General features: G+C 36.5%; 35 protein-coding genes, 1 tRNA gene and 2 pseudogenes. 27 read left to right on the top strand and 11 right to left on the bottom strand.

Annotated features, from left to right (window positions below; translation table 11 throughout):
- Window positions 1–329: 329 nt before the first annotated feature.
- Window positions 330–998: a YtjB family periplasmic protein gene (locus QV06_RS10410; RefSeq protein WP_065238078.1), complete on the bottom strand. Its 669-nt coding sequence runs from the start codon at window positions 996–998 to the stop codon at window positions 330–332.
- A 102-nt stretch (window positions 999–1,100) separates the two neighbouring features.
- Here QV06_RS10410 and serB point away from each other — a divergent pair, with 102 nt between their 5' ends.
- The 17 genes and pseudogenes from serB to QV06_RS10335 all read left to right on the top strand — a co-directional run bounded on the left by serB (window position 1,101) and on the right by QV06_RS10335 (window position 19,883).
- Entirely contained in the window at window positions 1,101–2,027 is a 927-nt protein-coding gene (gene serB, locus QV06_RS10405) for a phosphoserine phosphatase (protein WP_065238077.1), read from the top strand.
- Window positions 2,028–2,038: 11 nt separating this feature from the next.
- Complete coding sequence (locus QV06_RS10400; RefSeq protein ID WP_065238076.1) at window positions 2,039–2,530, top strand: YajQ family cyclic di-GMP-binding protein; 492 nt, start codon at window positions 2,039–2,041, stop codon at window positions 2,528–2,530.
- 16 nt (window positions 2,531–2,546) lie between these two features.
- Window positions 2,547–2,720 (top strand): DUF5363 family protein, encoded by a 174-nt coding sequence (locus tag QV06_RS11790; RefSeq protein ID WP_167348608.1) that lies wholly within the window; start codon window positions 2,547–2,549, stop codon window positions 2,718–2,720.
- Between the two features lie 90 nt (window positions 2,721–2,810).
- On the top strand, window positions 2,811–4,826 hold the full coding sequence (ligA, locus tag QV06_RS10395; RefSeq protein ID WP_065238075.1) for an NAD-dependent DNA ligase LigA: 2,016 nt from the start codon (window positions 2,811–2,813) through the stop codon (window positions 4,824–4,826).
- A gap of 139 nt (window positions 4,827–4,965) precedes the next feature.
- Window positions 4,966–5,042 (top strand) — tRNA-Ile (locus QV06_RS10390).
- 412 nt (window positions 5,043–5,454) lie between these two features.
- On the top strand, window positions 5,455–7,263 hold the full coding sequence (locus tag QV06_RS10385) for a ShlB/FhaC/HecB family hemolysin secretion/activation protein (RefSeq protein ID WP_082985093.1): 1,809 nt from the start codon (window positions 5,455–5,457) through the stop codon (window positions 7,261–7,263).
- Window positions 7,264–7,285: 22 nt separating this feature from the next.
- Window positions 7,286–14,527 carry a hemagglutinin repeat-containing protein gene (locus QV06_RS10380; RefSeq protein ID WP_065238074.1) on the top strand — a complete coding sequence of 2,414 codons (7,242 nt, stop codon included), beginning with the start codon at window positions 7,286–7,288 and terminating at the stop codon, window positions 14,525–14,527.
- Between the two features lie 252 nt (window positions 14,528–14,779).
- Window positions 14,780–14,893 (top strand): annotated as a pseudogene (locus QV06_RS12025) (VENN motif pre-toxin domain-containing protein); the annotation flags it as partial.
- 93 nt (window positions 14,894–14,986) lie between these two features.
- Window positions 14,987–15,808 (top strand): HNH endonuclease, encoded by an 822-nt coding sequence (locus QV06_RS12115; protein WP_082985092.1) that lies wholly within the window; start codon window positions 14,987–14,989, stop codon window positions 15,806–15,808.
- Complete coding sequence (locus QV06_RS10365; RefSeq protein ID WP_065238072.1) at window positions 15,798–16,193, top strand: hypothetical protein; 396 nt, start codon at window positions 15,798–15,800, stop codon at window positions 16,191–16,193. Before QV06_RS12115 ends, QV06_RS10365 begins: the two co-directional genes overlap by 11 nt.
- A gap of 54 nt (window positions 16,194–16,247) precedes the next feature.
- Window positions 16,248–16,679, top strand: coding sequence for a VENN motif pre-toxin domain-containing protein (locus tag QV06_RS11595; protein ID WP_348536876.1), 432 nt, complete (start codon window positions 16,248–16,250; stop codon window positions 16,677–16,679).
- A 21-nt stretch (window positions 16,680–16,700) separates the two neighbouring features.
- Entirely contained in the window at window positions 16,701–17,213 is a 513-nt protein-coding gene (locus QV06_RS10360; protein WP_065238071.1) for a colicin E3/pyocin S6 family cytotoxin, read from the top strand.
- Entirely contained in the window at window positions 17,210–17,458 is a 249-nt protein-coding gene (locus QV06_RS10355; RefSeq protein WP_065238070.1) for a DUF7683 domain-containing protein, read from the top strand. Before QV06_RS10360 ends, QV06_RS10355 begins: the two co-directional genes overlap by 4 nt.
- Window positions 17,459–17,500: 42 nt before the next feature.
- Window positions 17,501–17,629, top strand: a pseudogene (locus QV06_RS12220) (VENN motif pre-toxin domain-containing protein); the annotation flags it as partial.
- Window positions 17,630–18,032: 403 nt separating this feature from the next.
- On the top strand, window positions 18,033–18,293 hold the full coding sequence (locus QV06_RS10345) for a DUF1778 domain-containing protein (protein ID WP_082985091.1): 261 nt from the start codon (window positions 18,033–18,035) through the stop codon (window positions 18,291–18,293).
- Window positions 18,294–18,297: 4 nt separating this feature from the next.
- Window positions 18,298–18,765 (top strand): GNAT family N-acetyltransferase, encoded by a 468-nt coding sequence (locus QV06_RS10340; RefSeq protein WP_065238067.1) that lies wholly within the window; start codon window positions 18,298–18,300, stop codon window positions 18,763–18,765.
- Window positions 18,766–18,956: 191 nt separating this feature from the next.
- Entirely contained in the window at window positions 18,957–19,883 is a 927-nt protein-coding gene (locus tag QV06_RS10335) for a mechanosensitive ion channel family protein (RefSeq protein WP_065238066.1), read from the top strand.
- 49 nt (window positions 19,884–19,932) lie between these two features.
- On the opposite strand, the gene QV06_RS10330 is transcribed toward QV06_RS10335, so the two are convergent.
- The 5 genes from QV06_RS10330 to QV06_RS10310 are packed head-to-tail and all read right to left on the bottom strand — an operon-like array spanning window position 19,933 to window position 25,304.
- Window positions 19,933–20,694, bottom strand: a complete 762-nt coding sequence (locus tag QV06_RS10330; RefSeq protein WP_065234934.1) for an ATP-binding cassette domain-containing protein — start codon at window positions 20,692–20,694, stop codon at window positions 19,933–19,935.
- 5 nt (window positions 20,695–20,699) lie between these two features.
- Entirely contained in the window at window positions 20,700–21,755 is a 1,056-nt protein-coding gene (locus tag QV06_RS10325; protein WP_065238065.1) for a peptide ABC transporter ATP-binding protein, read from the bottom strand.
- 18 nt (window positions 21,756–21,773) lie between these two features.
- Window positions 21,774–22,661 carry an ABC transporter permease subunit gene (locus tag QV06_RS10320; protein WP_065238064.1) on the bottom strand — a complete coding sequence of 296 codons (888 nt, stop codon included), beginning with the start codon at window positions 22,659–22,661 and terminating at the stop codon, window positions 21,774–21,776.
- Window positions 22,654–23,613, bottom strand: coding sequence for an ABC transporter permease (locus tag QV06_RS10315; RefSeq protein WP_065238063.1), 960 nt, complete (start codon window positions 23,611–23,613; stop codon window positions 22,654–22,656). The genes QV06_RS10320 and QV06_RS10315 overlap by 8 nt, the downstream gene beginning before the upstream one ends.
- Window positions 23,610–25,304, bottom strand: coding sequence for an ABC transporter substrate-binding protein (locus QV06_RS10310; protein WP_065238062.1), 1,695 nt, complete (start codon window positions 25,302–25,304; stop codon window positions 23,610–23,612). The genes QV06_RS10315 and QV06_RS10310 overlap by 4 nt, the downstream gene beginning before the upstream one ends.
- Window positions 25,305–25,696: 392 nt before the next feature.
- Between QV06_RS10310 and QV06_RS10305 the strand changes: the two genes are divergently transcribed.
- Together QV06_RS10305 and QV06_RS10300 are read left to right on the top strand one after the other, a co-directional pair.
- Window positions 25,697–26,296, top strand: a complete 600-nt coding sequence (locus QV06_RS10305; protein WP_065238061.1) for a YagU family protein — start codon at window positions 25,697–25,699, stop codon at window positions 26,294–26,296.
- Window positions 26,297–26,624: 328 nt separating this feature from the next.
- Window positions 26,625–27,254, top strand: a complete 630-nt coding sequence (locus tag QV06_RS10300; protein ID WP_065238060.1) for a DUF417 family protein — start codon at window positions 26,625–26,627, stop codon at window positions 27,252–27,254.
- Between the two features lie 61 nt (window positions 27,255–27,315).
- Here QV06_RS10300 and QV06_RS10295 read toward each other — a convergent pair whose 3' ends face one another.
- Entirely contained in the window at window positions 27,316–27,792 is a 477-nt protein-coding gene (locus QV06_RS10295; protein ID WP_065238059.1) for a DUF302 domain-containing protein, read from the bottom strand.
- An 88-nt stretch (window positions 27,793–27,880) separates the two neighbouring features.
- On the opposite strand from QV06_RS10295, the gene QV06_RS10290 reads away from it, so the two are divergent.
- The 3 genes from QV06_RS10290 to QV06_RS10280 all read left to right on the top strand — a co-directional run bounded on the left by QV06_RS10290 (window position 27,881) and on the right by QV06_RS10280 (window position 31,414).
- Window positions 27,881–28,795, top strand: a complete 915-nt coding sequence (locus QV06_RS10290; RefSeq protein ID WP_065238058.1) for an AraC family transcriptional regulator — start codon at window positions 27,881–27,883, stop codon at window positions 28,793–28,795.
- 133 nt (window positions 28,796–28,928) lie between these two features.
- A complete protein-coding gene (locus tag QV06_RS10285; RefSeq protein ID WP_065238057.1) occupies window positions 28,929–30,338 on the top strand; it encodes a YcjX family protein in 1,410 nt (469 codons plus the stop codon).
- The gene (locus QV06_RS10280; RefSeq protein WP_065238056.1) at window positions 30,338–31,414 is read left to right on the top strand and encodes a YcjF family protein; all 1,077 of its coding nucleotides are present in this window, start codon (window positions 30,338–30,340) and stop codon (window positions 31,412–31,414) included. The genes QV06_RS10285 and QV06_RS10280 overlap by 1 nt, the downstream gene beginning before the upstream one ends.
- 1 nt (window position 31,415) lies before the next feature.
- On the opposite strand, the gene QV06_RS10275 is transcribed toward QV06_RS10280, so the two are convergent.
- Window positions 31,416–32,594, bottom strand: a complete 1,179-nt coding sequence (locus QV06_RS10275) for an FAD-dependent monooxygenase (protein ID WP_065238055.1) — start codon at window positions 32,592–32,594, stop codon at window positions 31,416–31,418.
- Window positions 32,595–32,851: 257 nt separating this feature from the next.
- Between QV06_RS10275 and miaB the strand changes: the two genes are divergently transcribed.
- The 5 genes from miaB to lrp all read left to right on the top strand — a co-directional run bounded on the left by miaB (window position 32,852) and on the right by lrp (window position 38,250).
- The gene (gene miaB / locus QV06_RS10270; RefSeq protein ID WP_065238054.1) at window positions 32,852–34,279 is read left to right on the top strand and encodes a tRNA (N6-isopentenyl adenosine(37)-C2)-methylthiotransferase MiaB; all 1,428 of its coding nucleotides are present in this window, start codon (window positions 32,852–32,854) and stop codon (window positions 34,277–34,279) included.
- A gap of 186 nt (window positions 34,280–34,465) precedes the next feature.
- Window positions 34,466–34,795, top strand: a complete 330-nt coding sequence (gene yajC / locus QV06_RS10265; RefSeq protein ID WP_065235001.1) for a preprotein translocase subunit YajC — start codon at window positions 34,466–34,468, stop codon at window positions 34,793–34,795.
- Between the two features lie 29 nt (window positions 34,796–34,824).
- On the top strand, window positions 34,825–36,669 hold the full coding sequence (secD, locus tag QV06_RS10260; RefSeq protein ID WP_065238053.1) for a protein translocase subunit SecD: 1,845 nt from the start codon (window positions 34,825–34,827) through the stop codon (window positions 36,667–36,669).
- A 17-nt stretch (window positions 36,670–36,686) separates the two neighbouring features.
- Window positions 36,687–37,670 carry a protein translocase subunit SecF gene (secF, locus tag QV06_RS10255; protein WP_156542055.1) on the top strand — a complete coding sequence of 328 codons (984 nt, stop codon included), beginning with the start codon at window positions 36,687–36,689 and terminating at the stop codon, window positions 37,668–37,670.
- 97 nt (window positions 37,671–37,767) lie between these two features.
- Window positions 37,768–38,250: a leucine-responsive transcriptional regulator Lrp gene (gene lrp / locus QV06_RS10250; RefSeq protein WP_065234998.1), complete on the top strand. Its 483-nt coding sequence runs from the start codon at window positions 37,768–37,770 to the stop codon at window positions 38,248–38,250.
- Window positions 38,251–38,312: 62 nt separating this feature from the next.
- Here lrp and QV06_RS10245 read toward each other — a convergent pair whose 3' ends face one another.
- The 3 genes from QV06_RS10245 to QV06_RS10235 are packed head-to-tail and all read right to left on the bottom strand — an operon-like array spanning window position 38,313 to window position 41,705.
- Window positions 38,313–39,584: an MFS transporter gene (locus QV06_RS10245; RefSeq protein ID WP_065238051.1), complete on the bottom strand. Its 1,272-nt coding sequence runs from the start codon at window positions 39,582–39,584 to the stop codon at window positions 38,313–38,315.
- A 2-nt stretch (window positions 39,585–39,586) separates the two neighbouring features.
- On the bottom strand, window positions 39,587–41,095 hold the full coding sequence (gene uhpB, locus QV06_RS10240) for a signal transduction histidine-protein kinase/phosphatase UhpB (protein ID WP_065238050.1): 1,509 nt from the start codon (window positions 41,093–41,095) through the stop codon (window positions 39,587–39,589).
- Between the two features lie 4 nt (window positions 41,096–41,099).
- Window positions 41,100–41,705: a response regulator gene (locus QV06_RS10235; RefSeq protein ID WP_065238049.1), complete on the bottom strand. Its 606-nt coding sequence runs from the start codon at window positions 41,703–41,705 to the stop codon at window positions 41,100–41,102.
- Between the last annotated feature and the right edge of the window lie 240 nt (window positions 41,706–41,945).

Raw genomic sequence — 41,945 nt, 5'->3', positions numbered from 1 at the left:
CCTGTAATTAATCACAAATTTTAATAGATGTTTATTGGGTTCCCTCTCACACTTGCCCGAATGTAAATAAGATTCAAAAAAAGTGATCATTTTTCGAACACAGTGAGAAAAATCTCTGTTTTTTGCCGCCCGGAAAATCTTATTGGAATGAGGAACAGCAAGTGTGCGAGGGTTTGTTTTCTTTTGCCTTCTTTTCTTTGCAAATTCAAAGAAAAGAAGGTCACCCTTTAGGGCGAAACCTAAATGCTAATTAGGGCAAAAATATCTAAAAATATTAAATTGGACTTTGTCATCAGACAGATGATGTTATACAAAATACCATCTCTAACTTACCTTCTAAAACGCCGCCGCCTTTGATGAAACTGCTTACTACGTTGCTGATTTTCTATTGGTCGCCGCGAGAGCTTAATTGGTACAATTTTGACTTTTCTACGCCGAAAAACATAATGCACACTACTCGCAATAACTAATCCCACCAATAAAATTACAATCACCTCTGCATACAAATAACGGAATTGTTGATTAATATTGCTTTCTGTTGTTTGTCCATATTGCCCATCAAAAGTCACACGCAAAAAGCCAATAATATTATTGGCATTAAAAATAGGCTCCACAACTTGCTGTGTTTTCAACCCATCACTTTCCCCGTCTAACCCCAACTGCTGCCGTAAATCTAAAGCGTGTTGGCTTTGCGCTAATAATTCACCATTACCATTATAAACCGTGGCATCAAGCACAAATTTTTCACGACTAAATGTATTTAACACATCGGTTAATTTTTCAGAAGAGGCATTATTAGCTAACAGGGTAGAAAATAAGTTTGCTTGTTGGCGTACCAAAATATGTGAAAGGTTTGACACTTGGTTGATACTAGCGAGCTGCGAACCAAACTTGAATTGATTAATCCCAAATAAAATCACACCAATTGTGATACAGCTCATAATCAGGATACCTAGCAATAAGGCAATTCGAATACTCTTTTCTCTAACACTATACAAGATCTTACCTTTATTATTTCTATTCTGGTCAATTTATGCTTAAATGCGGATTGTAACAAATTTTTTCCTTTAACCCTAAAAATTAAAAATAAGGTTTTTTCTATGCAAACACTATTTCCTGTGTTACCAAAACCAACCCACTATCAACCTGATTTACCTCGCTTTCTTCTTTATACCAATAGCTTTACTCCAGAAAAATTAGCGCAATTTTTACAACAAAGTGAACAAATTCAACGATTAGCAGAATGGGATATTTTTGAATATCACTGTGTTTTATTACAACACCCAGATCCAGCACAATATATTGCTCTTGCCCATCAACTTAGCTTCGATTTATTTATTCTTAGCGCTACTCCACTTTTAGACCAAGCTGGACTATTAGTTATGGATATGGACTCTACTGCAATTAAAATTGAGTGTATTGATGAAGTAGCGAAACTCGCTGGTACAGGTGAAATGGTGGCAGCAATTACAGAAAGTGCAATGCGTGGGGAATTAGACTTTAAACAAAGTTTAAGACGACGAGTAGCCACTTTAAAAGGGGCTTCTGCAACCATTTTAGATCAAGTCCGTAATCATCTTCCTATTATGTCAGGGTTAGAACGAACCTTAGCTGAGCTACAAAAACTCGGTTGGAAAGTGGCGATTGCTTCAGGTGGATTTACTTACTTTGCTGAAGTTTTACAACAAAAATTTGGCTTAGTTGCTGTTTATGCTAACCGCTTTCAAATTAAAGATGGTTTTTTAACGGGTGAAGTAGAGGGTGAAATTGTTGATGCACAATATAAAGCTAATATATTGCAACAATTAGCACAACAACATCACATTGATATTCAACAGTGTATTGCAATTGGTGACGGCGCCAATGATTTATTAATGATGCAAGCTGCTGGGTTAGGTGTGGCATATCATGCGAAACCAAAAGTGCAACAACAAGCCCAAACTATGGTAAACTTCGCTGACTTAACAGCACTCCTCTGTATTTTGAGTGCTAACCAACAAGATTTCTATTTTCAACAACAAAAATAACGAGGAAAACTATGCCTTCATTTGATATTGTTTCTGAAATTACAATGCATGAAGTTAAAAATGCGGTTGATAATGCTAATCGTGATTTAAGTAATCGTTGGGACTTCCGTAATGTAACGGCTTCTATTGAATTAAATGAAAAAAATGAAACTATCAAGGTCGCAACTGAATCAGATTTCCAACTGGAACAACTTATTGATATTTTAAGAAACGCAATGCAAAAGCGTAATATCGAACCAACTTCACTTGATATCCCTGCCGATTACGAACACAGCGGTAAAACTTACGCCAAAGAGATTAAAATTAAACAAGGAATTGAAACAGAACTTGCGAAAAAAATTAGCAAAATGATTAAAGACTCTAAATTAAAAGTTCAAACACAAATTCAAGGGGATAAAGTACGAGTAACAGGTAAATCAAGAGATGATTTACAAAGCGTTATTCAATTAGTAAAAAGTGCAGGATTGGGACAACCATTCCAATTTAACAACTTCCGCGACTAACACTAAGGGGAACACTATGTCACAAGTTAAAGAAAACAAACCCGGTTTATTTAGAAAACTCCTAAAAAAATATGATGATTTTTGTCAGGAACTTGGTGTCGATCAAGGGGCTTGTCGCAGTTGTGTTCCTATTTATAAACAAGATCCTGAACCCGAAAAAAAAGCAACTGATAAAGAAAAAAACGCTTAATCACGTTTGCTAACCATACTATTAATTCTCAGTTAATCAGTCTTTCTGATTAACTGTTTTCTTTTTTCTAAATAAATTCTTTATTTCATTATGAAAGACTTGCAACAACAAATCGAACAATTACGTAATGAACTCCGTTATCATGAATATCAATATCATGTGCTTGATAACCCTGTGATCCCTGATGCTGAATATGATCGAATGATGAATCAGCTAAAACGGTGGGAAGCCGAACATCCAGAATTGATTACTGACGACTCGCCTACTCAACGAGTGGGAGCTAAACCCGATAATGGTTTTCAACAAATTCGACATGAAATTCCAATGTTATCGTTAGATAACGCTTTTTCAGATCAAGAATTTTTCGCCTTTATCCGACGTATTGAAGATCGTTTAGGGGCATTACCTTCCCCATTCACCTTCTGTTGTGAACCTAAATTAGATGGCTTAGCGGTAAGTATCTTATATGTAAATGGCAAACTTACCCAAGCCGCCACACGTGGTGATGGTGTAACTGGTGAAGATATTACCGCCAATATTCGTACTATTCGTAATATTCCATTACAGCTCCGTACAGATAACCCACCTGCTCGTTTAGAAGTAAGAGGTGAAGTTTTTATGCCTCACGATGGCTTTGAAAAACTTAACCACTATGCTTTAGAGCATGGAGAAAAAACGTTCGCTAATCCACGTAATGCTGCTGCGGGATCATTACGCCAACTTGATCCACAAGTAACTTATCACCGACCATTAATGTTAAATGCTTACGGTATTGGAATCGCTGAAGGCGTTGAATTGCCAACGACTCATTATGACCGCTTACAATGGCTAAAAAGTATTGGTATTCCTGTTAATAAAGAAATTCGCCTCTGTAATGGAACAGACGAAGTATTAGGCTTCTATCGTGCCATTGCTGAGAAGCGAAGCCAGCTTGGTTATGACATTGATGGTACTGTACTTAAGGTCAATGATATTACCTTACAAAATGAGTTAGGTTTTATCTCTAAAGCACCTCGTTGGGCTATTGCTTATAAATTCCCTGCTCAAGAAGAACTCACCATTCTCAACGATGTTGAATTCCAAGTTGGGCGTACAGGTGCGATTACCCCCGTAGCCAAACTTGAACCAGTTTATGTTGCTGGCGTTACCGTTAGTAATGCGACATTACATAATGGTGATGAAATTACCCGTCTTGATATTGCGATTGGTGATACTGTGATTATTCGCCGTGCTGGCGATGTTATCCCACAAATTATAGGTGTTGTACATGAACGCCGTCCTGCTAACGCTAAACCAATTATTTTTCCAACTCGTTGTCCAGTCTGCGACTCTGCTATCGTACGTATTGACGGTGAGGCTGTTGCTCGTTGTACTGGTGGTTTAGTTTGTGAAGCTCAACGCAAAGAGGGACTAAAACATTTCGTGTCACGTAAAGCTATGGATATTGATGGAGTTGGCGATAAACTAATCGAACAATTAGTTGATAAAGAGTATTTACATACTCCAGCAGATCTCTTCCGTTTAAGCAAAGAAACTTTAATGGGCTTAGAAAGAATGGGCGAAAAATCCGCGGAAAATGCACTCGCTAGTATTGAAAAAGCCAAGCACACTACACTCGCCCGATTTCTCTTTGCTTTAGGTATTCGTGAAGTCGGCGAAGCGACAGCACGCAATCTCGCCAACCATTTCCATACATTAGATAATGTCCGTCAAGCAACGCTTGAACAACTATTAGAAGTTCAGGATATTGGTGAAGTTGTTGCTAACCGCATTTTACTGTTCTGGCAAGAGGAACATAACCGTAACGTAGTTGAACAATTAATTCAACAAGGTGTTCTTTGGGAAGATGTACAACCGGCAAAAGAGATCCAAGATAATCTATTAAAAGATAAAACCGTAGTTCTCACTGGTACACTTACCGAAATGACACGCGATGAAGCTAAAGCAATCCTATTACAATTAGGTTGTAAGGTAACTGGCAGCGTATCAAGTAAGACTGATTTTGTCATTGCTGGAGATAACGCAGGTTCTAAGTTACAAAAAGCTGAAAGCTTAGGCGTTAATATATTGACTGAGCAACAATTTCTCGAGATCGTTAATCAATAATCTTCACTCAGTGATCAACGGATGAGCCTATCCGTTGATCCATTTATTGATGAGTGAATTTTACGCAAATAGTCAGCCCTTATCTGACAAAACTAGACTTCACTTTTATCTTTGTCTATAATCGTCCAGTCTTTTCAGCGCCCCCATAGCTCAGTCGGTCAGAGCAGTCGACTCATAATCGATTGGTCACAGGTTCAAGTCCTGTTGGGGGCACCATTTTATCATCTCAACTTCTCTACTTTGTCTTAATTATTCAAAATCTTCCAATACTATCATCGTGTAACTGTTTTCCTTAAATTAATTAAATTTAAGTAACTTCATATATAAATTTCAACTAAAATTACTTTGTCATACCCTATGAAATGAAATAGAGATGTATAGCATACAAGTTACCTTACTTTATTTTTATTAATATCCAAAAACATCTTTCCGTTATACTTAAATTTAATATCTCCTTGATTTCACTATAAATCTAAATCTTTATACAATAGCAATTCTATATTTAAAATAATTTAAAACACCCGCACTAAAATTTTAAAGTAAGTCTTTACATCCTCTAAAAATAAAGAGAAAATCTATTAAAGAATTGTTAACAACGTTGGTCTGGTAGATTACAAAGGTTATAATTATGTCTAAAAAACTGTCCTCTTTTGCTACTTTTTGTTGTTTGAATTTTCTGACTACATTTTCAATAGCCGCAGAAAACACCTCTGCAACTCATCAGGCATTTCCACAGAATTATCCTGCACAACGACAATTAGACGCTAAACAAAAACACTATCAACAAGCTCAGGAAAAAGCTCGCCAACAAGCATTTACTGAACATCGTGAAGTCCGGGTCACAACAACAGGTGAATCCTTGCAAGCCTTCCCAACAGAATCACCTTGCTTTATTATTTTACGCCTCTATTTGACTGAATTTTCACCAGAGAAATCCTCTATTGATACGCTCACTGCGGCGGAGTTAAGAACGCCTTTTGATTGGGCATTACGGGCTGTATATGCGCCAAAAGATTTCACTTTACCGCATTGTTTAGGTGGGCAAGGTATTAGTGAAATTATTAAACGAGTTCAAAATGCAATTATTGAAAAAGGCTTTGTTACCACACGTGTCTTAGCACAACCGCAAGATTTGCGCCAAGGTCGTTTAGTGCTTACTTTGGTGCCTGGTAAAGTGAGGCACATTCTGTTACGTGACCATAGTGATATCTTAAAAGCCCACAAAGGAACGGTTTGGTTTGCCTTACCATTAGGGCAAGGCGATTTATTGAATATTCGTGATATTGAACAAGGATTAGAAAACTTAAAACGCCCGCCACACGTGGAAGCTAATATTCAAATTGTTCCTGCCGAAGATACGCAAGCATTACCAGGAGAAAGTGATTTACAAATTGATTTTAAACAAGCTTTTCCTTACCGTTTAGCCTTGTCTTTAGATGATAGTGGTAGCAAAGCCACTGGACGCCTTCAAGCTGGAGTAACAGTATCCATTGAGAACTTACTCTCACTTAATGATATTTTTTATGGTTCCTACACACAAAGTATCTCGCGTGGCAGTGACACCCCAGGCCATCATGGTAGCCGTAGCACCAGTTTATATTATGCTATTCCCTGGAAAGAGTGGTTATTTAGCTTCTCTTCCACTCAAAATCGTTACCACCAAACAGTTTTTGGCGCATTTACCAATTATGAATATGCAGGACGCAGTGAAACGACAACGTTCAATCTTTCACGGGTGTTATATCGCAACAATGTCCGAAAAACTACCCTCAACGTAGGCATCTGGCATCGAGAAAGCGCTAACTTTATTGATGATGCGGAAATTGAAATTCAACACCGCCGTATGGCAGGGTGGACTGCTGGCTTAGCTCATCGTGAATATTTAGGCAGTGCAACCTTAGACATCAACTTTAATTATAAACAAGGCACAGGTGCGTATCATTCTCTGCCAGCACCAGAGGAACAATTTGGTGAAGGAAGCTCTCGTCCAACCATTATGACGGCATCTCTCAGCTTTAGACAGCCGTTTATGATTGGTCAACAATCATTCCAGTTCAATACATCATGGCAAGCACAATGGAATAAAACACCATTAATTTTACAAGATATGTTTAGTATTGGTGGTCGCTATACCGTACGTGGATTTGATGGTGAACTTACTCTGACTGGAGAACGAGGTTGGGTATGGCGCAATGAATTAGGCTGGAATATCGCTAATAAAGGACATGAACTTTATCTTGCATTAGATGGTGGTCATGTCAGTGGTAACTATACTAAAGAACTGCTTGGTCAAAATATGCTAGGCGGTGCGATGGGATTACGCGGTCATTTATGGGGGATTACTTATGACTATTTTGTGGGGATACCACTACACAAACCTGAGGGTTTTAAAACATCGCACGTCACCACAGGTTTCAATGTAAGTTATCAATTCTAAGCAAAGCGTTGAGGAATAAATTATGAATAAACATCTTTATCGCATTATCTTTAGTAAAACATTACAACGTTTAGTCGTGGTTTCTGAAATTGCATCGCGTGAAGGAAAAGCCAAACATCAAGGTCAACATTGCCATGCTACTTCTCTTAGCCAACGCCCTCATTGGCGATTAAAAGCCTTAACCATCGGGTTATATAGCCTTTTAGGTTTTTTCTATTTAACTTCCGTACACGCAGACGAATTACAAATCCGAGCAGATAATACTGCACCCAAAAACCAACAACCGATTGTTTTACAAACTGCAAATGGCTTGCCACAAGTTAATATTCAAACACCAAATGACAAAGGGTTATCGCATAATAAATACCAACAGTTTGATGTGGCTCAAAAAGGAGCTATTCTCAATAACAGCCGTAAAAATACACAAACAGAACAAGGCGGCTGGGTACAGGCGAACCCTTATTTAGTTGGTGGTGAAGCCAAAGTGATTTTAAATGAGGTCAATGCCACCAAACCAAGTCAATTAAAAGGCTATATTGAAGTGGCAGGCGGTAAAGCAGACGTGATTATCGCCAACCCAAGTGGGATTCATTGCGAAGGCTGTGGCATTATTAATGCAGGACGCAGCACATTTACCACTGGCGAAGTACAAATTGAAAATGGGCAAGTCACAGGCTATCGCGTAGAAAAAGGGGCGGTTACCGTGTCTGGTCGGGGATTCGATAGTAGCCGTCAAGATTACACCGATATTATTGCCAAAGAAGTTAAGGTAAATGCCGGCATTTGGGCAAATGAACTCAAGGTAACAACGGGACAAAATCAAGTTTCTGCCAAAAATGATAGTATTCAAGTTATCCGTGCTGGCGAAGCAAGCCAACCTGTAGGCTATGCCGTCGATGTCGCCGAATTAGGCGGAATGTATGCCAATAAAATTCATCTTATTGGGACAGAAAATGGTTTAGGGGTTCGCAATGCAGGGCATATTGGTGCCGCCGCAGGTGAAGTAAAAATTACTACTGAAGGACAATTAGTCAATACAGGCTATCTCGGAGCCAAACAAGATATTACCCTACAAAGCCAACAAATCAATAACCAACAAGGTATTATTTTTAGCCAACAACAAATATCTTTAACAGGAAATACTTTAGATAACCGTCGGGGGTCTATTCAAGCACAACAAGATATTGAAATTACGGCAAATCGTGAAATAAATAACCAAGCAATCACTACTCAAGGTTCAGTTATTCAAAGTGGTGCCACGCTCACTTTGATCACAAATCAGCTAAATAATCAAGACACCAAAGCAACGACAGCGATACCAACGCAAGGCTTATTAGGTCATCAGCTTACCTTGAGTAGTAAGCAACTGGATAATCAGCGAGGTGGTATTTATACCACCGATCAACTTAGTGCGAGTGTGGCACAAGATATCCATAATCAACAAGGTGAAATCCTCTCTTTAGGCAACGTGAATCTACAAGGCGATTCTCTCACATTACATAATCAACAAGGTCTTATTGAAAGTGGACAAAATTTAAAGTTAGTTCTACAGCAGTTTGATAACGAAGGCAATATTAAAAGTCATCATGATGCCTTGATTGAGTTGCAAAAAGACTTGATCCTCACACACCCCTTTATTGTGGCTGGTAATTTAGTCATAAAAACGAAAGAAAATTTGATTAATCATTCTCAATTAATCACGGGAAAAGGCTTACAAATAACAGCAAAACAGATTGAGAATCTAATAAATAGTGAGTTCACCTCGCCAAATACCCAACTGACTGCAAATTTATTGATCAACCGGGGATTAATTGATGGTACACAAAATGTAATTTATGTGAATACCTTAAATAATCTCGGTACAGGTCGCATTTATGGCGATGAGTTAGCGATTCAAGCCAATGTATTAAATAATCAACCAGAACATTCCAATAACGAAGTACATACTGCAACCATAGCGGCACGTAAAAACCTCCATCTCGGTGTAGGCACCTTAACCAATAGTGATCATGCCTTAATTTTGAGTTTAGGGGATTTAACGATTGCTGGACAAATCGATGCAAGCCAACGTGCCATTGGACAAGCTGATTTTGTGGATAATGGTAGTGCTACTATTGAAGCCTTGGGGAATGGAAAAATTAATACTAAACGGTTATGGAATCATGATTTGCATCTTGTAACGGGATACGATGTTACTCACGATTATATAGAAGAGTATCGTCCTAATGGTAGTAGCACTTTTTATACTAATAAGGAAGGCTATTTAGATTGGAATAATAATAGCCGACATGATGCAAATGCTTATTTTCGTTTCAAAGTACCAAATAAGCCTACAGTTGGCAATGATACATGGTATCAACGTTTTTATACACAAACGATAACAACCTCTAAATTAATCTCAAATGATCCAGCAAAGATATTGCTTGGAAAAGATTTATATTTATCAGGAACAGCGCTTATTAATGAAGATTCCAAATTATTTATTGGTGAGAATTTATTTCTAGGTAATGAAATTTTTTCCTCAAACATAAACCATGAGAATATTGGACTACAAACAGTATTAATCAATAAATCATTTGATGCAACGATAGATAGACATAATCAAGGTAAAACCTCTACACTTGTTGCAGAAAGACATAGACACAAATTTCATCATGTTTGGTCACATTATACACACAATGAACAATATTTCTCAGAAGATTTACCAACAGAACATTTTAAATTTGGTTTAACTGAAAATACGATTGGTCAACCAATTGATACACAATATCAAACAACTGCACAATTAACTTCGCTAGAATTGACCAATATACAAATGAGCCAAAAGACAGAAAAGGTAAAAACACACCAACCCATTATTCACCTGCCACACATCAGTCTCTATAAGATTAACCAAAATCCAGATAGTCATATTCTAGTTGAAACAGATCCAAAATTTACTCAGCGAGATAAATGGCTAAGCTCAGATTATATGTTTGATGCATTGCGAGCTGATCCACAACGTATGTTAAAACGACTTGGTGACGGTTTTTATGAACAACGTCTGATTAATGAACAAATTAACCAACTGACAGGGCAACGTTATTTACCTGGCTATACCAACGATTTAGAACAATATAAAGCGTTAATGAATAATGGTATTCATTATGCAAAACGGTTTAATTTACAAATTGGTATTGCATTAACGCCTGAACAAATGAGTTTATTAACTAATGATATGGTGTGGTTAGTAAAACAAGATATTTCCTTACCATCAGGCAAAACCGTAACGGTATTAGTCCCACAAGTATATCTTGTTTCTCACCATTATGATGTAGATAGTCTTGGAGGTTTAATTGCAGCGAAACAAATTAAAGGAGAGTTAATAAATCGAATCGAAAACAGTGGTGTTATTGCAGGACGACAATTAATAAACCTCAGTAGTACAAACTTACTTAACCAAAAAGGAGGCTTACTGATTGGTGAAAATGTATCACTTTCTGTAAAAGAAAATTTAAATAATCTAGGTGGGCAAATTAACGCAGATTCTTTATATACAAAAGCGAAGAACATCAATATAGCGAGTACAATGAGTACAAGCCAAGCATATACAGCTTATCATACAGAACGAGATCAAATTGCCAACCTCACTATTAAACATGATGCAATATTATCAGCTAGTCAGTCAGCTATTTTACAAGGCGTACAAATGCAAATTGGTGGTAATGCTATAATTCAATCTGCGGGTAACTTACGATTAGATACACTGACTCGCCAAGAAAAATTAAATTATGTCACAGATATAGATAATTATTGGACATTAGACAAAACAGAACACATTGGAAATCAATTGTCTGTACAAGGGAATATTTACTTAGCAGGGGTGAATGGGATTAATATGACAGGTAGCGAAATTAACGCTAAAGGCGAGATTAATCTATCTTCTACCCGAGGTAATATCACTTTACAGGAAAGTAGGACACAAGAAAGATTATCTTCTGCAGTTAAATATAAAGTCAAAGATATACTCAGCAGTACAACAACGACAATTAAACACGATCATCAATATGACTTAGCCCAAGGTTCACAACTCTCAGGAAATAACGTTTCTATTGTTGCAAATCAAGGCAAAGTCTCCATTAAAGGCAGCACCATGGTTGCTGATAACAATGTGAGCTTACAAGCTCAAGATATTGAGATCACTGCGGCTAAAAACACCAGACAAGAACATGATTTTTACTCAGAGAAGAAATCAGGTGTAATGAGTAGTGGTGGGTTTGGTTTTACCATTGGTAGCCGTTCAGAAAAACATGATTATACTGATAATGAAATTACCCAATCCGATGTGCGCGCCACAATAGGCAGCTTAGGCGGAGATGTTACCTTAGTCGCAGGCAAACAGGCGACTATCTTAGGGACAGACGTCATAGCTCAACCAGATAAAGCGATCAACGTTACTGCAAAATCGCTGACCGTAGATGCGGGTAAAGACATCATTGAACGCCATGAACAACATGAATTTAAACAATCAGGATTAACGGTTTCCTTATCAACGCCAGCTACCGATATGGGAATGAAAGCGAGAGAAAGCCTAGCGCGTAGCCAACAGGTTACAGACAGCCGCTTAAAAGCGCTTTATGCGATTAAAGCTGCACAAGAGGGTGTGATAGCGGCTCAAGAGGCGAAGAAAGCCGTTGAAACAGTACAAGCAGGGAAAAAAGCTGACTTTAAAGTGTCTATCGGCGTTGGCTCAAGTAAGTCTGCTTCAAGCAGTGAAACCACGCAAATTACCCATCAAGGTAGCACACTCAACGCAGGTCAAGTGAATCTCACTGCCACAGATGGCGATATTGCGGTTCTCGGCTCAACCATTCAATCGGCGGAAAAAGTGTCACTAGATGCAGCAAAATCCCTTCAATTAACCTCCGTCCAAGACATTGAACGTCAACGCAGCCAAAATAGTAACAGCGGTTGGAGTGCTGGGGTATTTGCTGGTGTCAATGGTGGCAGCCCAGGTTTTGGTGTTGAAGGCGCAATCCAAAAAGGCAAAGGGCATGAAAACAGTAACTCAGTGATTCAACGTAACACCACAGTTCAAGGTCAAGCTGTACAGTTACGCAGTGGCGAAGATACCGCCTTAAAAGGTGCAGTCGTTACTGGTGATAAAGTTAATGTTGAGGTTGGCAATAATCTTGTAGTAGAAAGCCGCCAAGATAGCCAACAGTATGACAGTAAACAAATACAAGGTGGGGTAAGTGCTGGTGTATCTGTGATAGGTAGCGGCTCTTATGCTTCTGTCAATGGCAGCCTTAACCGCGGTAAACTCAATGCGGCATATGTTGAAACACAAAGCGGATTACACGCAGGGGAAGCAGGGTTAACCGTCAATGTGGCAGGCAATACCCACTTAACAGGCGCTATCGTTGACAGTCAAGCAAGCCAAGAGAAAAACCACTTTACCACAGGCAGCTTAACCTCAGAAAATATTGAAAATTACAGCGAAGCCAAAGTGGAATCCGTCGGCGGTGGGCTTTCTACTGACCCAACGCAAAATATTGCTAATAGCTTTGCAACGGGATTAAGTGCTTTAGGGAACATTAATAAACAAGATAGCAGCACCACCCACAGTGCGGTAGGAAGTAATATTCTGCTTACCACGCAACAAGGTGATGTCTCGACTTCCCTTTCTCGCGATACCACCACAGCAAACGAACGGATTGATAAAACCGAGATGGCTGACCTAAAAACACGCCAAGAGATGGCACAAGTGATTGGTGAAATAGCCAATAATGGCATCACCATCGTGTTAAAACCAAAATTAGATGAAGCAGAACGGCAAAAAGCCAAAGCGGAAGCAATATTAAAAAACGACAAGTATAACCAAGCAGCACAACAACAATTAGATACAGCCAATGAAGTCATAAAAACCTACGGACAAGGCGGTCAAATCCAATTAGCCGTGCGTGCAGTTACAGGTGTGTTACAAGGAATAGCAACAGGTGAAGCCTCGCAAGCGGTAGTCGGTGGATTATCGCCGTATGCCAATTATGCGATAAAGGAAGCAACCACTAATCAAATAACAGGCGAAGTAGATACCCAAGCAAATTTAATTGCTCATGCTCTATTAGGTGCAATCGAAGCCTATGCCACAGGAAACAACGCTGCTGCAGGCGCTGCGGGTGCGGTCAGTGGTGAGTTAGCAGCAAAAATTATCACAGAACAGCTTTACCAAAAAGCACCAGACCAACTCACTGAAGTTCAAAAACAAACGGTATCTACCTTAAGCCAACTCGCCAGTGGTTTAGCCGGTGGCTTGATTAGCGACAATACCGCAGGGGCGATTAGTTCAGCAGAAATTGGTAAACGGGCGGTTGAGAATAACTTCCTTTCTGAAAAAGAGATTACTATTCTAGAAAAACTTGCTCAGAAAAAAGTATTAACACCAGAGGATGTTGAACGTATTACGAGCATCAAAATGAAAGATAAAGTCTCTGATACCTTGCTGACTAAATATCAGCAAGACCCAACATCATTAACCCCTCAAGAATATCAACAACTCATGTATTGGGTGAATGAAGCGGCAGCTTGGCAACCTGAAACCGCCAAGAATATTTTAAAAATGGATGTGACAGGACCTGCAATAGAATATTCAAACCCTGAATTAGATAAGAAATACCAAGCTGCACATAGGATTTACAGTTCATTAGATTATCAATTTGGTAAATCCACTTTAGAGGGATTGGCGGTGCTTGGGAATAGTGGTAATGCAATAATTAAAGGGGTTACTACTGTTGAAACGCTTGCTAGAGGGATCAGTGATAGAGCCTTTATCACTGCTCTGCAAGCTGAAAAGGCAATGGGTAAAATTTCGCCTACATTACAATGGCTAGAAAAACATCCTATAGCGAGTGAAACGCTGATTGCAGGAACAGTTTCAACGGGGTTTGATATTTATAATGGAAATATATCTCTAAATGATAGAGATAGCCTAGCGAAGCTCCCTCTTAATTATGCTTTAGCTGGCGTAATGGCAGGAAAGACATTAGGACAACAGTTGTCTATTAATGCTATTTATCAAGGCATAACATTATCAGATAAAAACTTATCAAATGAAGATTTTATGAAAACTTTAGGTAGTTCAACATTCGGGAATACTATTAGTTTCGGAATTGATCAAATTTTATTAAACAATAGAACAAATCCTCTTATCAGACAAACCATATCTAATATTATAGGTAACTCTATTGAAATGCCTAATTCTAAAAAAGAGGATAATCAACAATGAAAATTTTCATATATGGATTTATTACAATTTATATAGGTATAATTTCAGCAAAAATATTCGCCTATTTATTTGATAAATATATAAATCATATTATAAGTAGTATTGATTTTTTTGCTCCTATAAAAATTTCAATAGTTGGAGCTATTATAATATATGTTATACGTATAATTTTTAACAAAAATGATTAAAATAGATGTAATTTAAAATAATAATTCTGCAAGAAAGGTTAGTGGTGAATTAGCTGCCAAAGTAATTAGCAAACAGCTTTACCAAAAATCACCAGACCAACTCACTGAAGTTCAAAAACAAACAGTATCCACCTTAAGCCAACTTACCAGTGGTTTAGCCGGTGGGTTAATTAGCGACAATACCGCAGCAGCGATTAGTTCAGCAGAAATTGGTAAACGGGCGGTTGAGAATAACTTTAACCTTAATTATAGCAATGAAGAACTAGAGGGAATGGCGATAAATGCAAAAGTTTCAGCATTAACTAAAGAGATTGATCAAAAGGTTATTGATAAGTTTGAAAGAGAACATCCTGAGCTTATAGAAAACCTAAAAACAACAGGGGATATAGCTTCTTTCTTAGCCGATTTAACGCCTGTAATTGGCGACGCTAAATCATTTATTGAAGCTGAAGATGGAGTTGACTATTTATTAGCTGCTGTTGGAATTATTCCTGGTTCTGATATTGCAATAAAGCCACTCAAAGCGGCTAAACAAGCTTTTCAAAAGGCAAAAGAAGCTGAAAAATTAGGACTAGCTAAAGATGTTATTAAATATCAACAAGAAGCAACAAGATATATTAATAATTCTGTTAATGGATTTTATGATTCCAAAGAATATAGGCAATGGTTTATTCAAAAATATGGAAATAATGTTAAATCAACCACTGTTCCTCCAAGTAATGCAAAAAATGTTAATTTAGCTGGTAAGCGTCACCCAATAACAGGGGTACCATTTGATAATAAAGGATTCCCAATATTTGATAAATATGCTACTTATGATACTCGATTAGATATTTCTAGTTTTAGAAATAAATCTTATACAGAACAAATGAGTATGGCGACTAAAGATTTAGCTAGTGCTATAGAAAAGGGGTATATTAATAAAAATAATTTTACTTCAGAACAACTTAATGCAATTTATCATGGCGAGAAAAAAATACCAGTATTTACATGGCATCATCACCAAGATACAGGAAGAATGCAATTAATTGATTCTGATATTCATAAAAAAACAGGTCATATAGGTTGGGAGGGAATTAAAGATGCAAAATAAATTAAAGCTGACTCGAGATGAGAGTAGTGATATTGGCTTTGTTAAATCAACTCTAATTGCTGAAGCAATAACTCTAAAAGAATTTAATAATTGGATTATTTTTATAATAAACAATCATTCTATAGATGAGTTGCCTCTATATATATTTGATTTAATCGATTTTAAAGGATATTTATGTGATTTAACTAATATCATTGGTTTTGTCCCATATGCAGGATTGAATGATAATGAAAATGACGCATTATATGGTATAGCATTAAAACGTTTTGGAAAAATTGTTGACTGTCCTATATCTTATCAATATGCTTTAGAAGCATTAAATAACAATCCTCATGTCTTAATAAGATTTAAAGAAACATTCCCTTTTATTAAATTAGATTTTTAATAGTGTATTAGAAAAATGAAGTAGAAATATTAGCAATAAAATACATTTCACTATATTAGTAATAAAAAATGGAACAACGCTGCCGCAGGAGCAGCTGGTGCAGTTGGCGGTGAATTAGCTGCCAAAGTAATTAGCAAACAGCTTTACCAAAAATCACCAGACCAACTCACCGAAGCTCAAAAACAAACAGTATCCACCTTAAGCCAACTCGCTAGTGGTTTAGCCGGCGGGTTAATTAGCGACAGTACCGCAGGGGCGATTAATGCAGCGGAAATTGGTAAACGGGCGGTTGAGAATAATGGATTACTTAGTGGACAAGTTTCTGATTTATTTAGAGAGTTGGAAGCAGCGGGGAAAGATAAGCAACCTATAGAAGAAATTTTTATAAAAGCTAAAGCACTAAGTGATAAGCAATATAAAGAATTAACAGAAAACTGTACTGATTCTGCAATCTGCCGTTACGGCACAGAAAAAGCATTAGAATAAGCAAATCAAAAAGCCTTTGAATTGGTAGGATATTTTAATTCCAAACTAAGCAATTTATCTTATGAAGCTCAAAATAAATTTCTTGAGTTTATTATTGATGAAAACAGTAAAGAATTTAATTTTATTGAAGAAAACAGAACGATTACTGAAAAAGCGATAGTTGGTTTGGTAGAGAGTTTTATTGCCTCTCAACAAACTCAAGGAATAAAAATATCACCTAAGATTGCTAGTTTTGCTAAAAAAGTTAAAAATCCAAATATACAAAATAAAGATTGGAAGTATATTCCAGCTCCTAAACAGGAAGAAATAACGGGGTTCAAAGACTTAGCCAAAATAAAATATAAAACACCTGTTCAAGGAGGAGGAAGACTTCGTGAACGTTGGAAAGATAAAGAGGGGAATATCTATGAATGGGATTCTCGACATGGAACAATGGAAAAATATAATAAGCGAGGCAAGCATTTAGGAGAATTTGATTTTAAAACAGGAGAACAACTTAAAAATGCAGATCCAACAAGGAGAATAGAACCATGATAGAAGTTACTAGATATATAGAAGTTTATGACAATATAACCGAGGAGTTAATAGACTCGTATGAAATAACGTTACCTGATGAGGAAGCGATTAGTTATATCAAGCCTGATGATGATGATCGTTATGCTATTGGTGGTGCGTATGAGTTAAATGAGGAGCAAGTAATTGATTTGGGTGGAAAAAAATTAGTGTCTTTATATCATAACAAAGATGTATCATTTTTTGCAGCTTGTTATCAGAAATAAAGATAAACTAGAAAAAACTTAAACTAACTAACAGAAACATAAAAACAAACGGTATCCACCTTAAGCCAACTTGCCAGTGGTTTAGCCGGTGGCTTGATTAGCGACAGTACCGCAGGAGCGATTAATGCAGCGGAAATTGGTAAACGGGCGGTTGAGAATAACTTCCTTTCTGAAAAAGAGATTACTATTCTAGAAAAACTTGCTCAGAAAAAAGTATTAACACCAGAAGATGTTGAACGTATTACGAGCATCAAGATGAAAGTGTCATATGTTTGATATGTTCTTTCGATTGTTAAGGCTTTGGATTGCTTAATATTAAAAGCAAAAAGGGAACATAATTAAATTACATAGATGAGGAAAAAGTGAATAGGAAATTGATTATCCAAAAAATCCTGAATTGCCATCTTTTATAAAACTACGAATATTCCAAAACCAGCATAATCATTACTAATCTCCTCTTTCCAGGAGTTCTTTTTTTAAATTAATTAAATCTATTACAATCGCGTTGCATACACAATCGATACACAATATAATTTGTATATTGATTGTGTATTAGTAAATAATGGAGATCATTATGCGTACTGCAGCGATTAACTTACGAGCCCAACCTAGTCAGCGTGATTTAATTGATTATGCTGCTTCTTTGCTGGGTAAAACCCGTTCTGATTTTATGCTAGATGCCGCTTGTATTTATGCACAAAATGTGATTTTAGATAGAACAGTATTCCAATTGAATGATGAAAAATTTAATCACTTCATTGAGGCATTGGAACAATCTAATTCAACAAATTCCGGTCTAGAAAAATTAATGAATATTAAATCGCCGTGGGAATAAACAAATGTATTCCGCTCCTGAATTATTACAGTCTCATCATCATGTGAACTTGTTTGATTGTGGTGAAGAAGTGTTAAATTTATGGCTTAAGCATAACGCATTGAAAAATCAACAAAGTCACGCAAGTAGAACATTTGTGATTTGCAAAGAAAATGTTGTTGTTGGTTTTTATGCTTTAGCCGCAGGATCAGTAACACATCAGTTGGTATCCAGTGCATTAAGGCGCAATATGCCAGAACCAATTCCCGTTATTGTACTAGGAAGACTCGCTATAGACGTGAAATATCAAGGGCAAAAATTAGGTGCAGCTTTACTTAAAGATGCAGTATTGCGAGCAAAAATTGTCGCAGAACAAGTCGGAGTAAAAGCTTTATTGGTACACGCTCTTAACGATAATGTAAGACAATTTTATTTAAATTATGGATTTCAATCATCCCCTATTGATGACAGATTATTAATGTTGAAATTGTGATGGGTTTAAAACATAGGCTCTCTGTAGTGATCCACTAAATTAGCTGTAGAAGATCAGACTTGCTCTTCTACAGATTAACGCCATATCCCCCTATCTTTATCATTACCCTATTAACCGTCCCCTTCCCAATTTGATCTTTCTGTTTACATAATTATAATAATTGGCTTTCATTTTTATTAACAGGAGTAATTATGGCGGAAAATACAAAAGCTGTTGAAAGTAACCTAACTAATTCTCTCGATTTACAAAATGTGGATTGGCATTCCCTCTTTAGTCAACAACAACTTTTAAACTTTTTTAATGATTGGGTTGTGCCTTATTCTCTAAAAATTTTGCTTGCGATCATTATTTTTCTAATTGGGAAACGTCTAGCAAGATTTATCAGTAAGTTGTTAGCAGCAATGATTAATCGCACTGTTAAAGATGAAATGCTCAGTGAGTTTGTTCGTTCTATTTCCTACTTTGCATTATTACTTATTGTTGTGATCGCTGCTCTTTCACAACTTGGTATTAATACAACTTCTCTCGTAGCATTAATTGGTGCTGCTGGTTTAGCGATTGGTTTATCTCTACAAAACTCACTGCAAAACTTTGCTGCTGGTGTGATGATTCTAATTTTTAAACCTTTCCGAAAAGGTGATTTTATTGAAGTCGCTAGCAGTTCTGGAACAGTTACCCAAATCGGTCTATTAATGTTGGAATTACGTACTGGCGATAATAAAACAGTTTTAGTGCCAAATAATCAGATCTTTACGCAAAAGATTACTAACTATTCAATGAATCAAACACGCCGTATTGATTTTATTTTTGATATCTCTTATGAAGCGGATATTGCTAAAGCCAAAGAAATTATTGCACGTTGCTTAGCGGAAGAACCTCGTATCTTGAAAACCCCTGAACCATTAATTGTAGTAGGGGCATTAGCCGCAAGCAGTGTGCAGTTATTTGTGCGTCCTTGGGTAAATACCACCGATTACTGGGGCGTTCATTTTGCGATTATGGAAAAGATTAAACTAAAATTTGATAAAGCTGGTATTGATATTCCTTTTAATCAATTAGATATTAATTTAACTAGCAATCCTGTAGAAGCAATTGAAAAGAATAGTGAGCAAAAATAGTTGTTTTCATTGAAAAATACGTGCGCCAATATGGCGCACATTTCTTTTTTTATTGTTGTAGTAGTCTCTTGGTCTGCTCTGCTTGTGGATCTGCAATCACATCTAATGTATCGCCATATTCAATAATTTGCCCTTCGTGCAGCACCAATAATTGATCAGCAATGTGCTTAATTATTCCTAAATTTTGCCCAATATAAATATACGCAATACCGAGTCGTTCTTGTAAATTCAGCAACAAATTAATTAATTGTGCCCTAACTAACGAATCTAAGGAGTTTAACGCATCATCAACAATAATAACTTCTGGTTCCAATATCAGCGTACGTGCTAACGCAATCCGTTGTTTTTGACTTATCGTTAAATCACTAAAACGGATATTGGCATGAATAGGTGCTAAGCCAACTAAACGCAGAGTTTGAAAGATTTTTTGATTACGTTCTTCTTCGGATAAAGGGGTCGCTAAACGTAAAGGTAAATCTAATGTCTGCCCGACATTTAAATGTGTATTAAAGGTCGCATTTGGATCTTGAAATAGCATCCGAATGTGTTTAGAACGAAATGAATAATCACCAAATTTTAATAACCGATCTCTGAAAAAAATATCGCCTGCTGTTGGTTCTGTAATTCCAACAATCATTTTAGCTAAAGTGGATTTTCCAGAACTATTCTCTCCCATAATCGCTAGGGTTTTACGCTGTTCGATCTGAAAAGAGATATCCTTGACTGCATCAAAAGCTCGATTAAATAACGCACTACCACTGGCAGGAAAGGTTTTGGTTAGGTTTTCAACACGTAAAACAACTTCACTCATCGTCATTACTCATCTTTATCTAGTTGATTTGCTTGAATCGTAATTGGTTCAATTTTTTCAGCGGCTACGGAATGTACTCGCATATTAAGCGGATAATAACACGCATATTCGTGTTGTTTCACGCGGCGAGTTGGTGGTTTAATCACGCATTTACGTTGTGAGAATGGGCAGCGAGGTCCTAAACGACATCCAATCGGCAAGTTCGTCAATAACGGCACCATTCCCGGTAAAGCGTTTAATTGTGTTTTTGGTCCTAATGGCACATTGTAATCAGGGTTAGAATTCATCAATGCTTTGGTATAAGGATGAAATGGCGACTCCATAATCATCTCTTTTGGGCCTGATTCTACTGATTGCCCACAATATAAGATATTTAGCGTGTTACACCATTCACTTACTGATACCAAATCACTACTCAAAAATAAAATCGTTGTGCCGTGATTTTGGTTCATCCCTAGTAATAAACGATAAATTTGCGTTTGTGTATTGGTTCCTAATGTATTAATTGCTTCATCAGCAATTAATAACCGCGGTTGGTTAGCAATCGCCATCGCAATCATCACTTTTTGCCCTTCACCTTCAGTAATTTCATCAGGATAACTGCGCATAATATCACGGTGATCACGAATCCCTACTCGGTGTAATAATTCAATGACTCGGCGTTTTTTCCAACCAAACCAACCCCACCATTTTCCTTTGAATGTCCAACTTGGAATACTTTGTTTTAATTGTGCACCAATCGTTTTACTTGGATCGAGATAGGTTAATGGATCTTGGTAAATCATTGAGATTTGTCTGCCAACTAATTTTCGCCGCTTTGATGTAGATAATTTCAATAACTCCACATCATTAAACCGAAAACGATCTGCACTGATTATCCAATCTTCTTTCACTGCATTACAGATAACCTTTGCAATTAAACTTTTTCCCGAACCAGACTCACCTACCAAGCCATACATATCTTCTTCATTTAAGGTAAGATTCACATTATCAACAATACGAACCTTGCCGTTTGCAGTCTTAATATCAATACATAAATTACGAATATCTAGTAATGCCATAAGATTAAGATCTCCTACTTATGAATGATATTTATGAAAAGCACGTAACAAGCTATTACTGAGGACAATAATAACCAGAATTGAGAACATAATTGCTGTACCAGGTAACACGACTGCCCACGGTGCAATATATAATAAGTCTAACGCATCACGAATCATTGCTCCCCATTCTGGTACAGTTGATGCTGCTCCTAATGAAATAAAACTTAATGCACTGACATCCATAATTGCCAAAATAAAAATACGTGAAATCTCTCTAACAAAGACAGGAAAAATATTAGGCACAATGGTTTCTTTTAATAGCAAATATTTTGAAATTCCCTCTAAGCGAAGCAATACTACATAATCTTTTTGTAACTCTTGTTGTACTGCATTATCAATTTGGTGAATAAAATGAGGCAATAAGGCTAAAAAAATCGCTAACATTGCATTTTGTAGCCCACTTTCCATTAATGCGGCAATAATAATTGCCACTAATAAAATCGGAATAGAGAGAAAGATATTTCCCAAATATTTCAAGGTTCGTGATTTTACGCCTTGATTAATACCTACCAATAGACCTAATACGCCGCCTACCAACAAAATAGCAAGGACAATAATTAACGCTGAACCAAAGGTATAATGTACACCCCATAAAATTCGACTAAACAGATCACGCCCAATATCATCTGTTCCTAATACAAAAATCAGATCACCTGATTTATCCCAAAATGGCGGCATTAATTCTTTACCAATAAATTGTTGTTCAGGAGAATAGGGTGATAAATAAGGCACCAATACGGCAATAGTAATTAATGCAGAAAAACAGAATAAACTGAACAACGCAATTTTATTCTGTCTAAAAATAGACCAAATTGCAAAAATAGTATTGGTAATACGAAAATCTTCTGCACGTTGTTCAATCATACCAAGCCTTTTTCTTATAAGGATCTAACAGAAATTCACTTAAATCTGCTAATAAATTGATGAATAGTACAATTACGCCAATGACTATTACCCCTATCGCTACCGCATTATAATCCTGTTCTGATAAGGCAGCGATTAACCATTGTCCAATGCCTGACCAGTTAAAAATATTTTCAATTAACATACAAGATGCTAAAGTTAAGGTAAAGGTACGGATAATCTGTGGTAGGATTGGCCCTAACGTATTACGCAATAAATAGACACGCAATACTTTCATTTTTGACCAGCCACGAATTAATACACTTTTTGTGTAGTTTGCAGACACCACTTGTTCTGCTCGATACTGAGTTAAACGAATAATTTCCATTACCGGCGTAATCATTAATACTAATGTTGGCAATGCCAAATGTTGCAATACACTTTGCACAATTTTAATTCGATACGGTTCTTCCACAAACCAGATATCAATAATCGCAAAGCCTGTAATCGGTTTGATTTCATACAAGGCATTATATTGTCCTACTGAAGAAATTTCCCAATTATAGATAGCAGCTAAATAAAGCAAAATAGGGCCAATCCAATATACGGGAATAGATAGACCAACCGAAGAAACACCTCGAATAACCGTGCCAACTGTACCATGATTAAGCGCACCGAGAAAACCTAAAGGAATCCCGAATAGTAAAGCTAAAATCAGTGCAGCAACACAGAGTTCTAACGTAGAGGGTAATACAGCAAGAATCTGATCGCGTAATAACTCACCACCGACGTAAGTAATACCAAAATCCCCTGTCAGTAACTGTTTAATATAACTAAAATAGCCTTCAATTAATGAGCTACCAAATAACACTTGATTTAATGGATCTTTTAACATGATCCAATAAGAGATCATCGTTAATAGAATTAAAGAAATAAAAATTAAAAATAAACGTCGGATTACTGCAACAATCATTTTTGCACCTCATTTAACGATAATGCACGAAAATGGATATTGCCAAACGGTGTCATATTAATTCCATTTACACGATTATTGGCCACTAATACATTATTCACAGTAGCAATCGGAATAATCGGTACTTGACGTACAATTAATTGTTGTGCCATATCGTAATCTAATGATCTTAATAGCTGTACATCTGTTTGTAATGCTTTCACTAATAGTGCATCTAATGGCGGGTGACACCAACTACTCAAATTGGAAATCGTACTTTGTGATGGGCAGCTTAAAATTGGACGTAAGAAACTATCTGGATCAAGATTATTCGTTACCCAGCCAGTTAGAATCATATCGTAATTATCTCTGCCCTCTTCAACACTCTTTTTCAAGAAATTATATGAAACTACCTTGATATTGACCTTAATCCCAACTTTCGCCAAATCATACTTAATCATTTCCGCCATTTTGATTGGATTTGGGTCATAAACTTGTTCTTCATCAATTACCCAGAACGATAATTCAAGATGTTTATTCGCTAATAGTACTCGTGCTTTATCAGGATCATAGTCATAATCAAATGCAGTCGCATTAAAACGTGATGCCCAAGAAATTTGCGGAATAATTGTTTGGGCAACTTTTGCCGTACCATAATAGATATGTTTAATAATACGTTGGCGATTAATCGCAAAAGCAATTGCTCGTCTTGTATCAACATTTTGTATCACTTGACGTTTCATATTTAATGCCAAAAAGGCCAAATTCATACTATCTGATACACTAATACGAACACTTGGCAACCGATCATTCAATAATTTTAATTGGCTGGCATCAGGGAAAGCCATAATGTCACATTCGCCATTTAAAAATCGTGCTAGTCTGCCAGTTTTTGTAGTGGAAACATCAATTACCACATTTTTAATTTTAGCTAAGTCTCCCCAATAATCATCATTACGTACTAATCGTACATTACGATCTCTAAAATAACTTTTTAACTGATAAGGCCCTGTGCCTACTGGCAAGGTATCCAGCTGTGCTAAGTTATCATCTGCATTTAATTGCAAGGCATATTCATAAGATAAAATCACCGCATTAGGCCCAGATAAATGGGATAACACAGAGGAATCAGGCGAAACTAAATGAATTTGTACTTGATAAGGATTGACCGCAGTTACTGACTCAATTTTATTTCTTAAACGGATGCTCTCAAAATAAGGGAAGTGCTTATTTTTTGCTTTTTCATTGAATAAATCATATTGGGAAGTTTTATTGCTACTACTAACAATGCCTTCTTCAACTGGAAAAATTCCATCATTTTTACCAATAATCCGGCTAAGTGAAAACACCACATCTTCTGCATTAAAATCACGTGTTGGGGTAAACCACTCTGTGGTATGAAACTTTACCCCACGACGCAAATTGATCGTAATGGTACGTCCATCGGTTGAAACATAATAAGAAGTCGCTAATGATGGCACTACATGGTTATCATTACCGCTCAATTCAAATAGTTTATTATAGATCTGATCTGCGACAATATTGGTATTACTTCCAATATCCGCTGTTTGCGGATTGAGAGAAACGGGTAAAGAATGAGTGCAATAAACTAACCCATTATCTAACACTTGTTTTGGAACACTTGGCGCAGCAATCACTGAACTTGCTCCCAATAAACCAAGCCACATCACAATATATTTTGGTAAAGCCATAATAAAACCAGTGCAATGCACTATATTCGATTGATATGTTACGAAAACAGCATATTAACGAGAGAGAAATCCTTTGTAAAAGGAAATACAGACCATTAATCGATAAATTCATCAAAATGACGATCTTAATCAATCCTCTATTTAACCGCAAGTTAGCTTTTCGATTAAATGTTAAACAATACAATTAAATGAAAAATAATTGTAATTAAATTATTAGATAAACCGATTTAGACAGTAACAAATAAGAACAAACTTTAACCATTTAACTCATTAGAAGTATTTTTTTATTGAGTAAAATAAATATTGGCATAACATATGTCGCACTTATCATTTTTCAAAATGATCATAAATAGCATTAACTTTTTTATTATGAATAATTTTAGGAAATTTGTATGAATTTATTTGAACAAACTGATCCAAGCCGTCGCCGTTATGGTGTTGCTGCTTTTGTTGGTATTTTCGCAGGTCTTCTTTCTGCATTTGTAAAATGGGGAGCTGAACATCCTTTCCCTCCTCGTAGCCCACTAGATCTCTTTACGGCAGCATGTAAAGATCCTTCTCAAGCATTAGAAGTATGTTCACGTGCTTTCTTAAATCCACCACATGTTTTCTTAAGAGATTATTTGGGTATTGATCCTACTGCACCTGCATTTACCTTTGCAGATCAAGCATTTAACTGGATTGGCGTAACCCACATTATTTTCTCATTAGTTTTTGCTATTACATATTGTGTTGTTGCAGAACGCTTCCCTAAAGTGAAATTATGGCAAGGGGTATTAGCAGGGATTATTTGTGATATCTGTGTTCACTATATTACTTTCCCTCTTCTTGGTTTAACACCACCAGTAGCAGAATGGCCTTTCTATGAACACGTTTCTGAATTTGTTGGTCATATTTTCTGGTTCTGGACAATTGAATTAGTCCGTCGTGATTTACGTAATCGTATTACGCATGAGCCAGATGCGGAAGTGGCTTTATCTGAAACTCGTTAATTATTTATTACTTGAATTATATAAAATACGTTTTAAGGTTTACGTTAAAACGTATTTTTATTTTATAAATCTATTTCTACTGCTAATCATATTAAATACCGACTTCAATTAAACAAAAAAACAATTTCTCATCATAAAGTATCAATTTATCTTCAAATAGCTCAATACAATCTGACACTTGATATAACTCAAATTAAGTATATAGTGAGTAAAAATGCTAAAAAAATGCGACAATTTATCTACTTCATTATGAGCAATCTTTCTAGAATGTAAAAGATTGTTAAGAATAGTTCTTAACAACTAACTTAGTCAATTAATGAGGTTTAACATGCAATCTTTAATCGAATTTGCTGCAAAAATTATTGCCCCTATGCAACGTCAATTTATTAACTTTGTTCGTATCGCTATCTGTATCGTAATGGTATGGATTGGCGGTTTAAAAGTATGTCAATATGAAGCTGACGGTATTGCTCATTTTGTTGCGAATAGTCCTTTTATGAGTTTCTTATACAAAAATGGCTCTAATCTTGTGCAAAATGATAAAGGAGATCTGGTTAAAGAATATACACTTTATAAAAATCCAGAAGGCAAAATGGTTGCCAAAAATATTGAATGGCATAAAGCAAACGGTACTTATACTGCTTCTTTAATTATTGGAGCAATGATTGTTACAATTGGTTTATTAACTCTATCAGGTATTTGGAGTCCAACATTTGGTATGATTGGAGGATTATTAACCTTTGGTATGTCAATTGTTACTCTTTCATTCCTAATTACGACACCAGAAACTTGGGTACCAAATTTAGGCGGTGATTTACCAACACCCAACTATGGCTTCCCGTATCTTTCTGCAGCAGGGCGCTTAATCGTAAAAGATATTATTATGATGGCAGGCGGCTTAACCGCAGCTGCTGAATGTGCTAATCGTATTTTAGCAAAAAGAAATAACCTTGCTTAAATATTAAAGTAAATAAAGCTGGTGTGGTTATACAACTCCACACCAGTATATTAGCGGAAAATTATTCTGTAACCACTTTTTGAATTAACCCTTCTACTTTAGCCAGACTATTTTCTACTTGCTCAAAAGAGATTTTACTGCCTGAAATAAGTGCTTTAGTATCATTGAACACGACTCTCACTTTTCCATTAACCTCTGTCACCAACACTTTCAATGGTAACTGTAATGCAAAATCAGGATCTTTTAACATCAGTGGTGTGCCAGCTTTTGGTGTACCAAAGACAATTACCGTAGCAGGCTGCATCTCAAGCTGTGTTTCTTTTGCTGCTTTTTGGTGATCAATAATAGCAAAAATTGTCATTCCTCGCTGTTTAAAATTATTTACTAAACGTTCAATAGTATTATCAAATGAGTATTTGCTCTCTACATAATGAATATGTGAAGGCAAAACATCTGTTACGGGTTTCATATCAGCTTGAGCTGCAAAAGCAACATTTATCAACATAGCCAATGTGGCGTATTTAACTAACTTTCTCATTGTATTTACTCCTATAAATAAGATATAGTATATTTGCAATTTTTTATTTATATAAATCAATAAAAAGTCTCAAAAAATAGATAAAATAATGGATATTCTCGACACACTTTTATCATTTGCACAATTATCAGGTAGTATCAATGTACAATGCCATTTTCAGCAAGAGTGGTATGTAGAACATCAAGCCGAACAAGCTCAAGGAATTGTTCATATTGTGACTCATGGAAGTAGTTATTTAAAATTTGATAACAATGAAAAAGCACGAATTATAAATAAAGGTGATATTATTTTTTTCCCTCGAACTATTAAGCATATTTTGAGTAATCAGGCTGATTGTAACAATAATCAATCTACGATAACTTCATCAAATAATGGTGCGTTTATTTTAAAAAAAAGTGGCTTTAATCATTCTCCTGATCTCACCTTATTTTGCGCAAAATTTAGTTATGACAGACGTTCTGATTTATTCAATAATCTTCCTGATATCATCATTCTAAATTTAAACAATTCAATCCTACAGCCAATTCTTTCTATTCTTCAGCAAGAAGCTAAAACACCTCAATATGGTGCAACAACTATTGTAAACTCATTATCTGGAGTATTGCTTATATTATTAATTAGAACTTATTTAGAACAAGAAAAAGCAACTCTTTCTGGTATGCTCAATGGTTTACGTGATAAACGTTTATATAAAGTAATGAATAAAATCATCCAATACCCTGAACAAAATTGGCATATTACTCAGCTCACTGAGATCGCAAATATCTCTAGGGCTCAGCTTATTCGCTTATTTAATCAACAAATTGGCTTTAGCCCATATGCTTTTGTTAATCATATTCGACTACAAAAAGCAGCAAAGCTATTACGTTCTAGTCAAGAAAATATTTTGACTATTGCTCTAAACTGCGGTTTTCAATCAGAAACCAACTTTGGTAAGGCTTTTAAAAAATATTTTGGGGTAACAGCTAGCGAATACCGAAAAAATAAAACATCTCATATTTAGCTAGCTCTATTAAAAGTAATAATATTTCAATTTAACTTGATCTTGTTAAACTAAAACCCATATTTGTACAGCTTTTCATCATCTTATATAACATCATTACAACAAAAAATATTTCTATCTTTAGGCAAAAATTATGCTCAAAACATTACAGAATGAATTTGATCATTTGATTGAACGAGGATTTGATCAAACATTACGTTTAGCTGTTACTGGGTTAAGTCAAAGTGGTAAAACAACCTTTATTACAGGATTCATTAATCAACTTTTATCCTTAAACACAACAGATAAACCACAACTTCCCTTACTTAGTGCTGCCCGTAATCAGCAAATTTTAGGCGTAAAACGTCTTACTCAAAAAAATTGGACATTACCTCGCTTTGAATATGAAGAAAACTTACTCGCTTTAGAACAATCGCCACCACATTGGCCTCAATCAACACGAGGGTTAAGTGAAACTCGCTTAGAAATTCATTATCAACATACTCAAAGCTTATTACGTCACCTAAAATCACAAGGTGTACTGTATTTAGATATTTTTGATTATCCGGGCGAATGGTTACTGGATTTACCACTGTTATCACAAAACTTTCAACAGTGGTCATTAGCTATGCAGCAATTACAACAAGGTGAACGCCAACATCTGGCACAAACTTGGTTACAGCAGTTACAGAAACTGGATTTAACTGCACCAGCAGATGAACATATTCTCGCCACTCTCGCGAAGAGTTATACCGAATATTTACACCAATGTAAGGCAGCTGGATTTTATTTTATCCAACCAGGACGTTTTATTCTGCCAGGTGAAGCAGAAGGATCAATCGCATTACAATTTTTCCCTCTCATTCATTTAACACCAACACAATGGCAGCAATTAGCGAAATCAGCAAATAAACAAAGCTATTTTTATGTATTACAACAACGCTACGATTTCTATCGTAACCAAATCGTTAAAGGTTTTTATCAACAACATTTTTCTCGTTTTGATCGGCAAATTATTTTAGCGGACTGTTTGACTGCACTAAACCATAGCCGTGAAGCATTTATTGATATGCAAATGGCATTACGTGCGTTATTCCAAAGTTTTCACTATGGGCAACGTCATTTTTTCAATCGTTTATTTGCCCCGAAAATTGATAAATTACTCTTTGCTGCGACAAAAGCTGATCATATTACGACGGATCAAATTCCGAGTTTAATCAGTTTATTAAGACAGTTAGTTCAAACTGAAGGCGAGCATTTACAATTCTCGCATATTGATATTGATTTCACTGCATTTGCAGCGATCCGAGCAACTCAACAAGTGATTGTTGAAGAACAAGGACAACAGTTTAAAGCAATTCAAGGTATCAGAAGTCGTGATCAAAAATTGGTAACCCTATTTCCTGGCAGTGTGCCACAACGTTTACCTACTGCTGATTTTTGGCAAAACACAACTTTTGAATTTGATCAATTTGAACCACAACAAGCCATTAGTGGTGAGGCATTGCCACACCTACGCCTTGATGCTGTATTAGAATATTTATTAGGAGACAAATTAAGATAATGCAAGAGAAAAAAATCTTTGATACCAATGAGCAATCCTCAACAGCAGAGGAAAATTTACAAGCAAAACGTGAATTTCATTCTAGCCAAATTGCTATTGATGAGCAGGCTTATCAAGAACAGAATCAAGCAGAAAATGAGTTACGCTACGCTTTACAACGTCCACTATCTTGGTGGCAAAAAGGTCTAATCGGTACTACATTTCTGTTTGCACTTGCCGTTATTGCCCAAGCAATTCAATGGTTAATTGATGCTTGGCAGCAACATCAATGGATTGATTTTGCTTTCGCTTTAGTATTTAGTGGCATTGTTACTTTAAGTTTTAGTGCTGTTATCAATGAATTACGCCACTTACATCAACTAAAAAAATTAGCGTTATTACAACAGCAAAATCATGCTATACAAAATACAACAGCTCACGCCTCAGCCACAGTTTCTGCAAAAGAGGGTGAGCAACTCACACAACAATTAGCGCAATATATGCAGCTTTCAGCCCAAGATCCTCGTTATCAACGTTGGCAACACTATGCAAATCAAGGTTACACCGCTCAAGAGTTATTACGCTTATTTAGTGAAGAATTTTTACAACCGATTGATTTGCAAGCACAAAAAATAATTAATAAACAAGCTATTGAGTCAGCAGTGATTGTAGCAATCAGTCCTTTAGCTTTAGTTGATATGTGTTTTGTTGCTTGGCGACATCTGCGTTTAATCAATAAATTAGCCAAACTTTATGGTGTCAAATTAGGTTACTTTAGTCGTATTCGTTTAATTAAGATGGTGTTATTTAATATTGCATTCGCTGGGGCAACCGATCTGATACGTGAAGTTGGGATGGAATGGTTCTCTCAAGATTTAACTGCAAAATTGTCAGCACGCGCTGCACAAGGCGTTGGTGTAGGTTTATTGACGGCCCGTTTAGGAATCAAAACAATGGAACTTTGTCGCCCTGTGCCATTTACCAGCAAAGAGCGACCAAAACTACACACTGTGCATAAACTGCTATTAAATGAAGTGAAAAATGTCATCAAAGACAATATTTTTTCTGCTAACAAGTCAAAAGAGTATGAACGGTAAACTATAATCCTAACGCATATTTTAAGGCTTTTCGTTTCACCATCCCTGCTCGCTCTGCTGTTAATAAAGCGAGATTTCTGGCTATTTTCATTGGCAACAGTGGTGAACGGAAAGTCTTATAAAATACATCCATTGTTGATTGCATTAATAAATTGTCGTAATAACGTTGTCGTTGATAGCGTTTTAAAAAATCATCCTGATTTAATCCAGACGCTTGTTTCAATGCAGCTTGTACATTTTCCAATAAGCATTTCACATCTTTAAAGCCAAGATTGACACCTTGCCCAGCTAATGGGTGAATACTGTGTGCCGCATCACCAACCAAAATCATACCATTTTTATAATATTGTTGTGCATGGCGGCGGGTTAAGGCAAAACCACCACATTTAATCGCTGCAATCTTTCCTAAACGTTTTGGAAATGCTTCAGTAATCGCTTGCGTTAACTGCTGCATAGATAGCTGTTGTAATTGTGCAATCTTTTCTGACGTATCATACCAGACTAAACACGCTTGCTTTCCTTGTAATGGCAATAAAGCACGAGGTCCAGTAGGATAAAATTGTTGCCAGGTAATATCCTGCTGCTCTGCTTCCGTATCGACTAAAATTAATAAACAATCTTGTTGGTAACGCCATCCAGTAATCCCTATTCCTGCCAATTCTCGCCACTGGGAGTTTGCTCCATCCGCAGCAATTACACGTGGACTACAAATGGTTTCTCCATTTGCTAAGGTCAGCTGCCATTGTTGTGTACGTTCAGCTTTTTTAATTTCGGTATCGGTACAATAATCCACATTGGGTAAGCTTTGGAATTGTTGCCATAATCCTTCTTGAATTAACTGATTTTCTACCATATAACCAAGCTCCGATAATTGAAGTTCAGTAGCAGAAAAGGTTGCCGAAAAGCCGTCAATTTCCCATGTACTTAAATGGCGATAAGGACAAACTCGGCGCGTTTTAATATACTCCCAAGCGCCTAATTGCTCTAATAAATTCACAGAACCTAAACTAATTGCAGAAATACGCAAATCATATTCCTGTCCTTCGGCAAAATGAGGTAATGGCGATCGCTCTACTACAAAAATTTTACAGCCTAATTGTGCTAATCCTGCTGCACAAGCTGCTCCCACCATACCGCCACCAACCACAATAAAATCATAATTTTTGTTCTGCATATCCATCTTGTTACCCTAATTAAATGACTCGCTAATTATTCTACTCCAAAACCTGATCTTGCCTAAGATAAAATGATGAATATACCTCAATGAAGTGCTAGAGATTATCTAGATAAATCGGTAGAATAGCCTCCGATTTTTTAGAGCCTGTGGACATTTTTTACCAATAATCTAGGTAAAGACAAAACGCTCACAGACCAATGATACCGCTATATTCAATAGCATTATTTATGATTTCAATTAGTTAACTTTTGATAACCACAATGACGCAAAAATTACATATTAAAACTTGGGGTTGCCAAATGAATGAGTATGACTCAGCAAAAATGGCAGACCTTTTAAATAGTACACATGGTTTAGAACTCACTGAAAATGCTGAAGAAGCAGATATTCTGTTATTAAATACTTGTTCTATTCGGGAAAAAGCACAAGAAAAAGTATTCCATCAATTAGGACGTTGGAAAGATCTTAAAAAACAAAATCCTGATTTAATTATTGGGGTTGGTGGTTGCGTTGCTTCACAAGAAGGTGAACATATTCGTGAACGTGCGCCTTACGTAGATATTATTTTTGGACCACAAACCTTACATCGCTTACCTGAAATGGTAAACCAAATTCGTGGTGGTAAAAGCTCCGTAGTCGATATTAGTTTCCCTGAAATTGAAAAATTCGACCGTTTACCAGAGCCTCGTGCAGAAGGACCAACTGCATTTGTATCCATTATGGAAGGTTGTAATAAATATTGTTCATTCTGCGTTGTGCCTTATACACGTGGTGAAGAAGTCAGCCGTCCCGTTGATGATGTGTTATTTGAAATTGCCCAACTAGCAGAACAAGGTGTACGTGAAGTCAATTTATTAGGACAAAACGTTAATGCTTATCGTGGTGCAACCCATGATGGAGGGATCTGTTCATTTGCAGAATTATTACGTTTAGTGGCTGCTATTGATGGTATTGATCGTTTACGTTTTACCACTTCACATCCAATTGAATTTACTGATGATATTATTGATGTTTATCGTGATACACCAGAGTTAGTTAGCTTTTTACATCTTCCAGTGCAAAGCGGTTCAGATCGTGTCTTAACTATGATGAAGCGTAACCATACTGTACTAGAATATAAAGCAATTATTCGTAAACTACGTGAAGCACGTCCAAATATTCAAATTAGTTCAGATTTTATTGTTGGTTTCCCTGGTGAAACCGATCAAGACTTTGAACAAACCATGAATTTGATAGCTCAAGTCAATTTCGATATGAGTTTTAGTTTTATCTACTCTCCTCGCCCAGGCACACCAGCGGCAGATATGCCTGATGATGTTAGCGAAGAAGAGAAAAAACAACGCTTATATCTGTTACAAGAACGTATCAATCAACAAGCAGCACAATTCAGCCGTCGTATGTTAGGCACTGAACAGCGTATTTTGGTGGAAGGTCCATCGAAAAAAGATATTATGGAATTAACTGGACGTACTGAAAATAACCGTATTGTTAATTTCGTTGGTTCACCAGAGATGATCGGTAAATTTGTTGATGTCAAAATCACTGATGTTTATACCAATTCTCTACGTGGTGAAGTGGTGCGTACTGAAGATGAAATGGGGCTACGTATCCAACAATCACCACAAGCTGTAATTCAGCGTACTCGTAAAGAAGACGATTTAGGCGTAGGTCATTATCAAGTGAATTAATTAATCTTTCCCTGTTAATCAATAGCAGGGAAAGTAATTGCCGAAAAAAACTACAGTTTCAGCAATTAAGCACAAAGAACATTTTCACAAGATTGTGTTTTTATGCTATTTTTACCGTTCGCTTTACGGCGCTTACGCAAAGTGAGTTAATTTTTTACTTAATTATTTAATTATAAGGAAAACAAAATGGGTCTTATCTCTACAGCATATGCAGCAGATGCCGCTCCACAAGGCGGTGGAATGCAAATGATCTTCTTATTGGTCATTTTCGGTTTAATCTTCTACTTTATGATTTTCCGCCCACAATCTAAACGTAACAAACAACATCGTGATTTAATGGCTTCTCTAGCAAAAGGTGAAGAAGTCTTAACAAGCGGTGGTTTATTAGGAAAAATTACTAAAGTTTCAGCAGAAAGCGATTATGTTGTAATTGCACTTAACGACACTAACGAAGTGACTATCAAAAAAGACTTTATCGTTGCTGTTTTACCAAAAGGTTCTATTAAATCACTTTAATTTTTTCATTTTCATAAAGGCATTTAATTGTGTTAAATCGTTACCCTTTATGGAAGAATCTGATGGTGATCTTTGTGATCGCCATCGGCATTTTATATGCCCTTCCAAATATTTACGGTGAAGATCCTGCTGTCCAAATTTCTGGTACACGTGGACAACTCGCCACTGAACAAACATTAACCGACGTTCGTCAAGTTCTTGATCAAAATAAGCTCCCAGCAAAATCCATTATTTTAGAAAATGGCTCCATTCTTGCTAAATTTAATAGCACTGACGAACAACTCCTCGCAAAAGATAAAATTCTTGAAAAATTAGGTAATAATTACTCTGTTGCGTTAAACCTTGCTCCAGCAACACCTGCATGGCTTACCGATATTGGTGCTGGCCCAATGAAGCTTGGTCTTGATTTACGCGGTGGGGTACGCTTCTTAATGGAAGTTGATCTTAAGTCTGTATTAGCTAAACAACAAGAACAGTTACAAGACAACCTCCGCACCGAATTACGTAAAGAAAAATTTGTTTATAAAGCACTACAATCTACGGATAACTATGCCACTGTCATCACTCTTGCTGACACCATTTCGCCTGATGATGTTGTACGTGTGCTAAAACGTAAACATCCAAATTGGGATATCGTTGCTAACGGTCAAAATGTCACCTCGACTTTATCAGAAACAGAACTTACTCGTTTAAGAACCAGTGCAGTAGAACAAAACATTACAATTTTACGTAAACGGGTTAATGAACTCGGTGTTGCTGAGCCAGTTGTTCAACAACAAGGTGCTGATCGTATCGTTGTTGAATTACCAGGTGTTCAAGATACTGCTCGTGCAAAAGAGATCTTAGGGGCAACAGCAACCTTAGAATTCCGTATGGTTAACCAAACTGCTAACATTGCTGCCGCAGAAAATGGGATGGTACCGTCTGATTCAGAATTACAACACGATCGTAATGGCAGACCAGTTGTTGTTTATCGTAAAACTATCTTAGGTGGTGAACATATTACTGATGCAAATTCAGGGAATGATGAATATGGTCGTCCGCAGGTAAATATCTCTTTGGATAGTGAAGGCGGTAATATTATGTCCGAAGCGACAAAAACCGCTATCGGTAAACCAATGGCAACTGTTTATAGCGAATATAAAGACAGTGGCGAAAAAGATGCTAACGGTAAAGCTATTCTGACTAAACATGAAGAAGTGATTAACGTTGCAACAATTCAATCCCGTCTTGGTAATACTTTCCGTATTACCGGTATTGATTCTCCAGCGGAAGCACAAAACCTCTCTGTATTATTACGTTCAGGAGCATTAATTGCACCAATCCAAATTGTTGAAGAACGTACTATCGGACCATCTTTAGGGGCACAAAATATTGAGCAAGGTTTACAAGCTAGTATCTGGGGCTTAGCGCTCGTTGTCCTCTTTATGGTCATTTACTATCGTAAATTCGGTATCATTGCCAATATTGCTTTATTAGCCAATATTGTCATCTTAGTTGGCTTAATGTCTTTAATCCCAGGAGCAACTTTATCAATGCCAGGTATTGCAGGTATTGTCTTATCGGTAGGGATGTCGGTGGATGCCAACGTACTGATATTTGAGCGGATTAAAGAAGAACTGCGTAACGGTCGTTCAGTACAACAGGCAATCAACGAAGGATATAGTGGTGCATTCTCTAGTATCTTCGATGCAAACTTAACCACTATTTTGACTGCAGTTATTTTATATGCGGCAGGCTCAGGCCCAGTAAAAGGTTTCGCCATCACATTATCTCTTGGTGTTGCCATTTCGATGTTTACCGCAATTACTGGTACTCGTGCTATCGTGAACTTCCTCTATGGTGGTAAACGAGTCAGTAAATTATCGATTTAGAGATGGAATTAATTAGCATGAAAAATTCAACAAATGCAGATAATCAAGTAGATGCAATTAATGATATTAAACTACCGTATAAGCTTATCCATTTTATGCGCTATCGTGCAATTGGATATGGATTCTCTCTTTTGGTCGTTGTAATTTCATTATTCTTTATTATCACCAAAGGATTTAACTGGGGGTTAGATTTTACTGGTGGTACTGTTATCGATACCACCTTCTCACAACCCGCAGATTTACCAAAATTACGTCAAGTATTAGCGGAAAATGGATTACACAATGCGGTTGTACAAGCTTCTGGCGGTGTGCGTGATGTTATGGTTCGCGTACCAGCATCATTTAACGATCCAAACTTAGGTACACATATTAAATCTATCCTTAGTGATAACATTGATAAAAACGTAAACATTCGTAGTATTGAGTTTGTAGGGCCAAATGTTGGAGAAGAACTTACTAGTTCCGCTATTTACTCTACTCTTATTACTTTAGCGATGTTATTAATTTATGTCGGGTTTCGTTTTGAATGGCGTTTAGGGCTTGGAGCAATTCTAGCACTTGCACACGACGTAATCGTCACCCTTGGTGTCTTCTCCATGTTACAAGTAGAGATAGATCTTACCTTCGTTGCCGCAATTTTATCGGTAATTGGTTACTCGCTTAACGACAGTATCGTGGTATTTGACCGTGTACGGGAAAACTTCCGTAAAATTCGCCGTTCATCTACCGTTGAAATTATCAATATTTCGTTAAGTCAAACCTTATCAAGAACCTTAATGACTTCAATCACAACATTAATCGTAGTGATGGCGTTATTACTTTTTGGCGGCTCAACAATTCATAGTTTCTCATTAGCGTTATTAATCGGGATTGGTTTTGGTACCTATTCCTCTATCTATATCGCGATTGCATTAGCGCTTAACTTCGGGTTAAAACGTGAGCATATGTTGCCACCGAAAGTAGAAAAAGAAGGTGCTGATCAAGAAGCATTATTACCATAACAAAACCATCAGCCGTACAATAATGTACGGCTGATGTCATTTTGCCTTATATTCTTATATAATAAGCCTTACATTTATCCGAAAAGGAATCACGAAAATGCGTCAGAAAAAGATGGTGAAATCACTCGATGCAATTGACCTAAAAATTCTTAATGAACTTCAACATAACGGTAAAATTTCTAATATTGAATTATCTAAACGTGTCGGCTTATCGCCTACCCCTTGTTTAGAGCGGGTAAAACGTCTAGAAAAACAAGGCATTATTATGGGCTATCGAGCCTTGCTCAACCCAGAATTACTAGATTCTCCTCTCTTAGTTATTGTTGAAATCACACTAGTACGCGGTAAACCTGATGTATTTGAAGAGTTTAATCGTGCTGTACAAGACCTAGATGAAATTCAAGAATGTCATCTTGTTTCAGGTGATTTTGATTACTTATTGAAAACACGTGTAGCCGATATGGCTGCTTATCGTAAATTACTTGGTACTACTCTCCTCCGCTTACCTGGCGTAAATGACACTCGTACTTACGTGGTAATGGAAGAGGTAAAACAGACAAATTATTTGTTATTGCGGTAAGCATACTTTAAATAACTCTCCCTCTTTCTTATTAAAAAGAGGGAAGCCCTTTCTAAATATTCTTAATTCTGTAATCTCAAAAACGGTAATAACAATAATGCGATCATTGATGCTGAGCAGGTGATCACCACAAAAAAGCCGTTCCAATGGAAATATTGCATAATAATTGCCAGTGGATAACCTGCTAATGCTGCACCTAAATAAGCAAATAACCCAACAAATCCTGTCGCTGCTCCCGCTGTTTTCTTATGTGAACACTCCGCAGCTGCCATACCAATTAGCATTTGCGGTCCAAATACAAAAAAACCAATCGCAAAAAAGACTGCCCCTTGCAATACTCGTTTCTCTTGTGTCATTACCCAAAGGGCTAAAATTGAACAGAAAATCCCTATCGCAAACAGTAGTGCCATTGGGCCTCGATTGCTAGAAAATAGACGGTCTGAACCCCAACCAGCGGCAAGTGAACCAACAAAGCCCCCGATTTCAAATAGTGATAAAATACTATTCGCAGAAACAATGTCATAGTGATATTTCTCAGTTAGATAGATATTACCCCAGTCATTGATCGCTGTTCGCACAATATAAACTAGCGTATAACTTAACGCTAACAGCCAGATATATTTATTGAAAAACACATATCGCTGTAAAATTTCTCGCCAACTTAGATCAGCCCCTTCTCGTTCTTGAGCCAGTTCTAATTGATCATTACGCCACTGTCCAACGCTAGGTAATCCCATTGATTCTGGTATACCGCGCAGGCGTAACATCAACATAATACCAATAACAATCGCACTGATTCCCGCGAAAATAAAGCCATGTCGCCAGCTATAATGTAAGGTTAAATAGCCAATAATTAAGGGAATTAATGCTCCACCCACATTATGTGCAGTGTTCCAAATCGACCACCACAATCCCCGTTCAGTCCGTGAATACCAGGTAGTTAATAATTTTGAGCAAGCAGGCCACCCCCAACCTTGAAACCACGCATTTAATATCCACAACGTCATAAACATAAATAATGAACTGGATAGCCCAAAAAAGATATTGGTCACTCCCGTGAGCATTAACCCAATCGCCATAAAATAACGCGGATTGGATTGATCAGAAAATACGCCAGAAAAGAATTTAGAAATACCGTAAGTGATATAAAATAGCGTAGTCATTAAACCGATATCACTTTTATCAATTCCTAAATCCGTAATCAAAGCAGGCACCGCATAGTTAAAACTCTTTCGGGTAAAATAAAACCCTGCATAACCAACATACATCGCCAACATTAAATGAGTACGCCAATAACGGTATAACTGATCTTGTTGATTCTCTTTCGTTATCATAATTACACTCTTGGTAAGGTAATCCTTATCGTTGTTCCTTGCTCACCAATATTTTGTTGTTGCATCACAGAAGCGAGCGTAAATTCACCACCCAACATACTGACTCGTTCTTGCATACCCCGAATACCAAATCCTGTATCCACAATCACCGTTTTATCAAAGCCAATACCATTATCCTGAATAACCAATGTTATGTTTTCGTTAATTACTAGTTGAATAGATACATAAGTCGCCTGAGAATATTTAACTATATTAGTCAAACTCTCTTGGCATAACCGATATAGCGTAATTTCAAGAACGTGATCTAGGGTAATCTGCTCTTGATTTTGCCAATTAAATTCCACTGTAATGCCATGACTTGTCAAATCTAATTCTGTAAATAAATTTTGGATTGCTTGCGGTAAATCTAAATCATCTAATAAACGAGGACGCATCCGATTCAATAACCCTTTCATCGTGTCATAAATATTTAATGAAAGTTGTTCAATAATATTGGCTACTCTTTCTTGCGGTACAGAATCACTAATTCTTTTTAAAATATTCGCTTGTGTACGAATTGCGGTAATATTTTGTCCAATTTCATCATGTAACTCACGAGAAATATCCTTACGAATCTCTTCTTCTGCATTAATAAGTTGGCGTGTTAAATATTTATTTTTTGCTAATTCTCGTGACAAACTGTAATTAAGATCACGTTGATGTTGAATACCTAAGCCTAAAAAAATCCCTGTGATCGTTTGTGCTGAAAGGGTTAATAATAGATCGGTAATTTCTGAATTAGAGAAACTATGTGCCGTTCCCATTAACGCAATACTATTTAATAACGTACCTAATAATGCTCCCTGCCAGCCATATTGAAACGCTAACAAAATAATTGGAATGGATAAATAAAACAGGGCAAAACGATTAAAACTTTCTGGTAATGTGGTTTGAATTAAAATATTTAACGTAAACAGAATAATATAAATAAAAATATGCTTACTTCTTAGGATAACTGGTTTTCTCACCAGTGCTGCGGTTAATGGTAGCCAGCGTGTCCCAAATAAAAAACTACTAATCAGATAACAAGCTGGAATTAATAGCACACCAGCGGAAAAACTGATTAAAAAAGTAAAATAAAAAGGTTCAGTGAAAATAAATAAGCCATTCAGCCCACTCAACCCAATGATTAATCCTAATTGTAGTAATAACCGCCTAAATTCAGAGCCTACATAATATTGCTGGAATTTCCATACAATAGGCAAGCTAAGCAAACTTAATATCACAATAGAAAAATAATTATTTTCAGGGTAAGAAAAAATCAGAAGTAATAAAACACTATATTCCGCTAAATAAACTGCACTCCAATAACGCCTTGCACTATGAATTAAAATTCCCATTCGTAAGGCAAACGGAAAAAATAAAAAAGCAATGATCGAGTTATCTAACAAATAATCTGAAATTATCCATAGACAGAAATAAGTACAGACAATTAAAAACCAGCTATAAATAAGCGTAAATAGTGTTTTCATCAGATTATATGGTTTGTTGATTAAATAAATTCACCAATTCGACATTGTTTTTAACATTTAATTTGCTCATTGCATTAGCACGATGAACATGCACCGTTTTAAAACTCAAATTTAATTTTTCGGCAATTTCTTTTGCATCTAATCCCGATACTAATAATTCACAAATTTCACGTTCTCTTTTTGTAAGTTCAAACACCGTATTTTGTTTTTTCGGTGTCACTAATTTTAGGGTTAATTCTGGCATTAAATACACACCACCCGCATCAACCGTTCTTACCGCTTGGATTAACTCCTCTGGACTGCAACGCTTACTAAGATAACCTTTCGCCCCTAGTTCCAACGCTTTTTTTACGATGACATCAGAATCATTCACACTTAGCATAATGCAATGAATTGTGGCAGGCATATCTTTAAGTAGCTCAAGACCACTTTCATCTGGCATAGAGATGTCAATAATACAAATGTGAGGTTTTAGACGCGGTAATCCTAAACGTGTTTCTTTTACTGAACCAAACTCACCTACAACTTGAATATCCTCTTCAAGCGAAAGTAATTGTGCAAATCCAGAACGGACTATCACGTGATCATCAACTAACACCACATTTATCATTTGTAATCTCACTTTGTGTAAAAAGCGGCTATTTTACACGAATAAAAAATATGCGGTAAATGGTTTACAGAATAGTAATTTGATAACGAAGCTTATTTAATTCGATTGTAGATACTTTTCTCTAATTAACTTTTAGGTTTCGCCCTAAAGGGCGACTTCATTTTCTTTGTTCGTACAAAGAAAACGAAGCAAAAGAAAGTACGCCCTCGCACACTTGCTAATCCTCATTCCAATAAGATT

It is taken from the genome of Gallibacterium genomosp. 3 (assembly GCF_001678475.1).
In the GTDB taxonomy this organism is placed as follows: domain Bacteria; phylum Pseudomonadota; class Gammaproteobacteria; order Enterobacterales; family Pasteurellaceae; genus Gallibacterium; species Gallibacterium faecale.
The sequence above is the reverse complement of the archived record's forward strand: the minus strand, read 5'-3'. Positions and strand labels throughout refer to the sequence as shown.

Bases quoted from the DNA above. Each gene is read 5' to 3' on its own strand.
- yajC (WP_065235001.1), top strand. From the start codon at position 34,466: ATGGGTCTTATCTCTACAGCATATGCAGCAGATGCCGCTCCACAAGGC.
- QV06_RS10245 (WP_065238051.1), bottom strand. From the start codon at position 39,584: ATGATAACGAAAGAGAATCAACAAGATCAGTTATACCGTTATTGGCGT.
- miaB (WP_065238054.1), top strand. From the start codon at position 32,852: ATGACGCAAAAATTACATATTAAAACTTGGGGTTGCCAAATGAATGAG.
- QV06_RS10285 (WP_065238057.1), top strand. From the start codon at position 28,929: ATGCTCAAAACATTACAGAATGAATTTGATCATTTGATTGAACGAGGA.
- QV06_RS10320 (WP_065238064.1), bottom strand. From the start codon at position 22,661: ATGATTGAACAACGTGCAGAAGATTTTCGTATTACCAATACTATTTTT.
- secF (WP_156542055.1), top strand. From the start codon at position 36,687: ATGAAAAATTCAACAAATGCAGATAATCAAGTAGATGCAATTAATGAT.
- QV06_RS10310 (WP_065238062.1), bottom strand. From the start codon at position 25,304: ATGGCTTTACCAAAATATATTGTGATGTGGCTTGGTTTATTGGGAGCA.
- lrp (WP_065234998.1), top strand. From the start codon at position 37,768: ATGCGTCAGAAAAAGATGGTGAAATCACTCGATGCAATTGACCTAAAA.
- QV06_RS10385 (WP_082985093.1), top strand. From the start codon at position 5,455: ATGTCTAAAAAACTGTCCTCTTTTGCTACTTTTTGTTGTTTGAATTTT.
- QV06_RS10315 (WP_065238063.1), bottom strand. From the start codon at position 23,613: ATGATTGTTGCAGTAATCCGACGTTTATTTTTAATTTTTATTTCTTTA.
- QV06_RS10330 (WP_065234934.1), bottom strand. From the start codon at position 20,694: ATGAGTGAAGTTGTTTTACGTGTTGAAAACCTAACCAAAACCTTTCCT.
- QV06_RS10275 (WP_065238055.1), bottom strand. From the start codon at position 32,594: ATGGATATGCAGAACAAAAATTATGATTTTATTGTGGTTGGTGGCGGT.
- QV06_RS10295 (WP_065238059.1), bottom strand. From the start codon at position 27,792: ATGAGAAAGTTAGTTAAATACGCCACATTGGCTATGTTGATAAATGTT.
- QV06_RS10335 (WP_065238066.1), top strand. From the start codon at position 18,957: ATGGCGGAAAATACAAAAGCTGTTGAAAGTAACCTAACTAATTCTCTC.
- QV06_RS12115 (WP_082985092.1), top strand. From the start codon at position 14,987: ATGGCGATAAATGCAAAAGTTTCAGCATTAACTAAAGAGATTGATCAA.
- QV06_RS10355 (WP_065238070.1), top strand. From the start codon at position 17,210: ATGATAGAAGTTACTAGATATATAGAAGTTTATGACAATATAACCGAG.
- QV06_RS10325 (WP_065238065.1), bottom strand. From the start codon at position 21,755: ATGGCATTACTAGATATTCGTAATTTATGTATTGATATTAAGACTGCA.
- QV06_RS10340 (WP_065238067.1), top strand. From the start codon at position 18,298: ATGTATTCCGCTCCTGAATTATTACAGTCTCATCATCATGTGAACTTG.
- QV06_RS10380 (WP_065238074.1), top strand. From the start codon at position 7,286: ATGAATAAACATCTTTATCGCATTATCTTTAGTAAAACATTACAACGT.
- QV06_RS10345 (WP_082985091.1), top strand. From the start codon at position 18,033: ATGCGTACTGCAGCGATTAACTTACGAGCCCAACCTAGTCAGCGTGAT.
- QV06_RS10300 (WP_065238060.1), top strand. From the start codon at position 26,625: ATGCAATCTTTAATCGAATTTGCTGCAAAAATTATTGCCCCTATGCAA.
- QV06_RS10365 (WP_065238072.1), top strand. From the start codon at position 15,798: ATGCAAAATAAATTAAAGCTGACTCGAGATGAGAGTAGTGATATTGGC.
- QV06_RS10235 (WP_065238049.1), bottom strand. From the start codon at position 41,705: ATGATAAATGTGGTGTTAGTTGATGATCACGTGATAGTCCGTTCTGGA.
- QV06_RS10290 (WP_065238058.1), top strand. From the start codon at position 27,881: ATGGATATTCTCGACACACTTTTATCATTTGCACAATTATCAGGTAGT.
- serB (WP_065238077.1), top strand. From the start codon at position 1,101: ATGCAAACACTATTTCCTGTGTTACCAAAACCAACCCACTATCAACCT.
- QV06_RS10280 (WP_065238056.1), top strand. From the start codon at position 30,338: ATGCAAGAGAAAAAAATCTTTGATACCAATGAGCAATCCTCAACAGCA.
- uhpB (WP_065238050.1), bottom strand. From the start codon at position 41,095: ATGAAAACACTATTTACGCTTATTTATAGCTGGTTTTTAATTGTCTGT.
- ligA (WP_065238075.1), top strand. From the start codon at position 2,811: ATGAAAGACTTGCAACAACAAATCGAACAATTACGTAATGAACTCCGT.
- QV06_RS11790 (WP_167348608.1), top strand. From the start codon at position 2,547: ATGTCACAAGTTAAAGAAAACAAACCCGGTTTATTTAGAAAACTCCTA.
- QV06_RS10400 (WP_065238076.1), top strand. From the start codon at position 2,039: ATGCCTTCATTTGATATTGTTTCTGAAATTACAATGCATGAAGTTAAA.
- QV06_RS10305 (WP_065238061.1), top strand. From the start codon at position 25,697: ATGAATTTATTTGAACAAACTGATCCAAGCCGTCGCCGTTATGGTGTT.